This window comes from Aquisphaera insulae, from assembly GCF_011064615.1.
Lineage (GTDB): Bacteria > Planctomycetota > Planctomycetia > Isosphaerales > Isosphaeraceae > Aquisphaera > Aquisphaera insulae.
In genome coordinates, this window is sequence record NZ_JAALJH010000078.1 from 1 (window position 1) to 43,298 (window position 43,298).

General features: G+C 68.8%; 34 protein-coding genes. 23 read left to right on the top strand and 11 right to left on the bottom strand.

Annotated elements, in window-relative coordinates; translation table 11 throughout:
• Positions 1–518: 518 nt before the first annotated feature.
• From rpsO to G6O54_RS28620, 6 genes are all read left to right on the top strand, one after another.
• A complete protein-coding gene (rpsO, locus tag G6O54_RS28595; RefSeq protein ID WP_165231254.1) occupies positions 519–788 on the top strand; it encodes a 30S ribosomal protein S15 in 270 nt (89 codons plus the stop codon).
• A gap of 369 nt (positions 789–1,157) precedes the next feature.
• Positions 1,158–3,467, top strand: a complete 2,310-nt coding sequence (locus G6O54_RS28600) for a polyribonucleotide nucleotidyltransferase (RefSeq protein ID WP_165231256.1) — start codon at positions 1,158–1,160, stop codon at positions 3,465–3,467.
• 84 nt (positions 3,468–3,551) lie between these two features.
• The gene (locus G6O54_RS28605; protein WP_165231258.1) at positions 3,552–4,343 is read left to right on the top strand and encodes a sensor histidine kinase; all 792 of its coding nucleotides are present in this window, start codon (positions 3,552–3,554) and stop codon (positions 4,341–4,343) included.
• Positions 4,344–4,388: 45 nt separating this feature from the next.
• Positions 4,389–5,315 (top strand): hypothetical protein, encoded by a 927-nt coding sequence (locus tag G6O54_RS28610; protein ID WP_165231260.1) that lies wholly within the window; start codon positions 4,389–4,391, stop codon positions 5,313–5,315.
• Positions 5,316–5,438: 123 nt separating this feature from the next.
• Complete coding sequence (locus G6O54_RS28615; protein WP_165231262.1) at positions 5,439–6,812, top strand: sigma-54-dependent transcriptional regulator; 1,374 nt, start codon at positions 5,439–5,441, stop codon at positions 6,810–6,812.
• A 63-nt stretch (positions 6,813–6,875) separates the two neighbouring features.
• Positions 6,876–8,156, top strand: coding sequence for a serine hydrolase domain-containing protein (locus G6O54_RS28620; RefSeq protein WP_165231264.1), 1,281 nt, complete (start codon positions 6,876–6,878; stop codon positions 8,154–8,156).
• Positions 8,157–8,162: 6 nt separating this feature from the next.
• Here the strand turns inward: G6O54_RS28620 and G6O54_RS28625 are convergent, their stop codons facing one another.
• Positions 8,163–8,699 carry a glycine cleavage system transcriptional repressor gene (locus tag G6O54_RS28625; RefSeq protein WP_165231266.1) on the bottom strand — a complete coding sequence of 179 codons (537 nt, stop codon included), beginning with the start codon at positions 8,697–8,699 and terminating at the stop codon, positions 8,163–8,165.
• Positions 8,700–9,184: 485 nt separating this feature from the next.
• The gene (locus G6O54_RS28630) at positions 9,185–10,561 is read right to left on the bottom strand and encodes an alpha/beta fold hydrolase (protein WP_165231268.1); all 1,377 of its coding nucleotides are present in this window, start codon (positions 10,559–10,561) and stop codon (positions 9,185–9,187) included.
• Between the two features lie 298 nt (positions 10,562–10,859).
• On the opposite strand from G6O54_RS28630, the gene mutL reads away from it, so the two are divergent.
• The 14 genes from mutL (at position 10,860) to G6O54_RS28700 (ending at position 28,459) form a co-directional block, all read left to right on the top strand.
• Positions 10,860–12,839 carry a DNA mismatch repair endonuclease MutL gene (gene mutL, locus G6O54_RS28635; RefSeq protein WP_165231270.1) on the top strand — a complete coding sequence of 660 codons (1,980 nt, stop codon included), beginning with the start codon at positions 10,860–10,862 and terminating at the stop codon, positions 12,837–12,839.
• Positions 12,840–12,896: 57 nt separating this feature from the next.
• Positions 12,897–14,480, top strand: coding sequence for a shikimate dehydrogenase (gene aroE, locus G6O54_RS28640; protein WP_250847145.1), 1,584 nt, complete (start codon positions 12,897–12,899; stop codon positions 14,478–14,480).
• A 20-nt stretch (positions 14,481–14,500) separates the two neighbouring features.
• The gene (locus tag G6O54_RS28645; RefSeq protein ID WP_165231273.1) at positions 14,501–15,052 is read left to right on the top strand and encodes a shikimate kinase; all 552 of its coding nucleotides are present in this window, start codon (positions 14,501–14,503) and stop codon (positions 15,050–15,052) included.
• 33 nt (positions 15,053–15,085) lie between these two features.
• On the top strand, positions 15,086–16,069 hold the full coding sequence (locus G6O54_RS28650) for a prepilin peptidase (protein WP_165231276.1): 984 nt from the start codon (positions 15,086–15,088) through the stop codon (positions 16,067–16,069).
• Between the two features lie 49 nt (positions 16,070–16,118).
• A complete protein-coding gene (locus G6O54_RS28655) occupies positions 16,119–16,505 on the top strand; it encodes a LapA family protein (RefSeq protein ID WP_165231279.1) in 387 nt (128 codons plus the stop codon).
• Positions 16,506–16,657: 152 nt separating this feature from the next.
• Positions 16,658–18,616 (top strand): sulfatase-like hydrolase/transferase, encoded by a 1,959-nt coding sequence (locus tag G6O54_RS28660; protein ID WP_165231282.1) that lies wholly within the window; start codon positions 16,658–16,660, stop codon positions 18,614–18,616.
• 265 nt (positions 18,617–18,881) lie between these two features.
• Positions 18,882–19,370 carry a hypothetical protein gene (locus G6O54_RS28665; protein WP_165231285.1) on the top strand — a complete coding sequence of 163 codons (489 nt, stop codon included), beginning with the start codon at positions 18,882–18,884 and terminating at the stop codon, positions 19,368–19,370.
• A gap of 127 nt (positions 19,371–19,497) precedes the next feature.
• The gene (locus tag G6O54_RS28670; RefSeq protein ID WP_165231287.1) at positions 19,498–19,794 is read left to right on the top strand and encodes a hypothetical protein; all 297 of its coding nucleotides are present in this window, start codon (positions 19,498–19,500) and stop codon (positions 19,792–19,794) included.
• Between the two features lie 33 nt (positions 19,795–19,827).
• Positions 19,828–21,675: an alkaline phosphatase family protein gene (locus G6O54_RS28675; protein ID WP_165231290.1), complete on the top strand. Its 1,848-nt coding sequence runs from the start codon at positions 19,828–19,830 to the stop codon at positions 21,673–21,675.
• 366 nt (positions 21,676–22,041) lie between these two features.
• The gene (locus tag G6O54_RS28680) at positions 22,042–23,106 is read left to right on the top strand and encodes a leucine-rich repeat domain-containing protein (RefSeq protein ID WP_165231293.1); all 1,065 of its coding nucleotides are present in this window, start codon (positions 22,042–22,044) and stop codon (positions 23,104–23,106) included.
• Positions 23,107–23,264: 158 nt separating this feature from the next.
• Complete coding sequence (locus tag G6O54_RS28685) at positions 23,265–24,182, top strand: S1/P1 nuclease (protein ID WP_165231296.1); 918 nt, start codon at positions 23,265–23,267, stop codon at positions 24,180–24,182.
• 114 nt (positions 24,183–24,296) lie between these two features.
• Entirely contained in the window at positions 24,297–25,940 is a 1,644-nt protein-coding gene (locus G6O54_RS28690; RefSeq protein WP_205679070.1) for an FAD-dependent oxidoreductase, read from the top strand.
• Between the two features lie 159 nt (positions 25,941–26,099).
• Positions 26,100–27,359 carry an aldo/keto reductase gene (locus tag G6O54_RS28695; protein ID WP_165231299.1) on the top strand — a complete coding sequence of 420 codons (1,260 nt, stop codon included), beginning with the start codon at positions 26,100–26,102 and terminating at the stop codon, positions 27,357–27,359.
• A 59-nt stretch (positions 27,360–27,418) separates the two neighbouring features.
• Positions 27,419–28,459 carry an SMP-30/gluconolactonase/LRE family protein gene (locus G6O54_RS28700; protein ID WP_165231302.1) on the top strand — a complete coding sequence of 347 codons (1,041 nt, stop codon included), beginning with the start codon at positions 27,419–27,421 and terminating at the stop codon, positions 28,457–28,459.
• Between the two features lie 16 nt (positions 28,460–28,475).
• Here the strand turns inward: G6O54_RS28700 and G6O54_RS28705 are convergent, their stop codons facing one another.
• Complete coding sequence (locus G6O54_RS28705; protein WP_165231305.1) at positions 28,476–29,471, bottom strand: DUF1464 family protein; 996 nt, start codon at positions 29,469–29,471, stop codon at positions 28,476–28,478.
• Between the two features lie 105 nt (positions 29,472–29,576).
• Here G6O54_RS28705 and G6O54_RS28710 point away from each other — a divergent pair, with 105 nt between their 5' ends.
• A complete protein-coding gene (locus G6O54_RS28710) occupies positions 29,577–30,821 on the top strand; it encodes an alpha/beta hydrolase family protein (protein WP_165231308.1) in 1,245 nt (414 codons plus the stop codon).
• Positions 30,822–30,835: 14 nt separating this feature from the next.
• On the opposite strand, the gene G6O54_RS28715 is transcribed toward G6O54_RS28710, so the two are convergent.
• Positions 30,836–31,714: an NAD(P)-dependent methylenetetrahydromethanopterin dehydrogenase gene (locus tag G6O54_RS28715; RefSeq protein ID WP_165231311.1), complete on the bottom strand. Its 879-nt coding sequence runs from the start codon at positions 31,712–31,714 to the stop codon at positions 30,836–30,838.
• A 14-nt stretch (positions 31,715–31,728) separates the two neighbouring features.
• The gene (gene fae / locus G6O54_RS28720; RefSeq protein WP_165231344.1) at positions 31,729–32,223 is read right to left on the bottom strand and encodes a formaldehyde-activating enzyme; all 495 of its coding nucleotides are present in this window, start codon (positions 32,221–32,223) and stop codon (positions 31,729–31,731) included.
• Positions 32,224–32,520: 297 nt separating this feature from the next.
• Here fae and G6O54_RS28725 point away from each other — a divergent pair, with 297 nt between their 5' ends.
• Complete coding sequence (locus G6O54_RS28725; RefSeq protein ID WP_165231314.1) at positions 32,521–32,874, top strand: DUF6370 family protein; 354 nt, start codon at positions 32,521–32,523, stop codon at positions 32,872–32,874.
• 77 nt (positions 32,875–32,951) lie between these two features.
• Positions 32,952–34,112 (top strand): ATP-grasp domain-containing protein, encoded by a 1,161-nt coding sequence (locus tag G6O54_RS28730; RefSeq protein WP_165231317.1) that lies wholly within the window; start codon positions 32,952–32,954, stop codon positions 34,110–34,112.
• Here the strand turns inward: G6O54_RS28730 and eutC are convergent.
• The 6 genes from eutC to G6O54_RS28760 form a co-directional block, all read right to left on the bottom strand.
• The gene (eutC, locus tag G6O54_RS28735) at positions 34,105–34,914 is read right to left on the bottom strand and encodes an ethanolamine ammonia-lyase subunit EutC (protein WP_165231320.1); all 810 of its coding nucleotides are present in this window, start codon (positions 34,912–34,914) and stop codon (positions 34,105–34,107) included. The two genes, G6O54_RS28730 and eutC, sit on opposite strands and share 8 nt — an antisense overlap.
• Positions 34,911–36,449 (bottom strand): amino acid permease, encoded by a 1,539-nt coding sequence (locus G6O54_RS28740; RefSeq protein WP_165231323.1) that lies wholly within the window; start codon positions 36,447–36,449, stop codon positions 34,911–34,913. Before G6O54_RS28740 ends, eutC begins: the two co-directional genes overlap by 4 nt.
• Positions 36,446–37,867, bottom strand: coding sequence for an ethanolamine ammonia-lyase subunit EutB (locus tag G6O54_RS28745; RefSeq protein WP_165231326.1), 1,422 nt, complete (start codon positions 37,865–37,867; stop codon positions 36,446–36,448). Before G6O54_RS28745 ends, G6O54_RS28740 begins: the two co-directional genes overlap by 4 nt.
• 151 nt (positions 37,868–38,018) lie before the next feature.
• Positions 38,019–40,607, bottom strand: a complete 2,589-nt coding sequence (locus G6O54_RS28750) for a tetratricopeptide repeat protein (protein ID WP_165231329.1) — start codon at positions 40,605–40,607, stop codon at positions 38,019–38,021.
• Between the two features lie 63 nt (positions 40,608–40,670).
• Positions 40,671–42,530 (bottom strand): ATP-binding protein, encoded by a 1,860-nt coding sequence (locus G6O54_RS28755; protein ID WP_165231332.1) that lies wholly within the window; start codon positions 42,528–42,530, stop codon positions 40,671–40,673.
• Between the two features lie 167 nt (positions 42,531–42,697).
• Entirely contained in the window at positions 42,698–43,093 is a 396-nt protein-coding gene (locus tag G6O54_RS28760; RefSeq protein ID WP_165231335.1) for a hypothetical protein, read from the bottom strand.
• Positions 43,094–43,298: the final 205 nt, after the last annotated feature.

The following is a 43,298-nucleotide window of genomic DNA, read 5'->3' on the forward strand; positions in this document are numbered from 1 at the left end:
GCGTGGGCCGCGGCGCGATCACGGCCCCCGCTCGACTCGGCGGGAGCCTCGTTCTCCCGGTCTGGATCCGCGACCGCGCCGGGTGCCGAGTCGGACGGGCCCGGGATTCGACGGCCTGGGCGCGTCGAATTCAGCCCGGGAGGATCAAAAGGCCAACGCTTTATCCACCAGAAGGAGAGGCGAGTTAGGAGACACGGGCATTCAGGGTGTCGCGATTGAACTCGGGTGTCTGCGAGGACTGGGCAAGGTGAGGCTTGGTACACGAAATACGGCGACGTCCGGGGAAGTCGCTGATTCGGCTCGGAGGCGCTCCAACGCGGCGACCCAGATAGAGTGCTTGGGCGCCAGGGGTGTCGGGGCTCAGACCTTGCAGTCCGGGACTTTCTCCCGGTGCGACGATCGATGGCCGAGAGGGATTGAATTCCTGGGCGGAATCGCCTATTGTGAACCACTTAAAGCGGTGCTGGATCACAAATGAGATTGGCCCACGAAAACGGGCCGCGCAGTTGGGGAGAGAGATGGCGATCACCAAGGAGAAGAAGACGGAGCTCATCGGGACCTTCAAGCGTGGCGAGCACGACACCGGCTCGCCGGAAGTGCAGATCGCACTCCTGACGGCTCGAATCAACGGCCTGACCGACCACTTCAAGACGCACGCCAAGGATCATGCCAGCCGCCGAGGGCTGCTGAAGATGGTTTCGAAGCGGTCCGGCCTGCTCAAGTACCTGCGGCTGCATGATCGGAAGACGTACCTCGAACTGATCAGCCGCCTGGGGATCCGCAAGTAATCCGGATCTCGCCGATCCAGGGCACGCGCGGCGCCTCGCTCGAACGGGCGGCCGCGACGGCCCTGTCAGGCCGGTCCCGGGAGTCTCGACGGCTTCGGGGATGCCTCGATCAGGTCCCCCCGCCGTCGGCCATTCGAGCCGGCCCCTTACAGCAAGTTTCACGGTCCTTCGCCATGGCCGCTCCGCTCCGGCCGGGCACGTGCGAGAGCCCTTCCCGGATGTTCCCCCGTGATTCACCCGAGGGGATTCGAGGAATCCCCCACGAACGCATCGAAGTTGCGTCGCGAGGTGGATCGAGCAGGCTGCGAGGACCGCTTCCCATCCATTTTCTTTTGCTGGCCGCAGGCGCGGCCTTGCAGGTAGCATTCCATGTCGAACAACGTGACTTCCCGAAAGTCCGTCGAACGGACGATCGGCGACAAGAAGATCAGCATCGAGACCGGCCTCCTGGCCAAGCAGGCGAGTGGCGCCGTCGTCGTGCGAATCGGCGACACGATGACGCTGGTGGCGACCATGGCGGCCCCCGGCCGCGAGGGGCTGGACTTCTTCCCCCTGACCGTCGACTATCGCGAGAAGACCTACGCCGCGGGCAAGTTCCCGGGCGGCTTCATCAAGCGTGAGGGCCGGCCCAGCACCAAGGAGATCCTCACCTCCCGCCTCATCGACCGGCCGATCCGGCCCCTCTTCCCGGACTGGTATCGCGAGGAAGTCCAGATCCAGGCCGGGCCCATCTCGGCCGATCGCCAGAATGACCCGGACGTCCTGACCATCATCGGCGCGTCGGCGTCGCTGCTCCTGACCAAGGCCCCGTTCCAGGGCCCGATCGGCGCCGTCCGGCTGGGCCGCATCGACGGCAAGCTCATCCCCTTCCCGACGGCGGAGGAGATCGAGCAGAGCGACCTGGATCTCGTCGTCGCCAGCACCTCCAAGGCCGTCGTCATGATCGAGGGCTTCGGCGAGGAGCTCCCCGAGCCCGAGATGGCCGACGCCATCATGGAAGCCCACCGGCTCAACCAAGAGCTCATCGGGCTCCAGTACGACCTCCTGGAGGCCCTGGGCCGGCCGATCCCGGAACACGTCGAGACCCCCGCCGATCCGCTCCGGCAACTCCTCTACGATCGATACGGCCACCAGCTCCGCGAGGCCAAGCAGATCTTCCTCAAGCAGGAGCGGAACGCCACGACCAAGGCGCTGGTCGAGCAGATCATCAAGGACCTGATCCCCGCCGAGGGGCAGGGCCAGGTCGTCGCGCTCGCGGCCGGCGGCGAGGAAGCCGTCACCCCCGGGCGGATCAAGGCCGCCTTCTACGCGGTCGAGGAGAGGGTCGTCCGCGAGCTCATCCTCGACGGCCGGCGGCCGGACGGCCGAGGCCCCCGCGACCTGCGGGCGATCCGATGCGAGGTCGGCCTGCTGCCCCGCGCCCACGGCTCCGCCCTCTTCCAGCGCGGCGAGACCCAGGCCCTGGTGACCACCGTCCTGGGGACCTCCGCGGACGAGCAGCGGGTCGATGGGATCATGGACGAGTTCCACAAGAAGTTCATGCTCGACTACAACATGCCGCCGTTCGCCGTCGGCGAGATCCGGCCCATCCGCGGGCCCGGCCGCCGCGAGATCGGCCACGGTGCCCTCGCCGAGCGATCGGTCGCCCCGATCCTGCCGACCCCCGCGCAGTTCCCTTACACGATCCGCGTCGTTTCCGACATCCTCGAGTCCAACGGCTCCAGCTCCATGGCCTCGGTCTGCGGGGCGACCCTCAGCCTGATGGACGCCGGAGTTCCCATCTCCGACCCCGTCGGGGGCATCTCGATCGGCCTGGTCCAGGATGAGCACACCGGCCGCCACATCCTCCTCACCGACATCATCGGCGACGAGGACCACTTCGGCGACATGGACTTCAAGGTCGCCGGCACGCAGCGCGGGGTGACCGGGATTCAGCTCGACCTGAAGAACAAGGGGATCACCGAGGAGATCATCCGTGAGACCCTCGAGCAGGCCCACGAGGCCCGGCTCGAGATCCTTCGGGCCATGCTCCGGGCGATCAAGCGGCCGCGCGAGGAGATCTCCTCGAACGCCCCCCGGCTGATCCAGATCCAGATCAACCCCGAGAAGATCGGTCTCGTCATCGGCCCCGGCGGCAAGACGATCCGGCGTCTCCAGGAGGAGACCGGCGCCAAGATCGACATCGAGGACTCCGGCGTCGTCACCCTGTCCAGCTCCGACGCCTCCGGCGCCGAGGCCGCCCGCGACAAGATCGTGGCGATGACCGAGGGCGTCCAGATCGGCCGGATCTACGAGGGGCGGGTCACCTCGATCAAGGATTTCGGCGCCTTCGTCGAGATCCTCCCGGGCAAGGACGGGCTCGTCCACATCAGCGAGCTGTCCGACGGCTACGTGGCGAGCGTCACCGACATCTGCCGCGTGGGCGACCCTATGCTCGTCAAGGCGATCGCCGTCGACGACCAGGACCGCGTCAAGCTCTCCCGCAAGGCCGCCCTGGCCGAGCGCGGCGAGGTCGACGAGTTCGCCTCCCGGACCCGCCCGGCCGGTGCCCCCGATCGTCCCCAGGGCGGCCCGCCGCGTCGGCCCCCGCAGGCCGGTGGCGGCGGTGGCGGCGGTTATGGCGGAGATCGCGACCGGGATCGCGACCGCGGCCCGTCTCGCGGGCCCTCGCGGCCCTGATCGAAGCACATGGGGCCCGGGGAGTCCTCTCCCCGGGCCCGCCCGTCGTCCGATCCGTCCCTCGAAACCGATCGAGCTACCCCGATGGCCGATTCCCTCGCCGGCACACTCTCCGATCGCGCGGCGGCCGTCCCGACCCCCGGTGGCGACTCGCAATACCGCGACGTGGAGTCCGACGCCACCAGGAGGCTCCGCCAGCAATACGCGGAGATCTCCCAGCTTGCCGGCGGGCTCGCCCACGAGGTCCGGAATCCACTCTCCACCCTCTCGCTCAACCTGGATCTCCTGTCGGAGGACTTCCAGAAGCCGGAGACCCCGCGCGACCGCCGCGTCAAGCAGCGGGTCGAGCGGCTCAAGCGCGAGGTCCAGCGGCTCCACGACATCGTGGAGAACTTCCTCCGCTTCGCTCGTTTCCAGGAGGTCGAGACGACCTCGGCCGACCTGAACCTCGTCATCGAGGAACTCTGCGACTTCTACGAGCCGCAAGCCGCCACTCAGGGCATCGTGCTGCGGACCCACCTCGCGCCCGAATTGCCGCCGGTCGCCCTCGACGCCGACCTCTTCAAGCAGGCCCTCCTCAACCTGGTGCTCAATGCCGAGCACGCCATGCCCGAGGGGGGCGAGCTGATCCTGACTTCTCGCCGCGAGGGGACGTCGGTCATCGTGGAGGTCACCGACACGGGGACCGGCATTCCCGTCGACGTCCTGGGGCGGATCTTCGACGCGTTCTATTCGACGCGATCCGGCGGCAGCGGCCTGGGCCTGCCCACGACCCGGAAGATCGTCGAGGCTCATGGCGGATCCATCGAGGTCCAGAGCGAGCCGGGCAAGGGGTCCCGGTTCACGATCCGGCTGCCGATTTCCGAGTCACGCTGAATCGCCCGAGCGGGGACGGTCCCGCCCAGGGCGCGTGGTGCGCCGATGCACGACTACGACCGGAGTAGCAAGTGGCTGATCCAGCATTACGGCGACGCCATCCTGCGCCTGGCCGGGGTGGTGGGTATCGTCCGATGGCAAGCGCTGCAATCGGAGGTGGTGCAGCCGCGTGCCCTGCCCGACAGCCTGATCCAGGCCCTGCTGGAAGGGGAGTCGGAGCCGCGGCTCTTCGTCCTGGAGATGGCGACGTATCCGGAGCCGAGGGTCGCCGAGCAGGCCATCCGCGACGCGGCCCTCGTCTATCTCGATCGGAAGATCCTGCCGGAAGTCGTGGTCGTGGTGCTCAGCCCGAAGGGCCGCGTCCAGGTGCCGCGGGAGTCGGAGATCCAGAGCGTCGGCGGCTGGACCAGCTTGCACCTCCGCTGGCGGGTGGTCGAGCTCTGGACGATCCCCGCAGGCCGCTTGCTGGAGTCCGGCGACGTGGGAGCCGTGCCGTGGTCCTTGCTGGGCAAGATGGAAGGCCCGCCCGAGCCGTTCTTCCGTCGCTGTCGCGAGCGGATCGACCGCGAGGCGCCGCCGGAGGAGCGGGAGAACCTGCTGGCGGTCTCGCAGGTCCTGGCGCGGTTGCGATATGATGATGAAGGGCTCTTCCGTTGGCTGGGGGGAGAACAGGACATGCTCGAGTTGCCCTTCCTGGACAAGCTCAAGGAAAAATGGATGCGAGAGGCCGCGGCGGAGGCCACTCGCAAGGCCGAAGAGGCGGCCCGCGAGGCGGCCCGCGAGGCGGCCCATGCCACTCGGGTCGGGAGCATCATCGAAGTCTTGACCGCGCGTTTCGGCGCCCGGGCCTCGTCAGTGCGGCCGAAGCTCGCCGCCATTGAAGACGATCGGCGCCTCAACGACCTCGTGAAGGTCGCGGCCGTCTGCGAGAGCCTCAAGGACTTCCGCAGCCATCTCCGCGGCCCGGCCTGAATCCGAGCCGCCGGTGACCAACACGCGCCCGTCCTCGCCCGATCCCCGCGCCTGGTGATGGACCTGCCGCCTCGCTAGAATGGCCTGCTTCGAGGGGCCGTGTCGGGGAGAAAGCGACCGCCGATGGACCATCAAATCCGCGTCCTCGTGGTGGATGACGACGAGCCCCATGCCGAGGCCGTGGCCGAGAGCCTGGAACGCGTCGGCTACGAGTGCGTCGTCGCCACGAGCGGTCGCGAGGGGCTGAAGCTCATCGAGGAGCAGACCTTCGACATCATCATCACCGACCTGATCATGGACGGCGTGGGCGGCCTCGAGATCCTCGCCAAGGCCAAGCGCGAGCTCCCGGACGCCGAGGTCGTGATCCTGACCGGGCACGGCACCATCAAGACCGCCGTGACCGCGATGCAGGCCGGCGCGACGACCTACCTCACCAAGCCGCTCGACATCGGCGAGCTCCGGACCGTCGTGGACAAGGCGTCGCAGTCCCAGCGGCTGGCGCGGTCCAACATCGAGCTTCAGAAGCAGCTCAACGAGAAGTTCGGCTTCGAAGGCGTCATCGGCAACTCGCCGGCCATGCACACGGTGGTCGCCCGCCTCCGCCAGATCGCGCCGACCTCCGCCTCGGTCCTGATCACCGGCGAGAGCGGCACGGGGAAGGAGCTCGTGGCCAAGGCCCTGCACAACAACGGCCCGAGGCGATACAAGCCCTTCGTCACGCTCAATTGTGCCGCACTCTCCGACAACATCCTCGAGAGCGAGCTCTTCGGCCACGTGAAGGGGGCCTTCACGGGCGCCGACCGCGAGCGCAAGGGGTGGTTCGAGCACGCCAACGGCGGGACCCTCTTCCTCGATGAGGTCGGCGACATCCCGCTGGGCACGCAGGTGAAGCTCCTCCGCGCCCTCGAGAATGGGGAGATCGTCCGCGTCGGCACCAACGAGCCCATCAAGGTGAATGTCCGCCTGATCTCGGCCACGAATCGCGACCTGGCCGACGCCATCGCCCGGGGGGATTTCCGACAGGATCTGTACCATCGGCTCAAGGTCGTCAGCATCAAGCTCCCCCCTCTCCGCGAGCGGCGGGAGGACATCGACCTGCTGATCGACCACTTCCTCCGGGAGTTCACGGCCTCGCACGAGAAGAAGATCACCGCCATCACGCCGGCCGCCCGGAAGGTCTTTCGCCAATACTCGTGGCCCGGGAACGTCCGCGAGCTCCGGAATGTCGTCGAGAGCATGGTCGTCATCGACTCCGACGGCGTCATCGACGTCGACGACCTCACCGAGGACCTCCAGGCCGTCTCGACGGGCGCGCCGTCTCTCGCCCCGTCGCCGGGGGCCGATTCGCTCGTCGGCAAGTCGCTCGAGGAGACCGAGAAGTACTACATCCTCGAGACCCTCAAGCTTACCGGCGGCAACCGCGAGGAGGCGGCTCGAATCCTCGGCATCGGCGAACGGACGCTCTACCGCAAGCTCAAGGAGTATGGCGGCGGCTGAGACCGCGAGGGTCGCCGACGAGGCTCAAGAGGACGCATCGATTCATCCCCAAGGGAAGCACTCATGACTCTCTCTCCGCCCCGGGCTAGCTCGTACTGCCGCATCCTCGGCCTGATCGCCGCGTCGATCGTCTTGCCGAACCCGTCGGCGGGCGCCCAGGACATCCTGCCGCGGGCCACGCCGGAGTCCGTCGGCGTCTCGACCGAGCGGCTCCAGCGGATCCACGAGGCCGTCCAGCGGCAGATCGACGATCACAAGATCAGCGGCGCGGTGACGCTCGTCGCGCGCCGCGGGTTCGTCGTCCATCTGGAGGCCCACGGCGTCCGAAACGTCGAGACGAAGGCCCCGATGACCGTCGACACGATCTTCAAGATGGCCTCCTGCTCCAAGCCGGTCACGGCCGTCGCCGTGCTCATGCTGGTCGAGGAGGGTAAGATCAGGCTGAACGACCCGGTCTCCCGGTTCATCCCCGAATTCAGGGACATGAAGGTCGCCGTCGCGAAGGAGGGCTCGACGGAGATCGAGCTCGTGAAGGCCGACCGCGAGATCACCGTCCGCGATCTCCTCACGCACACGTCGGGCCTGCTTACCGGCGGACCGGGCATGAAGACCCCGAAGGGGGGCGACTACTGGCCGAAGGCCGAGGACACGCTGGCCACGGCCGCCCCTCGGTTCGCGCAGTTCCCGCTCGACTTCCAGCCGGGCACGAAATGGAACTACAGCCCGATCGCCGGCATCGACACCCTGGCCCGGATCGTCGAGGTCGCCTCCGGCCAGACCTTCGACCTGTTCGTCCGCACGCACCTCTTCGAACCGCTCGGCATGAAGGACACCGCCTTCGTCGTCCCGGACAGCCGCAAGGACCGCATGGCGACCGTCTACAGGAAGACCGACAAGGGACTCGAGCCGAATCCCAACGACCTCGTGTTCGCCCGGAGTTACCCCTCGGGCGCCGCGGGCCTCTATTCGACCGCCGCCGACTACTTCCGCTTCGGCCAGATGCTCCTCAACGGCGGCCGTTCCGATGGCGGCCAGGTCCTCTGTCCGCGCAGCGTCGCGTTGATGTCCACCAACGAGGTCGGCGACCTCTTCCACAACGTCATCGGCCGCGGCGAGGGCATGGGCTTCGGCTTCGCCGTGGAGATCGTCCAGGATCCGATCGCCATCGGCACCTACCGCTCGGCCGGCAGCTTCGGCTGGGACGGCGCCTTCGGGACCCACTTCTTCGTCGATCCCCAGGAGCAGCTCGTCGCCGTCCTGTTGATCCAGACCTCCAACGGACGGGCGATGCACCCGGACTTCGAGACCGCCGTGATGCAGTCGCTGGTGGAGACCGAGCGGTGATCCCGATCAGGTCAGCCCGCCTTCGACGACCGTGATGTCCACGTTCTGCTTCTCCCCGATCTGACGGAGCCCGTCTTGCCACCCCGCTCCCGTGTGCGCGGGCGGCACGAGGACCCGCGCGGTCATGGAGAAAAGGGGGACGCCGCTCTCCGCCCCGGGGGAGCAATCCGAGTCGGCGGACTCGATGTCGATCCCCTGCTCGGAGAGATAACGGGCGATGCCATTGATGATGCCCTCGTGGTCGGCGCCCTCGACGGCGATCCGGTAGGGCCGCCAGCCGTCGCGAACCTCGATGCCGGGGCGCTCCACGGCGGTCTTGGTGACCCTGTAGCCGCGCGAGGTGAGCGCGGAGAGGTCCGAATCGAGGGCATGCAGGGAATCGGTCGGGATCGTCAGCAGGACGAGGATGGCGAACTCACCGCCGAGCCGCGCCATCCGGCTGGTCTCGACGTTGCCGCCCCGATCGAGGAGGAGCCGGGTGACTTCCTCGACGAAGCCGATCCGGTCCGGGCCCGTCAGCGTCAGGATGAAGGTCTTCTTCACGGGGCGATCTCCCTTTGGCGGTGCTCGTCGATGAGGCCGTGTTGCTTCCGCCATCATAGCCGCCGGTAGGTGCGACCGGCCACGCCAGAGAGGGTGCCGCGACGAGGTTGATCCGGCGCGTCCGCCGTGGTCCCCCATCTCGTCGGTAGCGAATTCACCCCGGTAGTCCTCGATGGTCTCGCTCGCGGCATCGGCGTCCATGAAGTCCCCGAGCCTTCGAATCGCGAAGCTCGGGTCCGGAGACCGGGTCAACGACTCGAGGGTGCGGTCGGAGCTGACGGAGTCGCTGATCGTCGATGACATCGTCGTGCAGCGAGATCCCCCCTCGCGACTCGACGCCTCGAAGGCCCGGCGGAGCTCGCAGAGGACCGCGTCGATCGTCATCTCGGGTAGAAAATGCTCCGCGGCCGGGAGCGCCGGGGACAGCCGCCTCGGCGGGCTTCCTGCAAATTGTCACGGCCGCGGCACACCACGAGGGAGCCTCATCAGGGGAGAATCGCACGGGGCCCGGTCACCTCGTCGGCCCACTTCAGCAGGGCATCGATGACCGCCGGATTGAACTCCCCCGTCGCACCGGGCGTGTGGTCCTTGGCGAAGCTCTCCGCGGGCGAGTGCATCCGGGCAAACCCATGGTCGCTCTCCGGAAGCCTGAGGAACTTCCCGTTCCCCGGATGACCGCGGTCCACGAGTCGCGCGATCGCCTCGTGGTCGAGGGGGCTCGAGACGTAGTCCGACTCACCCCAGATGGCCAGGGCGTGACCACCGAACTGTTCCCAGGCCTTCGCGATGTCCTTCGAGGCGAGCTGGCGAAAGAACTCAAGGCTCCGTCCGACCATGTATCGTCCGTCCTGCCAGGTCGAATCGATCCGTTCGCGAATCTCCGGGTGCCGCGTGACGACCTCCTCCGCGGAGCGTCCGTCGGCGAGGAGGAGCGACTGAATCAGGGCCTCCTGGCGCACATGCCGGTCGAGCTCCGCGGCGTCGACGCCGGCCAGCTCTTCCTGACGGCGGACGTTCTCGAGCATGTACTCATGCCAGGTCCTGGTCACCGTGCCATAGACGGCGATGCCCTTGACGCCGCCCTCCGACCCCAGCAACGGCCCCCAGACGCCACCCATGCTGTGGCCGAAGATCAGCACCTTGCTCGCGTCCACGAACTCGAGCGAGCGGAGGGCCTTCAGCCCCTGCCGATAGGCGTCGAGCTCCGTATCGAAGTCGACATCGCGGGTGGGGCCGCCCTCGCTGTCCCCCTGGCCGGGCTTCTCCACTCGAAACGTGACATAGCCCTTGCGTGTGAACGCGTCGATCAGCTCGGCGTATCCCATCGGGCCGCCGAGGGCGGTGTCCACCGAGTAGCCGCCGATCCCCTGGATCAGGAGTAAGGCCGGGCGCCGGTTCGGGACGCGGGGGCGAGTCAGGATGGTCCGGAGCCGTCCGGACTTCCCGGCGATCGATCCGTAGACCACGTCGAAGGCGTCACTGCGCTCGCGCGGCCGCTCGCGGAGCGTCAGGTCCTTCTCGAGCCTGTCCCCGCTGCGAGACCATTCGACGCGGATCGACTCCCCGGATTTCCGGGCCGCCACGGCGGCCACGATCGAGGCCGGCCCGTCGACGGGCTTTCCGGCCAGCCCCGTGATGAGATCACCCTCGTGCAGGCCGGCCGCCTGGGCGGAGGAATCGGGTAGGACCTGCTGGATCAGCGCTCCTCCCCGCTCGACCTTCGCCCGGGACCGATCCTCGGCCGAGGGCGGGGCGAGCTTCGCCCCGAAGAAGGCCGATCGTTTCAGCTCGTCCGCCTGCACCGCGGCGGGCGTGACCGTCGTCAACACGACCAGGATTGTCATTCGATCGATTCGAGTCATGTCGCTGTTCCTTCCCGCACGATGCCTTGGCTCGAGACTCGCTCCGGACGCCGGCGGAGTCGCCGAGGATCTCCGGAGCGAGTAGACTCATGGCCGCCGCATTGCAGACGGCATCGGAGCCCCCGAGCTTATCCTCCCGGCTCGTGGCCGTACGTGACGCCACGGGGCCAGTATCATGAGATCCCGGTCCGAATCTCGTTCCCAGCCTCCACCGTCGGGATCCTTACGCGATCTTTCTGTACACCAGATCAGCGGGTAAAATGCAATGAGCGGCCGTTTCCGTGGGGGAGGGTAGGGGATGGGTGTGATTCGCCAGTTGCCGCCGTCGGTCGTGAACCAGATCGCCGCGGGCGAGGTGGTCGAGCGGCCGTCGAGCGTGGTCAAGGAGCTGCTCGAGAACGCCATCGACGCCGGGGCGACGCGGGTGGATGTCTCCGTGGAACGGGGCGGCAAGGACCTGGTCCGGATCGCCGACAACGGCGTCGGGATGAGTCCCGACGATCTCTTGCTGGCGTTTCAGCCCCACGCGACGAGCAAGCTCGCGGACGTCGAGGATCTGTACCGGGTCAAGACGCTCGGCTTCCGGGGCGAGGCCCTGGCGGCGATCGCGGAGGTCTCGCGGGTCCGCTGCCAGACCCGCCAGGCCGACGCCGACCAGGGGTCGGAGATCCAGATCGAGGCGGGCATCGCCGGCCCCATCAAGGGGTGCGGGATCCCCGTCGGCACGGTCATGGAGGTCCGCAACCTCTTCTTCAACGTCCCGGTCCGCCGGACTTTCCTCAAGTCGGACCAGACCGAGGCGGGGCATGTTTCCGAGACCTTCCTCCGGATCGCACTCGCCCATCCCGAGGTCCACCTCACGTTCCGCTCGAGCGGCAAGATCCTCCACGACCTGCCTCCGGTGACGGGCATGCGCGATCGGATCGCCACCTTCTTCGGCCGCGAGCTGGCGGAGTCGCTCCTCTGGGTGGAGGGACGGCTCGAAAACATCCACCTCTGGGGCTACGTGGCCCATCCCTCGCAAAGCCGATCCAGCAACAAGGGGCAGTATCTTTTCCTGGGCGGGCGATACGTCCGGGACCGCTCCCTGGGCCATGCCCTGGGAGAGGCGTACCGCGGACTCCTGATGGTTGGCCGCAATCCGGTCGCGTTCCTCCACCTCGAGATCCCGTCTGAGGAAGTGGACGTGAACGTCCATCCGACCAAGATCGAGGTCCGCTTCCGCGATCCCCAGCGCGTCTACAGCCATCTCCTCTCGACGCTTCGACAGACATTCCTGAGCAGCGACCTCCATTCCCGGCTCCAGGCCGCGCAGGACATCCCGTCGCCGGCGGCGACGGCGACGACTCAATCAACCGATCCCGCTCCATCGACCGGCACGCCGCCCTCGCTCTTCGACCGTCCACCCGACCGGCATTCCGTGGCCTCCTGGTTCGACGGCAGCCGTCCCTCCGCCACGCCGCCCACGTCGCCGAGCATCCCGGACACCGTCGGCCGAATCGAGCCCCCGGAGTGGTCGCGATCGCTGCCGGGCCGGTTCGAGTTCGGATCGGGCGACGAGTTCGATGAGTTCGGCGGCGGCCGATCTTCCGACTTGCCGGCGCCGTCGGGGGCTTCCCCATCGGACGAGGCCCGCCCGCCTCTCGACCCCGAGCCGGTTGCCGGCGGCGGCAGGCCGGCCGACCCGGCGCTCACGTCACCGGACCTGTCCCTGAAGGCCATCCAGGTCCACGACAGCTACCTCATCGCCGAGACTCCGGAAGGGATGATGGTCATCGACCAGCACGCCCTCCACGAGCGGATCATCTACGAGGAGCTCCGCCTGCGGGTGGCCGAGGGGAAGGTCGAGTCCCAGGGGCTGCTGGTTCCGGAACCCGTCCATCTGACCGCCGACGAGGCGGCGGCGGTGCTCGAGCAACGGGACGTCCTGGCCGGGCTTGGGCTCGAGGTGGAGGCATTCGGCGGGGACACGGTCGTCATACGGAGCACCCCGGCGATGCTCGGTCACCTCGCTCCGGAGCGGCTCCTTCGCGACCTGGCCGAGCATCTCCAGTCGAACCCGATCCCGCCCACGACGGACGGCCTCGTCGCCGAGATCCTCCACATGGTCGCCTGCAAGGCCGCCGTGAAGGCCGGCGACCGGCTCGAACCCGCGGAGATCGCCGCATTGCTGGCCCGCCGTCACCTCGTCTCCGACTCCCATCATTGCCCGCACGGCCGGCCGACGGCCCTGATCTTCACCAAGTCCGAGCTCGAAAAGCAGTTCGGCCGGATCTGAGCGGATCGACTCCCGCCCCTTTGCTGGCGGGGGCGGCGTGTCGTAGAATCGTGATCGATGGAAGCTCGCATCGCGCCGGCCCTCGGCGTGCGACGAAACACCTTCGGTCGTCTCTCCGGAGCGGGGTGCCTCGTGGCGATGATCTGCGTGACAATCGGGCGAGGACGGCACTCGTCGTTGATCGAGGAGTGGCAGGCCGCGGCCAAGGCCGGCGCGGAACTCGCCGAGCTCCGGATGGACTGCCTCCGCCGCGAGCCGGACCTGAAGCGGATCCTCCAGGACCGGCCCACGCCGGTCGTCTTCACCGCCCGCCGTGGGTCCGACGGCGGGCTCTGGCGCGGCAACGAGGACAGACGGCTCCAGCTCCTCCGCGAGGCCATCGCGATGGGGGTGGACTACGTGGACCTGGAGCAGGACGTCGCCGGCAAGATTCGCCGATTCGGCAAGACCAAGCGGATCGTCAGCTACCACAACCTCAAGGGTACGCCCGCAGAGCTCCAGGACATCGCCGACGAGTGCGAGAAGCTCGATCCCGACATCGTCAAGATCGCGACCAATGCGACCAGCCTCGCGGACGCCTGCCGGGTCCTCCAGCTCGGGACGACCGGCAAGTTCCCGACGATCCCGATCGCGATGGGCGAGTCCGGGGTCTTCACCCGCGTCCTGGGCGCCAGGCTGGGCTCGCCGTTCACTTACGCGGGGATCAATCCGGAGCGCGTCTTCGCCGCCGGGATGCTCCAGTACAACGAGCTCAAGAACGACTATAACTATCGCCAGATCGACGACCGGACCGAGGTCTACGGGGTCATCGGCGATCCCATCCAGCAGAGCCTCAGCCCGGCCATCCACAACGCGGCGTTCCGACACCTGGGCCTGAACAAGGTGCTGGTGCCGTTCCTCGTCCCCAACGGCGGCCTCGAGTCGTTCCTCAAGGATACGCAGTGGCTCGGCCTCAAGGGCTTCAGCGTGACGATCCCGCACAAGGAGGCGATCGTCCCGCTGCTCCAGCAGAAGGAGAACGCCGTCGAGCGGACGGGGGCCTGCAATACCGTCCTGGTGGACGAGGACGGGAGGCTGCGCGGCTACAACACCGACTACCGCGCGGCCATGGATTCGCTCGAGGTCGGGATGGGGAGCGTGGAAGGCGTGGAGGGCGACAGCCCCCTCGTGGACAAGCAGGTCCTGATCCTGGGCGCGGGGGGCGTGGCCCGATCCATCGCCCGCGGCCTGTCCCGGCGAGGTGCCCATGTCACGATCACCAACCGCCATGACGAGCGGGCCACGAGCCTCGCGGAGGAGATCGGCTGCCGGATGGTGACCTGGTCCCAGCGGGCGACCGTGATCGCCGACGTGATCATCAACTGCACGCCGGTGGGCATGCATCCGAATGTCGATGACACACCGCTCCCCCCCTCCGCGTTCCCCCGCGCGGGGATCGTCGTCTTCGACACGGTCTATCATCCCGAGCATACGATGATCCTCAAGCTGGCCCGCGAGCGGCAGGCGGTGACGATCTCGGGCGTCGACATGTTCCTCCGCCAGGCCGCCCTCCAGTTCAAGCAATACGCCGGGCAGGACGCGCCCCTGGATCTCATGAGAGCCGTGCTCAAACGCAAGCTCGGGCCGCTCAAGGAAGAATGACGCGAGATTCCGTGAACTCCATGCAGACGCACCCTGGGGAACGTGGTCGGGGCCTGGTCCTGGTCGGCTATCGCGGCACGGGCAAATCCACCGTGGGCCGGATCATCGCCGGTCGACTGGGCCGTGCGTTCGTCGAGGTCGATTCCGAGATCGAGCTCCGGGCCGGTCGTAGCATTCGGTCCATCTTCGAGCAGGATGGCGAGCCCTTCTTCCGGGACCTGGAGGCGGCGGTCGTCCTCGACCTCGTCGAGCGAAACCCCGGCGCGGTGCTCGGGACCGGCGGGGGCACGGTCCTCCGCGAGGCCAACCGCGAGCATCTTCGTCGGCATGGCTCGGTCGTCTGGCTCCGGGTCGAGCCGTCGGAACTCGCCCGTCGGATCCAGGCCGATGCGAACTCCCATGCCACCCGACCTGGGCTGACGGCCGCCGGCCCGGTCGCCGAGATCCCGGCCGTCCTCGCGGCCCGGACCCCCGCCTACCAGGCAATCGCGGATCACGAGGTGGACGCCCAGGCCGGACCGCCGGACCTGATCGCCGATCGAATCCTCGCGCTCTGGGACGCCGGAGCCTGAGCCCTCGCGGGCAGGAAGGACGCGACCTCCGTGATGGCGATGGGACCGGTCATGGTGATCCTGGGCGTGATCGTGTTCCTCATCGGGGCGGTCGTCGGCAGCTTCCTGAACGTCTGCATCTATCGCCTGCCGTGGGAGAAGAGCGTCATCTGGCCGGCCTCGCACTGCCCCCGGTGCTGGAACGCGATCGCCGCCTATGACAACATCCCGATCCTCGGCTGGCTGATCCTCCGCGGGCGATGCCGTCGCTGCGGGCTCTCGATCTCACCGCGGTATCCGCTCGTCGAGTTCCTGGTCGGGCTCCTCTTCGTGGCCGTCTTCGTCGTCGACGTGGTGTACGGCCCGCGGGGCCGATACGGCTATGACATCGGACTCCCGCTGGCCACCTTCTTCTACCACGCATTCCTGGTCGCCTTGCTGGTGGCCGCGACGTTCATCGACTACGACCTTTACGTCATCCCCGATTCGATCACGGTCACCGGCATGATCGTGGGGATCGCCGGGGGATGGCTCGTGCCGGCGATCCGGCTGACCCCCTCGACCGCCGAATCTCACTGGGAGGGGCTGGCCGTCGGACTGGTCGGGCTCCTCGTCGGGGGCGGCCTGATGGAGGCCGTCCGGCGCCTGGCCAACCTGGTCGCGACGACGATCGTCAGCCTGGTCAATCATCGGTACTGCCGTGTCGAGGCGATGGGGTTCGGCGACGTGACCTTGATGGCGATGATCGGCGCCTTCCTCGGCTGGCAGGCGGCCGTACTGACCTTCTTCATCGGGCCCTTCTTCGGACTCGGCACCGCGATCGTCAAGATCTTCAACAAGTACCGGAAGCTGCTTGGTGGCCGGAAATTATCGGCCGTCGACCGCGAAGTCCCTTTCGGGCCTTATCTCTGCGCGGGCGCCCTGGCGCTCGTGCTCTCCTGGCGATGGCTCTGGCCCGGCTGGGCGGCGGGCATCTTCGATACCCTGCGCTGGATCTTCTGGTATTTCCTCAACGTGGACGCCGGCCCCTCCGTCTGAGGTCGCGAGACCCTCCCCGCTTCGCACTCCCGATGGATCGAGGTGACTCATGGCTTACCAGTACAAGCGTCGCAAGCCCTCGATATTGAGGAACTTCTGGGTCTACCGGCGGCTCGTCGGCGTGGCCGTCCTGCTCGGCGTCCTGCTCTGGTTCGTCTGGGTGAACGACGCCCTGGTCACCGTCGCCTTTCCATTCCGGCTCGGCGAACTCACCAGCCGCCTCGGCGTCGTGATCCTCCTGAGCGCCGTGTTCGGGTCCCTGATGACCCTGTTGGCCGGCACCATCGTCGTGGCTCGCCGCCGGATCTGGGGCGGATCGGGTCACGTGGGCGAGGCCGGGACGGCCGCGGCTGCACCGGCCGAGGACGATCTCCCTCCCCCCGACTATGCAGCCAAGACGGGCGACGGATTCACCAGCTCGAAATGGACGGGATGAGGGATCGGGGCGGCCCCGCGGCTCCGTTCATGGCCTGTCACCCCCCTCGACTGCCCTTCCCGCAATCGCCAGCTTGCACTATCTTGCGTCGATAAGCCGGATCGGCGTGCCGGCGCAGGCTTGAGCGAAGCGAGGAGTAGGGGTGGCGATTCATGGATGATCTCGCCCGGATCCAGGCCGATTCGCGTCCCGATCGGAAGCGGCTGCGGCGATTGATCCCGCGAGCGGACGGCCCGGGACCCCAGGCCGGAATCGGGCCGAAGGGGCTGCTCGTCCTGGCGCTCTGGTTCGGATTCCTGACGGGGCTGGTCGAGCTCGCGCTGGTCCTGGCCCAGAGGACCCTGGTCGCGCGGATCTCGCTGGAGAGCCTGCGGACGAACCGTCATTTCGTCTGGATGATCCCGGTGGCGGACGTCGCGATCTTCGGGGCCGTCGGCCTGATCTTCGCCCTCTGGGAGCGGCGGCGACCGGGCCGGGTCCAGTTGCCGGCCTGCTTCACCATCGCGGCGGGGCTGTCGCTGGCGGCGTTCTGGTCGGTCGAGTGGCTCCACACCGTCGCCGGCGTGGTGATCTCGGCCGCGGTCGGGGTGAAGGCGTTCGGATGGCTGAATGCCCATGCGATCCGGATCGAGCGGCTCGCACGGCGGACCTTGCCCTGGATGGGCGCCGGGCTGATCAGCCTGACGGTCGTGGCGATCGCCGCCCTGGGATCGGCCGAGCGCCGAGCCCTTGCCGCGATCCCGGCCGCGGAGCCGGGACGTCCGAACGTCCTCCTGATCGTCATGGACGACGTCCGGGCGGAGAGCCTCAGCCTGCACGGCCACGACCGGCCAACCACCCCTCGGCTCGAGCAGATCGCGGGGAAGGGGGTGCGGTTCGACTCGGCGCGATCCACGGCGCCCTGGACGCTCCCCTCGCACGCCAGCATGTTCACGGGGCGATGGCCGCACGACCTCTCGGTGGACTGGACGCACGGGCTGGACTCGTCCCATCCCACGCTCGCCGGCTTCCTGGCGGACCGGGGCTACGCGACGGCCGGGTTCGTGGCCAATACGTACTACTGCAACGCGCGCTACGGCCTCGATCGCGGATTCGCCCGGTACGAGGACTACCTGGAGAACCTCACGATCTCCCCCTTCGAGCTGCTTCGAAGCTCGAGCCTGGGGAAGGGGATCCTCCAGCTCATGGGCTATTCGATGAGGTTCACCACCGGGGACGTCGACACCCGCAAGACGGCGGCGACGATCAACTGGAGCGCCCTCGACTGGCTGGCGTCTCGCCCCGTCGACCGGCCGTTCTTCCTCTTCCTGAACTACTACGACGCCCATGGTCCGTTCCTCCCGCCGAGGGACGCCACCCGGCGCTTCGGCCTCTGCAAGCTGTCCGAGCGGGAGCAGGTCGAGATACTCAAGCATGCCCACGAGACGATGGCGAGTCCCTCGGCATCGGCCGACGACAAGGCCAGGGCGAGGAAGGTCGTGCAGGACGTGAAGCGCGACGGGTACGAGAGCAGCATCGCCTACCTCGACGAGCAGATCGGCCGCTTGATGGACGAGCTGCAATCGCGCGGCCTGCTCGAAAACACGCTGGTGATCGTCACCTCCGACCATGGAGAGCACTTCGAGGAGCGAGGATTCTACGGCCACGGGCTGAGCCTCTATCGTCGAGAGATCCACGTCCCGCTGGTGGTCGTGCCGCCGTCCGGCGCCGCCATCGCCCGGCGATCGATCCCCGAACCGGTCAGCCTTCGAGACATCCCGGCCACGGTCGCGGATTTCGCCGGCCTCGGCGATCGCAGCCCGTTCCCGGGCAGGTCGCTGACCCGGTGTTTCCGTCCGAGTTCGGAGCCCGCGTCGGGTGGGGTGAATCCGGTCCTTTCCGAGGTCGGGCACCAGACGACCGTCGCCCGGACCCCGGGCGTCCCGGCGAGCCTCTCCTCGGTCCAGGCGGTGACCACGGACCGGGATGTTTACATGCGTAGCGGGGATGGCGTGGAGGAACTCTACGACCGCACGGCCGATCCCGACGAGACGCGGAACCGGATCGGCGCGGGCGATGATTCGACCGCGGATTCCCTGCGAAGGTTGCTGGAACAGGTCCGCGGCGAGTGACTCGCACGGGCCATCGGACCGTGGCCTCGACTGTGGCCCTGAATTCCGACTCATGAATTCGTCCTATCGTTCAAGTGGGCCGACTCGCCGGCCCGATAGTTACGGACAGCATTCGAAGCGGCCGCGAATCGCCGCGGCCCTGCAATCGTCTGGATTTCCTTCAATCCGGACCGAATCCCGAAAAGGCGATACGCACGTCTCTCGTTTTGTCGCTACAGAGGGAGAGGTCCTTCATCCCTCGGTCTCGAGACAGGATGCCTGACGGATGCCGGCAAGAAAGGACAAGGAGGGCAAGCCTCGCCCGGGCTGGAGAACCGGCCTCGGACGTTGCGGCATTGCCGTCCTCCTCGTGGCGGCGGCCGTCCAGGGCATCACGCCGGAGACCGACAGCTTGGCCTCTTCCCGGCTCCTTCGCATGACGGCGAGCGTGGTGAGCGGAACGGAAGACGCCCGAATCCTGTCGGCCCCCTGGATCGGCTTCGGCAACCACGAGGAGGCCGAGGACGCCGACTTGCCTCTCACTCCCCGCGAGGACGAAGAGACGGACGAGCCCGATGAAGTCTGCCTCGCCGTCTTCGGGACCAAGGCCCAGGATCCCAGGACCGCTTTCCTCGATCCGGGCCATCTCTCCCCCGCACTCCCCACTCCCCATCCCGCCGGTCTCGGCACCCTCACCGGACGTCTCCTCGCGATGCTCGATAGCCCCCGCGCCTGGGGCTCCGGGGACGATGGCTCTCCTCGATTGACCTGCTGAGACCTTCCCCGCCGCGTGGATTCCCGGATCCATCCCGCCGCCGTGAAATGACCGGCAGCCATGGCCGGGTCGTCGAAGGGATGAGCAGGATTTCGACATTCGACTTTCCAAATGACTGGAGCTGGTCATGATACTTGGATACTTCGGCCCGGAGACGGTGATGCCCGTGACCTCGATCATCGCCACGGTCGCGGCCATGGTCGCCATGTTCGGCAGGGGGCTGTTCCGATTGGTCCTCGGCGGGATCCTGCTGCGGATGTCGCGGAAGCGGATGAGGAAGGCCGCGGGCCAGGCGGGGATCGGGATCGGGACGGTCGCCCGCCCGCACTTCTCTCTCGGTGAAGCTCACGTTCGGTCGCACGGGGCCACGGGCGTGACGGTCGGCGGCGAGGCCGCGGAGACGGCCGACGACCGGATCGCCTGACGAGATCCCCCGACGGTCCAGGAGGACAACCCGTTGAAGAAGGTCATCGTGATCGGCCTGGACGGCCTGGAACCCACGATCGTGGACGCGATGCTCGCACGCGGCGAGCTCCCGAACCTCGCCAGGCTGAGAGAGCAGGGCGGGTACTCGCGCGTCGGCACGACCACGCCGGCCCAGACGCCGGTGGCGTGGTCGTCGTTCGCCACGGGGCTCAACCCGGGCGGGCACGGGATCTTCGACTTCATCAAGCGAGACCCGAGGACCTACCTGCCCGACCTCGCCCTCAACCGATACGAGTCGCGGGGCGCCTTCCTGCCTCCGAAGGCGGTGAACCTCCGCGGCGGCACGCCGGTCTGGGAGATCCTGGGCGAGGCCGGCGTCGGCTCGTCGATCCTTCGCTGTCCCGTGACGTATCCGCCGGATCCGGTCCGCGGCCGGATGCTCGCCGGCATGGGCGTGCCCGATCTCCGCGGCGGGCTCGGCACCACGACCTTCTACACCTTCGACGCCGCCGCGACGCCCCGCGAGAGCGAGAACGTCGTCCACCTCAAGTCGTCCGCCGACGGCACGATCGAGACACACCTCATCGGCCCCCGCAACCCGAAGGATCGCTCCGACCTTCGCTTCCCGTTCACGATACGGCCCGAGCCCGCCGCGCGTCGGGTCGTGATCCGCTCCGCCGGCTCGCCGGCCGAGGTCGCGATCCGCGAGGGCGAGTGGAGTGACTGGCTGCACGTGAAGTTCAAGCTGGGCCTGCTCCAGTCGATCCGGGGCATGGTCCGCCTCCACCTGGTCCGCGTCGAGCCCTCGGTGGAGCTGTATGCGTCGCCCGTGAATTTCGACCCCGAGGCGCCGCTGTTCCCGATCAGCCATCCGCCGGCCTATGCCGGGGATCTCGCCGCGACGATCGGCACCTACCACACGACCGGGATGGTCGAGGATCATACGGGCCTCGTCAACGAGCGGCTCACCGAGGAGGCCTTCCTCGACCAGTGCGATCTCGCCTGGCGCGAGCGCGAGGCGATGATGCTCCTGGAGCTGGAGCGGTTCGATCAGGGCCTCTTTTATTGCCTGTACGACACGACCGACCGCGTCCAGCACCTCTTCTGGCGGTACGGCGAGCCCGACCATCCGGCCAACCGCGGCAAGGCCCCCGATCCACGATTCTCGAGCGTCATCGCGGACGTCTACCGCCGCAGCGACGCCATCGTCGGCAAGGCCCTGGACCATGCGGACGATCGGACGCTCCTGGTCGTCCTCTCGGATCACGGCTTCGGCAGCTTCCGGCGCGGGGTGAACGTCAACACGATCCTCCACGACATGGGCCTGATGGCCCTCCGCGACGGCGCGAGGCCCGGCCCCGACTGCCGCGACTTCTTCCACGACGTCGACTGGTCGGGGACGAAGGCGTATGCCCTGGGCCTGGGCGGGATCTACCTCAACTTGCAGGGCCGAGAGGGCCAGGGTCAGGTGGCCCCCGGCGAGGCCGATTCCGTCCGCTCGGCCATCGTCGACCGCCTCCGCGGACTCGTCGATCCCGTCCTTGGCGCGACGGCGATCAACCAGGTCCGCACCCGAGAGCAGGCGTATTCGGGGGCCTTCCTGGGCGAAGCCCCCGACCTGCTCGTCGACTTCGCCCCCGGCTATCGCACCTCGTGGGGGACGTCGCTCGGCGGCCTTCCCGAGGGCCATTTCGAGGACAACATCAAGAAATGGAGCGGCGATCACATCATCGACCCGCTCCTCGTCCCGGGCGTCCTGTTCATGAACCAGCCCTTCCGTGCTGACGCCCCCGACCTCCTGGACCTCGCCCCGACGATCCTCGCCGCCCTCGGCGTGCCGAAGGGCGCGGCGATGGAGGGGAAGTCGTTGCTGGCGTGAACGGTGGGTGGACGATCCCGGGGCGACTTCTGTATTCTCATTTCCGAATGAGATGCTGATCGGGTCTTCGAGAAGTATTACCCCGGCAAGGAAGTTGATCAAGCTCACGGATATCGAACGGCCTTCTGAATCCCCCCACGCTCGGGGAGGCGAAATCCGGCTCTCCCCCTTACGAAGGGGGAGTTGGAGGGGGTGCTTTGTGCCGGCCAGGGCGATCGAATTCACCCCCCTGAATCCCCCCTTCGTAAGGGGGGAAGTAAATGCGGGCCGGCTTCCCTGTCGGCGGTAAGAACCCTATTACGGTGAGCTTCTTCCTTGCCGAGGTAATAAGGATCCGAAAAACGTTGCCTCCACGGAGCCTGGGCCGTGTTCACTCGAAGGCTCATGCTGGGGATGCTCGCGCTTGGCTTCACCGGTCGGGATGACGGACCTCTTGACCTCGAGGAATCGAGGGCCATCTCCGCCCTCCGGAAGTTGAGTCGATGGTCCGTCCGATGCGAGCCGCCGCGCGATGGCCATGCAGTCCAGGTCGATCTCCGCGAAGAGGGGATCAAGGACGCGGATCTCAATCACTGGATTCCCCCGCTAAGATCGCTTCGCAAGCTCGAGCTTGCCATGAACGACATCACTGACGCTGGCCTCGCCTCACTTGAGGGACTGAAATCCCTCCGTGAGCTGGACCTCGGTGCCACCGAGATCAAGGGAAACGGTTTGATTCACCTGAGGGGGCTGGGCGAGCTTCGTTCACTGGGGTTGGCGTCAACGAGCATCAAGGAGGGAGGCCTCGGTCACGTCCGCCGGCTGGTGCAAGTGAGGAGGCTCGGTCTCGGTGCTAACCACTTGACGGACGAGGACCTTAAGCCCCTTGCCGGGATGCCCCTGGAGGAGCTCTCTCTGTCCGCCAACCCGATCACCGATCAGGGAATGACGACGCTCCTTCTTCTCCCGACCCTGCGAGTCGTGAGGCTCTGCGGCTGTCAGCAACTCACCGAGAACGGCTTCGGGACCCTTCGAGGGCTCAAAGGTCTGCGCTGCCTCGATGTCAGCGGATCCCCGATCGGTTTCCCCGAGCTCCGCGGCATCACGGAAATCACCTCGCTAGAGGAGATCGACCTGTCGCACACCGAGGTCGGCGACCAGGCGCTCGTCCTGCTGAAGAAGTTGTCGCGGCTGAGGGCCCTGGATCTGACGGGCTGCGATCTCACGGACGAGGGGCTCGACCACTTGAAGGGACTGGTCAGTCTTCGAACCCTCGACCTGTCCTCCACGCCGATCACGGAGAAGGGACTTCCCGAACTCGGGGCTCTGACAAACCTCCATGAACTTCGGATCAGTGGTACGAAGGTCGGCGAGGCCTGCGTGGCGAAGCTCCGAGCGAGGCTCCCTTCGGTCCACATCTCGACGAGCGAAGAGGCCTCTCCTAACGAGTGAGTCTCGGGCGCTGTCATCGCCGGTCGCCGGCACCTACACTGGCGTCGTTCTTCCATGTTCGGTGAAGTTCCCTCGAAGAAAGGTCGCGGGCGGCGCCGCCTGTGGTAGAACAGTTCCTGCGCCGGGAGAGCGCACGATCCCATCCGGAGAATCCGCCCATGAGCCGAGCCCGCACGCCTCTGATCGTCTTCCTCGCCGCCGCCGTCCTCGCCTTCCCGCCGGGGGCGAGGGCATGGAATCCGAAGGGGCACCGGGTCGTCTCGACGATCGCGTACAGGCAGCTCGACGACCGTACCAGGCAGAAGATCGCCGCGATCCTGAAGCAGCATCCCGCCTCTCAGAGGCTCTGGTTCGACCGGGCCACCAACGGCAAGGACGAGGTCCTCAACCTGTTCTGGAACGCCGCGACCTTCCCGGACGATGCCCGCGAGGCGCCCTGGAAGGACTACCACGTCGGCAAGGCCCATTACGTGAATTACCGGCTCCTGGCCGACCAGGGGAACAAGGTCGAGCCGCCGCTCAAGGATGAGAACATCCTGGACTCGTACGAACAGCACCTCAAGCATGTCCGCGACCCCAAGGTGAGCGACCAGGATAAGGCCATCGACCTCTCCTGGATCATCCACCAGGCGGGCGACATCCACATGCCGCTCCACGCGGTCGCGCGGTTCTCGAAGGCTCTCCCCAAGGGAGATCGCGGCGGCAACGAGGTCAAGATCCCCAACCCCCGGTCCACCAACGATCGCTTCAACAACCTCCACGGCTACTGGGACGACCTGCTCGGCAGCGACGAGGACGCGAACCTCGCGGTCCAGGTCGCCGACGAGCTGATCGCCGAGCATCCCACCTCCGAGTTCGCCGACGCCCTCAAGAAGACGACCATCCGCGACTGGGCGGAGGAGAGCGTGCAGCACTGCCTGTCGACCGTCTATGACGGCCTCGACCCCGAGACCCCGATCGTCGCCGCCGCGCCCGACGGCTACGATGCCGCCGCCGTGGCGCTCGCCCGCAAGCAGATGGCCCTGGCCGGCTATCGACTGGCGGGGGAGTTGAAGCGGCTCTTCGCGGAGCCCTGAGCCTCGAGGGCGGGCGGCGGAGGTTGACGACTTCCCCATGTTGGGACGATGATCGCGGGATGATTCCGGGCCGTGGCGCCCGGCGTGCGATCCGTCTCCGCAGGGGCCGTTGCCGTGACGAGTCAAGGTTATGTCGACCACCTGGCCTTCCCGGAGCTGACCGATTCCGAGATGGAATCGCTGGCGAAGATGGCGAAGGTCTGCACGTTCCGCGACGGCGAGCCGGTCTTCGAGGCCGGCCGGCGCGGGGTGCCGCTCTATGTCGTCGACTCGGGGCACATCGAGATCGTCGACGAGTCCACGCCGGTGTCGAAGTCGGTCGTGATCCACGGCCCGCGATCGTTCACCGGCGACGTCTCCCTGCTGACCGATCGTCCGGCAATCATCTCGGCCTACGCCCGCGGCGAGACCCGGGCCTACTGCGTGAGCCAGCAGGACCTCCGGAAGGTCATCCAGCAGATCCCCGAGCTCAGCGACAAGCTGCTCGAGGCCTTCCAGATGAGGCGCTACCTCCTCGAGCGCTCGGGCTTCGTCGGCACCCGCGTGATCGGTCGCGTGGACGACCCCGACCTGACGCAGATCCGCGAGTTCTTCGACAAGAACAAGATCCCGCACACCTGGATCGACGCCGACACGTCCGACGGCCAGTCCGCCATGAAGGACCTGGAGATCGACGACACGCACCTCCCCTTCGTGGCATGCAACCGCGGGACCCGGTCGCCGAGGCCGACCGTGACGCGGCTGGCGGAGTGCCTGGGCCTGAAGCGTCCGATCCGGACCGAGCCCTTCGACCTGGTGATCGTGGGCGCGGGGCCGGCGGGGCTCGCCGCGGCCGTCTACGGGGCTTCGGAGGGGCTCTCCACGCTCCTGCTGGACCGGTTCGGGCCGGGGGGACAGGCGAGCACCAGCTCGCGGATCGAGAATTACATGGGCTTCCCCGCCGGGCTGACGGGCGCCGATCTCGCGAACCGCGGCTACCTCCAGGCCCTCAAGTTCGGGGCCGAGCTCGTCGCGCCGGTCGAGGTGCGGTCGATGTCGTGCGAGGATAAGATCCACAAGCTGGTCCTGGACGATGGACAGGTGGTGAGCGGCCGGTCGGTCCTGATCGCGACCGGGGCAAGCTATCAGCGGTTGCCGATCGATGGCTGCGAGCGATGGGACGGCGCCGGCGTCTACTACTCGTGCACCTCGGTCCATGCCCGCTCCTGCAAGGAGGGCCGCGCCGTCGTCGTCGGCGGGGGAAACTCGGCCGGGCAGGCCGCGATGTTCCTGGCCGAGCACACGGCCGGCGTCTCGCTCCTCCTGAGGGGCGGCGACCTCCGCAAGAGCATGTCGGACTACCTGGCCCGGCGGATCGAGAGCCATCCCAAGATCGAGGTCCTCCGTCACGTCGAGATCGCCGCCATCGACGGCCAATCCCGCCTGAATGGGGTGACCGTGAGCGGCTCGAAGGACGGCAGCCGCCGGACCGTCGAGTGCAACGGCGTGTTCGTCTTCATCGGCGCCCGGCCGAGGACCGAATGGCTGCCCCGGGACGTCGCCGTCGATTCCAAGGGCTTCATCCTCACCGGGGCCGACGCCGCGAAGTCCGACCGCTGGCCGCTCTCGCACCGCGAGCCGTGCATCGTGGAGACGACCTGCCCCGGGGTCTTCGCCGCGGGCGACGTGCGGAGCAACACCACCAAGCGGGTCGCCTTCGCCGTCGGCGACGGGGCCCTGGCGGTCACCTGCGCGCATCGCGTCCTGGCGGAGCTCTGATCGATCCCGGCCCGCGGATCCGCGATTTCACGAGTTCTGTCGTTGACGGTCGCGGGAGGCGGCTGACACAATACCCGGCATTGTCCGCGAGGGGCTCGCGGCGGCAATTCGCGCGTGTCGACCGTCCTGCAGTCATCGAGCTTCGAGGAGATCCCTTGCATGAGTGACCTCGGACAGACTCCCTGCGGCGGTTCGAACCGCCGGCATTTCCTGAGGGCGGCGGCGGCCGGCGGCGCCGCGACCATCGGCATCCAGGGGCTGGCGTCGGCCCAGGAGCCGGTCGCGGCCGGCAAGGCCGTGCCCACCGCCACCCTCGGTCGGACCGGCGAGAAGGTGACGATCCTCGGCATGGGGACGAGCTGGACCCTGTCGCCGAGCTTCGTCCAGGCCGCGATCGCCTCCGGCGTCCGCTACATCGATACCTCGGAGACGTATGAGAATGCGCGGGTCGAGAAGATCCTCGGCGAGGTCCTCGACCGCACGAAGCTCCGCAAGGATGTCTACCTGGTCACCAAGAACGCCTCGTTCCGCCGGACCATGGGCACCGGCGCGGCGAAGATGTTCCAGGACCACCTGGACGCCAGCCTGGAACGACTCAAGACCGATCACGTCGACTGCTATTACCTCCACGGGATCGCGGGCAATCAGGTCGAGCTCCTCGCCGATCCGGGCGTGAAGGCCGCGTTCGAGTCCCTGAAGAAGCAGGGCAAGACGCGGTTCTTCGGCCTGAGCTGCCACGACGCCCGCCTGCCGGAGATCATCGAGGCGGCGGTGGACTGCGGCTGGATCGACCAGATCATGTTCAAGTACAACTTCCGCGACGTCGGCGGGGTGGACCGCCACGACGACCTTCAGCGGGCCATCGACAAGGCCGCCAAGGCGAACCTCGGCCTGATCGCCATGAAGACCCAGGGGGGCGCGATCAACTTCCCCGACAAGATGGCCGACCTCCAGGCGAAGGGCTTCAAGAAGGAAGTCGCGGCCGTGAAATCGGTCTGGCTCGACGGCCGGATCCAGGTCGCCGTGAGCGAGATGACCACCCGCAGCGACCTCCGCGAGAATGTCGCCGCCAGCCAGGACAAGGCGCTCACGGCCCGCGATCAGAGGCTCCTCGAGGAATACCGCCGGCGGACGGCCCATCTCTATTGCCACGGCTGCGGCCACCTCTGCGAGACCACCGCGAAGGGCGTCCCCGTCGCCACGGTCCTGCGCTACCTGCGCTACTACGAGGTCTACGGCAAGCGGCAGGAGGCCCGGGCCCTCTACCAGGCGCTCCCGCCCCAGGCCCGCGACCTCGCCGCCGCCGACCTCGCCGCCGCCGAGGACGCCTGCCCCCACGGGCTGCCCGTCGCGGAACTCGTCCAGCGAGCCGACGCCCGGATGGGCGACCGGGTTCTCGGGCGGGCTTCCGGCGTCTGAGGCCGTCTCACCGTTTCCACGAGCCGTGCACACGGCCCTCCTCTCCAGGAACCCGGGCGATGAATGCACATTCAAGGCAACTCCGATTGATCCTTCCCGTACTCTCCCTGATCGCGACGGCATCGTTCGCCGGCCCCCGGACTTCGCTCGCCCAGGGCAAGCCCGCGGCGGTCGGCACCGTCGAGCGGCTCGACCCTCGGTTCGACGCGCTCGTCCCCCCCGGCGCCGTCGTCGAGCGGATCGGCGAGGGCTACGACTGGTCCGAGGGCCCCGTCTGGGATCGCCGCAACGCTTGCCTCTACTTCTCGGACGTCCCGCAGAACAAGATCTACAAATGGCAGGAGGGGAAGGGAGTCAGCGTCTACCTGGAGCCGAGCGGCTACACCGGCGCGACCCCGCGGGGCGGGGAGCCGGGATCGAACGGGCTCCTCATCGATGAGCAGGGCCGGCTGCTCCTCTGCCAGCACGGTGATCGCAAGGTCGCCCGGCTGGAGCCGAATAAGTCCTTCAAGACGATCGCCGGCGGCTACATGAACAAGCGGTTCAACAGCCCCAACGACCTGGTGCTGAAGTCCAACGGCGACATCTATTTCACGGATCCTCCCTACGGCCTGATCGGCCTCAACAACTCGCCGAACAAGGAGATCCCGTTCAACGGCGTCTATCGGATCTCCGCCAACGACGGCTCCGTCACCCTGCTGACGAAGGAGCTGACGTTCCCCAACGGCCTGGCCTTCTCGCCCGACGAGAAGTCCCTCTACGTCGCCAACTCGGACCCGAAGAAGGCGATCTGGATGGCCTTCCCCGTGAAGGACGACGGCACCCTCGGCGAGGGGCGGGTCTTCGCCGACGTGACATCCTCGGTCGCTTCCAAGAAGGGCCTCCCGGACGGCATGAAGGTGGACGAGAAGGGGAACCTGTTCGCGACCGGCCCCGGCGGGGTCCTCGTCTTCGCCCCGGACGGCGCCCACCTGGGGACGTTCGCGACCGGCGAGGCCACCGGCAACTGCTGCTTCGGCGAGGACGGCGACACGCTCTTCATCACCGCGGACATGTACCTCGGCCGGGTCAAGCTCCTGACGAAGGGCAAGGTCCGCTGAGGCAGAGTTCCTGAGGTCAAGGCCGCGCGAGGGCGTCCCAGAGGCAACCTCGCGCGGCCTCAATCTGGAGCGACGCCGCGAGCGCCCCATGACGACCGCCGGCCAGGGCGTCGGCCAGCAGGGCGGACCCCTGCGCCGCGTGCTTCACCCAGGCGTCCGGCAGTGACGGCAGGCGCTCGGTCCGGCCGAGGCCATCGAGCGACTCGTGGACCAGGGCCTCGATTCCCGGGCGATCCAGCCCCGCGCCGGAGAGATAGATCCGCTCGAAGGTCGTGACCGCGCGGAGGCCGGCCACGGCCTTGCGGAGCGACTCGCGGAAGGCGGCCGGCCCCTCCGGGCCGAGGTCGTCGAGGCCGCCGCGGAAGAGGTCCCGCTTCGAGAGCGGGCTCCGCCAGCAGGCGAGCTCCCCGTCCCACGCCCCTCCGGACTTCAGGCCGATCGGCCCGCGGGTCCCGGCGGAGGCGTCGACGAGGCGGCCCTCGCGGACGACCAGGACCGCCGTGAACGCCGAGCCGACCTCGACCAGGGCGAAGCTTGATCGGGCGTATCCGCCATGCTCGCGCGCGTCGTGCTCGAGGGCCAGGGCCGCGACGGCGACCTTGTCCGCGGTCCCCAGGTCGACCGCGTTCACCTTGCGGTGCGCGGGGATCGTGGGGAGATGCCATCCGCCGGGCAGGAAGACCACCGGCAGGCCGCTCGCGGCGAAGGCGCGAAGGGACGCGCGGAAGCCGACGACCCCGTGGTCCTCGCCGCGCTCGTCCGGCCGCACCAGCGACATCTGGTCGATGGCGTCCTCATCGAGCCGATGACCGCGAACCAGGGGGAGCCCGTACCCCGACGGCCCGGCGACGAGGTCGATTGGGGCCCAGCTCCGGATGGCCTCGATCGGCACCCCGGGGTTTGCCCTCAGCTCCGCCGGCTCGAACCGGACCTGCTCGCGGACCAGCCCGTCCTCCAGCAGGATCAGGTCCAGGCTCGATGTCCCCGGGTCGGTCCCGACGACTCGGATCATGGGGTTTCCCTCCCGGGCTCGCCGGCTGATCATCGCGTGTCGGCCTGTTATCATGTGCGGCGAGGCCGTCTCGTCCTCGCCGGGCCCATTGTATCGGGGTGGAAGATGTCCGCGAACCGCACCCGCCGCGTCCTGAGCCCTTGCCGGAGCATCGCCTGCGCGATCCTCGTCCACGTCGCCTCCGGGTCGTCCCTCGCCGCCCAGGAGCCGTCGGGCGGGGAACGGATCCGAGCCACTCCGGAGATGCTCCGCCCGCCGGCGACCCGTCCGGCCGACGGCTTCCGGGCGGAGGGCGTGGAGGCGATCTTCTACGACGGCTTGTCCTGGAAGGGGAAGCCCACCCGGGTCTTCGCCTGGATGGGCATGCCGAAGTATGCGCCCGGCGAGAAGGTCCCCGGCATCGTCCTGGTCCACGGAGGAGGCGGGACGGCCTTCGACGTCTGGGTGCGACTCTGGACCGGACGCGGCTATGCGGCCATCGCCATGGACACCTGCGGGACCGTCCCGCGCGGGACTTACGGTCACTGGGAACGCCACGAGGCCGGAGGCCCGCCGGGGAATCGATTCGAGGACTCCGAGGCACCGCCGGCGGACCAGTGGCCCTATCATGCGGTCGCGGACGTGGTCCTGGCTCACAGCCTGCTCCGTTCGCGGCCCGAGGTGGATCCGGATCGGATCGGGGTCACCGGCATCTCCTGGGGCGGCTATCTCACGTGCATCGCATCCGGGGTCGATGATCGCTTCCGGTTTGCCGTCCCGGTCTATGGCTGCGGATTCCTCGGCGACGACTCGGTGTGGAGGGACGAGATCGCCAAGCTGGGCCCCCGAGGCCGGCGCTGGCTGGACCTCTGGGATCCGTCGCAATACCTCGCCGCGGGCGGGATGCCGAAGCTCTGGGTCACCGGGACGAACGACTTCGCCTATCCCATGGATTCGCTCCAGAAGTCCTACCGCAAGGCCGGTGGGCGCTCGACGCTGGCCATCCGCCTGCGGATGCCGCACGGCCATGGCGGCGCGGGCGAGAACCCGGCGGAGATCCACGCCTTCGCGGACGCGATCCTCCGCGGCGGCCGGCCGCTCGTCGAGATCACGGTCCAATCGAGGCATGAGAATGTGTTGCGCGTGCAGTTCCGGGGCGAGGCGAAGGTCGTGAAGGCCGAGCTGCTCTACACGAAGGACGACGGGCCCTGGACGGCTCGTCGCTGGGAAACGGCCGAGGCAAAGATCGAGCCCGCCGCACACGCCGCCGTCGCGAACCTGCCCGCGGGGACGACGGCGTGCTTCCTGAACCTTGAGGATGAGCGCGGCCTGATCGTGAGCTCGGAGCACGTCGGGGCCACGACCAGGTAGGCGACCGGCTCCGGTCAGTCGAGCGCTCGCCCCAGCTCCAGGACTTCCTCGGCGTCGAGGATCTGATGATCGGCGGAGAAAAGCTGACGGACGGCCTTCTTGTGGATCTTCATCTTGGTGCCGCCGACGCCGAGCGCCCCCCAGGCGAGGACGCCGGAACGGTCCTTGCCCTTGTCTCCCGGCTCCACGCCCTCGATGCCGAGCGGCGGGACGGCGTTGAGGTCGATCAGGGCCTTGAGCCGACTCTGCGATTGCCAGAGCGAGGCGGGCAGCACCGGGACGGCGGGCGGGCCGGAGTTGATGACGACGGCCGCGGATTCGAGCTGCTCCGCGAGCGCCTCGGGGCGGCCCATCTCGAACGGGACGTAGGTCGTGCCCGTGGTCTGGTTGAGCTGTTCCGCCAGGGCCGTCGCCCGGCCGAGGTCGCGGGAGCCGACGGCGACCTCGGCCCCGAGCCGGCCGAGCAGCCGGCCGATCCGGTGGCCGACGGGACCCGTGGCCGCCAGGGTCACCACGCGGGCCCCCCGGAGCGAGCCGCCGCACGACTCGAGGGCCGCGAGCACGGCGGCGGCGGCGGTCGTGTTGGAGCCGTTCGCGTCGAACAGGACGGACACCTTGAAGGGGCCGAAGAAGGTCTTCTTGACGACCTCGAGGACCGCCTCGGCGGCGGAGACCTTCGAGCCGCCGATGAACAGGGCGGTCCGCGACAGGTCGGCGGGACCTCTCGTGAAGAGGGCGCCGTAGACCAGGTCGCGGACGTTCTCCGGGGTCACGCCCCCGTGCCGGAACAGGTGCTCGACCCCGGAATCCACCGCGACCACGGCGTCGAAGACGCTGGGCTGGGGGTCCGTGTCGAGCTGGACCAGGATGCTGGGCTTGGCGGGCGTGCTCATGGCCGGGGGGTCGCTCACTTGGCGAAGGGGTGCTCGACCTTGTCCTTCTGGGCGGTGATCTCGCCGACGGTCGGCGAGCCCTTCATGGCGCGCTCGATCGAGAGCTTGGTGGCCTCGTAGTTGTACTTGAGGATCTTGGCGTTGTCCTCGGCCGCGGGGTGGATGAAGACGCCGCAGACGATGACGAGGTCCTCGGCCTGGTCGCTGGGGATGGTGCCGTCGGCGACGCTGTCCGCGACGGCCTTGGCGACGCCGTACTGGGCCGGGCCGAACATCTGGACCGCCTGCTTCATCCCCTTGATGGTCACCTTGGTGATCATCACGGTGGCCGGCTTGCAGACGAGGTTGGGCGTCAGCACGGCGAGGAGGTTGGTGTGCCCGGCGGACTGGTTGGAGAGGGCATTGGCGAAGGCCGCGCCGACGGGGCCGTCCTTCTTGCCGATCAGGAGGTCGATGTGGGCGATCTCGTTCCCCTCGCCGACAAGTCCCTCGCCGATGTTCATGACGATCTCGCTGGCCATCGTTGGATTCTCCCTGGCAATCGGTGTGTCGAGTTGGCGGTCCCGAGGCTCGGGCGAGGAGCCCGCGTCGCCCCGGCTCATGACCGAGCATGATAGACGCCAGACGGTTGCGGGGCAACCCTGGCGGCGGGCCGACTCCCCGCGGAATCCGGGAATTCGATTGTCCTGGGCGGCCGGGATTGTTCCAATGACGATGTGGCAAGGTCGCCGCGACCCGATTCGCGACGCGTCCCGACCGCTCAATCCCCCGTGTCCCTCCCCCGAATCCCCTATGGAGACCGACCGATGCGGAAGCTTTTGACCCTGGTGGCCGTGGGCGTGATCTTCTCCGGCATGGGCCTCCTCCACGCCGCGGAAGATGCCAAGAAGATCACCATCGAAGGCGACGGCCTGTGCGCCAAGTGCGGCGGCGTCGACAAGGAAGCGAAGAAGTGCCAGAACGTCGTGATCGTGACCAAGGACGGCAAGAAGACCACCTACTACCTGACCGGCAAGCTCTCCGACGAGGCCCACAAGAGCGCCGGCTTCTGCGGCGCCTCCAAGGATGAGCCCGTCAAGGTCAAGGTCACCGGGACCTGCGAGAAGAAGGACGACAAGCTCGTCGTGACCGTGACCGACAAGATCAAGAAGGTCGACTGAGCGAGCCTCTCGACCCTGATCGACCCGAGCCGGAGCGGGCCCCGGTCCACGCTGATGCGAGGGCCGGGGCCGTCTTCATGAACGGACCGCACGACCTGCTGATCGTGGGGGCCTGCACGCGGGCCGCGGCGGCCTCCGCCGTGCGAGCCGGCGTCGTCCCGCGGTGCGTGGACCACTTCGCCGATCGGGATCTGGCCGCCCTTGGCGCCGTCGAGCGTGTCGAGCCGGCGGACGAGACCGACGGGCTGAGGGACCGCGCCCTGAGCCTCCCGAGCTCGGCGTGGATCTACACCGGGCCGCTCGAGAACCACCCGGATGTCGTGGGGACAATCTCCTCATATCATTCTCTCCTGGGGAATCCGCCGGACGTCCTCCGAGCCGTCCGCGACCCGCTCCGCCTGGCGACGGTCCTGGGCCTCCACGGCCTGCCCCGCGCCGAGGTGGCCGGGGACGTGCTCGGCGTGCCGACGGACGGCTCCTGGCTGATCAAGCCGCGGGCCTCCGGGGGAGGCATCGGTTCTCGCCGGCTCTTCGATCGATCGCATTTCAACCCCTCGACCTGCTACGCCCAGCGGTTCATCGCGGGCCCCAGCTTTTCCGCCCTCTTCCTGGCCGGCGCCCGGCCCGTCGAGCTCATCGGGGTATCGCGCCAGCTCATCGGCGAGCCCGGCTTGCCCTTCATCTATCGCGGCAGCATCGGGCCCTGCGAGTTGCCGCCGACCGTGATGGAGACGCTGCGGACCACCGGCCGGGTCCTCGCGGAGGCGTTCGGCCTGATCGGCCTCTTCGGCGTGGACTTCGTCCTTCACGACGGCGAGCCGGTGCCGATCGAGGTCAACCCCCGCTACACCGCCTCGGTGGAGGTCCTCGAATTCGCCACGGGCCGCTCGCTGCTGGCGGAGCACCTGAGGGCCTGCGGCGGCGGGGCCCCCGATCGTCGTGCCATGGCCGCCGCCGCGCCGGTCGTCGGCAAGCTGATCCTTTATGCGAGAGAGGCCCTGATCGCGCCGGACATCCCCCTGCCGCGGTCGGCCCTGGTCGATCGTTTCGCCCTGCCGCGGATCGCCGACGTACCATGGCCGGGGACGCCGATCGCGGCGGGAGAGCCCATCCTCACCGTGTTCGCGCGGGGCGAGAGCCTGCCGGGGTGCGAGCGTCGTCTTCGCAGGGCCGAGGAGCAACTTTGGAGGCGGATTTTCTGGAGCAGGTCCAGGCCGAGCTCGTCACAACCTATGTGATTGAACCTTGATGACTGTCGACGGGGATCGGCAGGATGCCCGTCTCCTTGACGGCCACTCCGCTGGCGGACGCGGCCATCATCTGGGCGGCGAGGGCGACGATGCGGCGGGCGGCGTCGGAGCTGGAGACGCCCCGGCCGTGGATGTTGGAGATCAGGTTGCGGCGCGAGTCGTCGTGGTCGCTTCGGGGGCGGAACGCCATGTAGGCCGACAGGCTCTCCGCCGTCGCCAGCCCGGGGCGCTCGCCGATGAGGAGGACGACGACGGCCGGGTCGAGGATCTCGCCGACGTCGTTGAGGATGCCGACCCGGGCGTGATGGACGAGGAACGGCCGGCCCCATCGCCAGCCGCGCGCCTCTGATTCCTGATGCAGCAACGGGAGCAGGTGCGGCACCTGGGCGCGGACGGCGGTCGCGGAGAGGCCGTCGCCGATGACGACCTGGAGGTCGGCCGACGCGGGGCAGCCCCGGCGGATCGCCTCGCGGGACGCGTCGTCGAGCCGTCGCCCCAGGTCGGGGCGGACCAGGAATTCCTGGCGGGACGAGGCCCGGCTCCGGGCCTCGAACAGGCCCCAGCGGGCCGCGAAGCCCTCCCCCAGGTCGCGGGCGAGGTCGATCCCGGCGAGGACCGCATCGCGGGCCGCGGCGTGGTCGGCGCGGAGCTCCAGGTGGGTCGAGGTCCGGTACGACCCGCCGGCTCGCCCGGCGAGGATCCGCGCCGGGGTCAGGGCGCGGATGCGATCCAGGTCCGGCCCCTCGGCCGGGCCGGGGTCTCGTTGGCGGATCGGCGCATTGTCGCTCATGACGGCCCCCCCGGGCGGATCCCCGCGGCGAGCCGATCCAGGTTGGGCGGGCCCGGGAACCGCGACCGCTCGCCGCCGTGCCAGGCCAGGGCCAGCAGGGCCGCGGCGCCCCCCACGACCCAGGCCGCGCGGCCGTTGGGCGGGTGCATCCCGATGGCGATCAGGACCAGGCAGCCGAGAATGCTGATGTAAGCAATTGGTCGATACCAGCGGCCGAGGTTCCAGGGGCCCATCTCGGTCCAGGTCCGGCCGTGGGCCCTGGCGCCCAGATAGGTCGGGACGACGTACGAGAGATAGAGGAAGATCGTGCAGACCGCCGTGATCGTCGAGTAGACCGGCGTGTAGAGCGTGAAGAGGACCGAGGCCGCGGCGACGAACCAGATGGCGGCCGACGGCGATCGCCGGGACGGGCTGACCCGTCGGAGCAGGGCGGAGAAGGGGAGTCCGCCGTCGCGGGCGAACGCGTAGGCCATCCGCGAGGCCGAGGTGACCGTCGCCAGCCCGCAGAGATACTGCGCCAGGACGATCCCGGCGACGAGCCCGCGCGACAGTCCGTCCGGGAGCGTCCGGTTGAGGATCCAGAGGAAGGCCCCTTCGCCCTGCCCGGCCGCCTCGGGGAGGCTTGGGGCCGCCAGCAGGACGGCCGCCAGGAAGATCCAGCCGGCGATGCCGGAGACCAGCACCGAACGGACGATCCCCCGCGGCACGGCGGTCGCCGCGTGGAGGGTCTCCTCGGAGGCGTGGGCCGAGGCGTCGAAGCCCGTGATCGTGTAGGCGGGGAGGAGCAGGCCGAGGGTGAAGAGCAGCCAGACCTGATCGGTCGCCGGCCACGTGCCGCCGCCGGCCTCGCCGCCGAAGTTGGCGAACGCCACCAGCCGCGACGGTTCGAAGGTCGGGGCGAAGGCGAGCAGGCAGGCCGTCAGGACCGCCGAGATCGCGAGGATCCAGTAGCCGCTGAAGTCGGTCAGCTTCGCCGTCGCGCCGATCCCCAGGTGATTCACGGCGGCCTGCGACCCCGTGATCAGGACCAGGGCCGCGGCCTGGAGCAGGTACTCGCCCCACGGCGAGAACGTCCCCGGGGCCGGCCCGAGGGCCCCGTACGCGAACCGGTAGGTGCCGACGTTGATGGCCGCGAGGACCGTGACGAGCCCCGCGAGGTTGAGCCAGGCCGTGGCCCATCCCCAGCCCCGGCCGCCGAGGATCGAGGCCCAGTGGTAGAGTCCCCCCGCGGTCGGGAACGTCGAGGCGAGCTGGCCCATCCCGGCCGCGACCACCAGCGCGAAGGCCGAGATCAGCGGCCATCCCAGGCCGATCGACGCCCCCCCCGCGGCGCAGAGGCCCAGGTGGAACGAGGTCACCCCGCCGGCCAGGATGCAGATGATCGAGAGCGAGATGGCGAAGTTCGAGAAGGCGCCCAGCCGCCGGGCCAGCTCCTGGGCGTAGCCCATCGCATGCAGCCGGCTGGCGTCCTCCGGGGCGGTCCGGGCCGATTCGTCCTCGACCTCCTCGCCCTCGACGAATGCGTGTGGGTTCATCCGCGGGACCTCCCGGCGGGGTCGACGGCGGAGCTCACGCACCCGAGGATCGCCCGCCGGGCCGGCGGGGAGTCGACCAGGGCGAGCCCCCGCGTCAGGCCCACCTCCTCCAGCCAGGCCGCGAACTCGGGCGTCGGGCCCAGGCCGAAGAGCCGACGCATGGCCAGCGCATCGTGATAACTTGTGGATTGATAGTTCAGCATCACATCATCGGAACAGGGGACGCCCATGAAGTAATTGCAGCCGGCCGCGGAGAGGAGGGTGAGGAGGTTGTCAGCGGAATTCTGATCGGCCTCGGCGTGATTGGTGTAGCAGACGTCCACGCCCATGGGCAAGCCCAGGAGCTTGCCCATGAAGTGGTCCTCCAGCCCCGCCCGGATGATCTGCCGCTCGTCGAAGAGGTACTCGGGGCCGATGAACCCGACCACGCTGTTGACCAGGAACGGGTCGAAGGCCCGCGCCACGCCGTACGCGCGGGCCTCGAGCGTGAGCTGATCGACGCCGTGATGCGCACCCGCCGAGAGCGCCGAGCCCTGGCCGGTCTCGAAGTACATGGCCTGGTCTCCGGCCCACGAGACGTCGCGGCCGCGGTGATGCTCGAGGACGCGGTCGCGGCCCTCGCGGAGCATGGCCAGGTCGATGCCGAAGCTGCGATTGGCGGCCTCGGTCCCGGCCACCGACTGGAAGAGCAGGTCCACGGGCGCTCCCCGCTCCATCGTCTGGAGCTGGGTGGTGATGTGGGCGAGGCAGCAGGCCTGGGTCGGGATCCTCAGCTCGCGGATCAGGCGGTCGAGCGCGTGCAGGATGGCCGCGACCGTCTCCGCGGAGTCGGCCGCCGGATTGACGCCGATCACGGCGTCGCCGCAGCCGAGGATGAGCCCGTCGGCCGCCGCCAGGAGGATGCCCCCGATGTCGTCGGTCGGATGATTGGGCTGGACGCGGACGCCTAGCACCCCGCGTTCGCCCAGAGTGTTCCGACAGCGGGTGACCACCCGGATCTTGCCGGCCCCGACGATCAGGTCCTTGTTGCTCATCAGCTTCGCGACCGCCGCGGCCATCTCCGGCGTCAGGCCCCGCCCGATCGCGGCCAGGGCCTCTCCGTCGCAATCGTCGCCGAGGATCAGGTCGCGGAGCTCGCCCACGCAGAGCCCGGCGATCGGCCCGAAGGCCCCGGCGTCGTGAGACTCCAGGATGAGTCGGGAGACCTCGTCCTCGTCCGGATCAATCAGGGGATGGTCGAGGATCTCCCGGAGCGAAAGTCCCGCGAGCACGACCTTGGCCGCGACTCGCTCGCGTTCGCTGGCCGCGGCGATGCCGGCGAGCAGGTCCCCCGACTTCACCTCATTGGCGCGGGCGAACACCTCACGCAGCCCCGGGAAGTTGAATCGCTCGCCGCGGAGCGTGGTGGACAGGTTCACGGCGTGGTCCCTCGGGGCGTGAACACGGAGCGATCGCCTTCGACACCCGAGCCCGACCCTACCGCGAAGGCGGGCCTTTCTGGTCCCCTCCCCCACGTTGGGGGGAGGGGACCGGAATTGGCAGGTCGAGCCTGGCTGCAAGGCTCCGGCCTCATGGTTCCGTCCGCCCTTCGCGCAACCCCTGCCAGACGACGCCGACGGCGTCGCGGAAGCCGGAGCCATTCTCCTGCACCTCGCAGGAACGGGCCGGCAGGGGGTAGCAGCGGCGTTGCCAGTCGAGGGCGATCCGGCGGGCCTCGTCCTCGGAGCGGGCGAGGACGCCCCAGGCGATGGTGTAGCCCGTCCAGCCCTGCTCGTCCGCCAGGCAGCCGGGCGACCCGGGCCAGTCCGCGTCGAGCGGCTGATCGATGACGCATTCGTAGAAGTTCACGTCATTGACCGGCTCGCCTTGCTTGCGGATCTCGTCGAAGTACTCGTTGGTGGCCAGCCCCGAGGCGAGGAGGATCTCGTCGAGCCGGGCACGGGATGGGTCGTCCGCCGGCAGGGACTTCGCGGCGGTCCGGAGGAGCTCCAGGATCTGGACCTTGCCCCGGGGCGTGAGGTAGTCGACGCCGGAGAGGGGCCGATCGAGGATCGCCTCGAGCCGAGCTCGGAAGTCGTCGAGGTCGCCCTTCTGTGCGGCGGCCGCGGCGGCGAGCGGCTCCCAGGCGAAGGGACGCTCCGGGCTGCGGCGGCCCTCCTCGGCCGCGGCCTCCAGGGCCTCGTCGGGGCGATCCAGCTTCACGAAGGCGAAGGCCCGGTAATAGCTCGCCCACGGCTCGCCGGGGTCGTGGGCCTCATAATGATCGATGTAGGTGAGCACCGACTCCCATTGACCGAGGGCCGCGGCCAGGGTGGCCGCCTGCCAGGAGATCGTCGGGTCCTCGGAGCCCTCGCGGAGGCAGAGGTCCAGCACGGCGACGGCGTCGCGAGGCCGGTCGGACTGCTGGTAGATCCGCGCCAGGTTGAGCGCGAAGAAGCTGCTGGTGCGATCGAGCCGGAAGCCGCGGGCGAGGCAGCGCTCCGCCTCGCTCTGGTTCTCCGCGTCGAGGTAGAAGACCCCGGCCCGGGCGAAGCAGCCCGGATCCTCCGGGGCCAGGTCCATCGCCCGGCGATGACGGCGCTCGAGGTCCTCGGCGGCGATCAGCCCCTCGAGCGGGGAATCGGGGAACGAGAGCAGCTTGCCGCCGAGCTCGGCGACGCGGCTCTGGACCCGGGGATCCTCGGGGAATCGGTCGGCGATCCGGATCGCCCAGGACCAGGTGGCCGCGGGGTCCGAGTCCTCGCTCAACAGGCAATCGACCACGAAGAGGAGTGCCACCGCGTCGTCGGAGAGCGTGATCGTTGCGGGGTCGACCGCACGGGCCTCGGCGACGAGCGGCGGCCATTGATCCGACCGATCCTCGGCGCCCAACTGGCTGGCCCGCGTCATGATCTCCTGGGCCTTCGTCTGGAGCGGCGACAGCGTGGGTCCCTGGGAGTCGGCATCGGTGCCGTGCTCGACCTCCGCCGTCGGCTCGGCCGGGGCCGGTCGGCCCGCCGAGGCCGGATCGACGAGGAGGGCCATCGGGATCGGCGTCCGGGATTCGTCCACGAGGAGGGCGAGCCGCCTGAGCGTCAACCAGTCGCGGGCCTCGCGGGCCCGCTCCTCGAGCGGGCGTGCCAGCCGCCCGATCGCATCGCCGGCCCGCCCCCCGGTCCGAAGTGCGGCGATCAGATGGAGGCGGTTCTCGAACCATTCGGAGAGGAAGTTCCGCTGGTCGAGCAGGCGATCGTACTTCTCGAGGATCGCGGCCGCTTCGTCTGGCCGATTGTTCACCAGGTGGCGGAGCGCCTCAACCTGGGCTCGCACGTGTTCGAGCTCCGGGAACTCGCCGGGCGGGGGGAGCTCGTCGGGCTCGTCCGCCTCCGCCCCAGTCGCGGGGGCAGGCCCGAGGAGTGCGGCGGGATCCTCGTCGCGGCCCATGAGGAGCAGGATCGTCTCGAGCTGGAGCCGGGTCTTCCAGCGCGCGATCCGGGGGCTGTGGTAGGTCCCGGCGAGCTTCCAGGCGCGGAGGACGTCTTCGAGGGCCGTCTCCAACCGGCCCTGGAGGAGATGGAGCCGCGACTGGTCTCGCGCGCCGACCCAGCGTCGATCGTGGCGGCCGACCACCTGGTGCGACTCGCCGAGCCGCGCGAAGTGGAGGGCCAGGTCCAGGTCGTCGGCCGACCGGTAGACCTCGGTGGCATACTCGCGGAAGCAGGTGATGCACTCGAGCTTGCCGGTCCGGCGGCAGACCTCGATCCCCTCGTTGATGCAGGCGTGGAGCCCTTCGGAATTGAGGCCCTTCTGGTAGCCGGTGGCGTACGCGAGGTTGTCGTACGCGCAGGCGGTCATCCAGGCCCGGGTCGCGGCGTATTCGGCCTCGGGGAGGTCGGGCTGGATGGTCCGGGCGTGCTCCTCATCCTCGAGCGCGGCGATCAGCTCGAGCGCGACGGCGGCCTGGGTCTCGGGCTCGAGCCGGCTGCTCGCGTGGTTCATCAGCTCGAAGCTGCCGTGGAGGTAGTCCACGATCCGCTGCTCGGCGCGGGCGAGCCGCCGGAGCTCGCCGGCGACGGCCGCGTTGGAGCGGTAGAGCCCGCGCTGGCTGAGCTCGTATGCACGCTGCCGAAGCTCCTGGAACCGCTCGTCGAGGTCGTCGCTGGTCGCGTCGTCGGTCATGGTCCTGGCTCGCGAGGGACGGATGTCGGTCGGGTCGGGAGGGGGGGGCTCGCCGGGCTGGTCTCAGGGGGTCTTCCCCTTGAGGCAATCGGCGATCCAGCTCAGGTCCTCGGCCTGCTCTCGCTGCGCCGCCCTGGGCAGCGCGGCGCCCGCGGTGGTGAGGGCGTTGTGGACCAGCAGGCGGAGGACGCTGGCCAGCGGCATGGTCGTCTTCTGGTCGAGGGCACGAGAGACCAGGTCGTGGCCCCGATTGAGGATCACCTCGTTGCGCGGCTTGTCCTCGCCGCCGTACTGGGACTCGATCAGGCGACGGAAGCCCGGCGGCACCGTGCCCTGCTTGCCCAGGTCGTCGAAGGCCCGCGCCAGGTCGTGCTTCTCGTTGAGGAACGCCATGGCGGGCTGCTCGGAGCGGAAGGTCGCCACCATGATCTTCGCCCCCGACGACTCCAGGAAGAGCTGCCAGCGGACCGGGGCCGCCTCGAGATCCTGGAGGCCCAGGACCTGCGCGCCGAAGCCCGGCGTCCCGGGGCTGGCGATCCGGAGGTCGGTCGCCGTCCCGGACTCGTTGGCGTCGGCCGCCATCATGACCAGGAGGGATTCCTCGAAGCCGCGCAGGGTGTGGACGCACGGGGAATCCTGCCCCTGGAAGAGCTCGTTGACCCATCGCTCCTGGCGACGGTCGGTGTTGTACCAGATGACCCGGTCCGCGTCGGCCTCGACGAGCCCGTCGGCCCGGCTCCGGTGGAGGATCTGCTCGAAGGTCATCGGCCCGATCGAAGTCGTGTACTGATAGGCCCGTGCCATCAGCCCGCGAAGCCGCGGGTGCCCGAGCGCCGATCCGGCCCACGAGTAGCGATGCCAGGCGATGAGGGACTGGAGCCGCTGCGGGTCCGACCGGATGAGCGACTCGAAGTGGCCGAGGAGGATCTCCTCGATGGTCGTGCGGGCCCGCTGGAAGCTCGCGTCGCGGGCGAGGTCCTCCCGGCTGGCCGTCGGCGAGCAGTCCGCCAGCTCGAGGACCCCGCGGACGAAGCTCGCCCATTCGGGCAGGAGGCCGGCGGTCCTCCGCGAGATCACCATCCGGCGGATCGTGGTCGTCAGCACCGGCTCGCCGGCGAACCCGGGCGTGCGCCGGGGCGTGACGTACAGGGCCCCGGCGATGGATGTCGGCTGCTCCACGCGGATCGGGATGACGTGGAGGGGGGACTCGTCGAAGTAGGTGAGGATCTCCTGCTCGATGGCCTCGACGTCCGGCGTCGGCGCGAACCAGGAGGCCTCGATGAGGTTGGTCCGGGGCCCGGCGCCATTGAGGTGGATCGGGACCGGGAGGAAATCCGCGTACTCCTTCACGGCCGCCTCGATCTGCGAGGCGTCGTCGACGAGCGCCGCGTATTGGGGCTTCAGGTGGAGCGTGACCGTGGTCCCGGGCTCGGTCCTGGGTGACGACGAGATCTCGATGTCCGGGCCGTCGCCGGCACTCCAGCGGACGGCCTCCGCCGCGCCCTGGCGGCGGCTCTCCACCACCAGGCGATCCGCGAGCATGAACGCGCTGAAGAGCCCGATGCCGAACTGACCGATGAGATCCTCGTCCGGGTCGCGGACCGGGTCCGGACTCCCCGCGCGACGGCGGAGCATCCCCGTGATCCCGATCCCGAGGGTGCCGAGGTATTTCTCCGCCTCCTCCGGCGTCAGGCCCACGCCGTCATCCGAGATCGAGATCGTCCCGGCCGCGGGATCGGCGACGACGTCGATCCGCCCCTTGTAGCCGAGGTCGCCCCGCCGCCGCCGGACCACGGCGTCGTGGGCATTCTGAAGGAGCTCCCGGAGCGCCGCCTCGGCCCGGCTATAGAGCGAGGTCCCCATGATCTGGATCACGCCCGCGACGTCGACCTTGAACGGGATCCGGCGAGACCATTCGGACATGAACGGGACGTCCTCGATCGAGGGGGCGCGGCCTGAGGGAATCGCCGACGGTCGCCGGGAGCGGCCGTCGCAACGAGTATCTTAGCGGCTCGGTGGCGGGTTTGGAAACGGGAGCGGTCGGGGTCCAATCCGCGGCGTGCTCGACCGTTGTTCCTCCCCGGCGAGCCCTACTCGCGCCGCGGCAGCCTGCGATAATCCGGCCCGCGGCCGATCGGGGTCTCCAGGTTGAGGGCCAGCAGGTCGATGAACGTCCGGATTTCCTTCCCTCCGGCGGTCAGCCCTTGGGTTCGCTCGCTTCGCTCGTGCCCCTGTCCGCTGGCCTCAACCCATTCCCGCATCTCCCTGGGCGTCTGGGGGATGGGCATCTCCTTGGGCGCGGGAGCCGGCTCCGGCCGCTTCGGATTCCGCACGTCCTCCGGCAGCGGCTCGTGGTCGTCCTCCGCGATCACGATCGGGGCCGGCTCCCAGCGGTCGGCCTCGACGGGGGGAGTCGCTTCGTGCTCGGGCTCGTTGCTGATCTCACAAGCCCTCCCCGAATCCCCACCTGGCAACGAGGGGAACAAATCCGGGCTCCCCCCGTCTGGTCCCCTCCCCCCTTCGTGGGGGAGGGTTAGGGAGAGGGGGTGATCGCTGATGACATGTGAGCGATCATTAATATGATCGGGCTCACCGGAATCTTCGGCCGTTCCCCCGCTCGACGGCTCGCTCCATCCGCCCCCTCTCCCTAACCCTCCCCCACGTGGGGGGGAGGGCATCAGAGGGCTCGCT

Excerpts from the sequence above, each read along its gene's own strand:
- rpsO (WP_165231254.1), top strand. The coding sequence starts at position 519 with ATGGCGATCACCAAGGAGAAGAAGACGGAGCTCATCGGGACCTTCAAG.
- G6O54_RS28600 (WP_165231256.1), top strand. The coding sequence starts at position 1,158 with ATGTCGAACAACGTGACTTCCCGAAAGTCCGTCGAACGGACGATCGGC.
- G6O54_RS28605 (WP_165231258.1), top strand. The coding sequence starts at position 3,552 with ATGGCCGATTCCCTCGCCGGCACACTCTCCGATCGCGCGGCGGCCGTC.
- G6O54_RS28610 (WP_165231260.1), top strand. The coding sequence starts at position 4,389 with ATGCACGACTACGACCGGAGTAGCAAGTGGCTGATCCAGCATTACGGC.
- G6O54_RS28615 (WP_165231262.1), top strand. The coding sequence starts at position 5,439 with ATGGACCATCAAATCCGCGTCCTCGTGGTGGATGACGACGAGCCCCAT.
- G6O54_RS28620 (WP_165231264.1), top strand. The coding sequence starts at position 6,876 with ATGACTCTCTCTCCGCCCCGGGCTAGCTCGTACTGCCGCATCCTCGGC.
- G6O54_RS28630 (WP_165231268.1), bottom strand. The coding sequence starts at position 10,561 with ATGACTCGAATCGATCGAATGACAATCCTGGTCGTGTTGACGACGGTC.
- mutL (WP_165231270.1), top strand. The coding sequence starts at position 10,860 with ATGGGTGTGATTCGCCAGTTGCCGCCGTCGGTCGTGAACCAGATCGCC.
- aroE (WP_250847145.1), top strand. The coding sequence starts at position 12,897 with ATGGAAGCTCGCATCGCGCCGGCCCTCGGCGTGCGACGAAACACCTTC.
- G6O54_RS28645 (WP_165231273.1), top strand. The coding sequence starts at position 14,501 with ATGCAGACGCACCCTGGGGAACGTGGTCGGGGCCTGGTCCTGGTCGGC.
- G6O54_RS28650 (WP_165231276.1), top strand. The coding sequence starts at position 15,086 with ATGGCGATGGGACCGGTCATGGTGATCCTGGGCGTGATCGTGTTCCTC.
- G6O54_RS28655 (WP_165231279.1), top strand. The coding sequence starts at position 16,119 with ATGGCTTACCAGTACAAGCGTCGCAAGCCCTCGATATTGAGGAACTTC.
- G6O54_RS28660 (WP_165231282.1), top strand. The coding sequence starts at position 16,658 with ATGGATGATCTCGCCCGGATCCAGGCCGATTCGCGTCCCGATCGGAAG.
- G6O54_RS28665 (WP_165231285.1), top strand. The coding sequence starts at position 18,882 with ATGCCGGCAAGAAAGGACAAGGAGGGCAAGCCTCGCCCGGGCTGGAGA.
- G6O54_RS28670 (WP_165231287.1), top strand. The coding sequence starts at position 19,498 with ATGATACTTGGATACTTCGGCCCGGAGACGGTGATGCCCGTGACCTCG.
- G6O54_RS28685 (WP_165231296.1), top strand. The coding sequence starts at position 23,265 with ATGAGCCGAGCCCGCACGCCTCTGATCGTCTTCCTCGCCGCCGCCGTC.
- G6O54_RS28695 (WP_165231299.1), top strand. The coding sequence starts at position 26,100 with ATGAGTGACCTCGGACAGACTCCCTGCGGCGGTTCGAACCGCCGGCAT.
- G6O54_RS28700 (WP_165231302.1), top strand. The coding sequence starts at position 27,419 with ATGAATGCACATTCAAGGCAACTCCGATTGATCCTTCCCGTACTCTCC.
- G6O54_RS28705 (WP_165231305.1), bottom strand. The coding sequence starts at position 29,471 with ATGATCCGAGTCGTCGGGACCGACCCGGGGACATCGAGCCTGGACCTG.
- G6O54_RS28710 (WP_165231308.1), top strand. The coding sequence starts at position 29,577 with ATGTCCGCGAACCGCACCCGCCGCGTCCTGAGCCCTTGCCGGAGCATC.
- G6O54_RS28715 (WP_165231311.1), bottom strand. The coding sequence starts at position 31,714 with ATGAGCACGCCCGCCAAGCCCAGCATCCTGGTCCAGCTCGACACGGAC.
- G6O54_RS28725 (WP_165231314.1), top strand. The coding sequence starts at position 32,521 with ATGCGGAAGCTTTTGACCCTGGTGGCCGTGGGCGTGATCTTCTCCGGC.
- G6O54_RS28730 (WP_165231317.1), top strand. The coding sequence starts at position 32,952 with ATGAACGGACCGCACGACCTGCTGATCGTGGGGGCCTGCACGCGGGCC.
- eutC (WP_165231320.1), bottom strand. The coding sequence starts at position 34,914 with ATGAGCGACAATGCGCCGATCCGCCAACGAGACCCCGGCCCGGCCGAG.
- G6O54_RS28740 (WP_165231323.1), bottom strand. The coding sequence starts at position 36,449 with ATGAACCCACACGCATTCGTCGAGGGCGAGGAGGTCGAGGACGAATCG.
- G6O54_RS28750 (WP_165231329.1), bottom strand. The coding sequence starts at position 40,607 with ATGACCGACGACGCGACCAGCGACGACCTCGACGAGCGGTTCCAGGAG.
- G6O54_RS28755 (WP_165231332.1), bottom strand. The coding sequence starts at position 42,530 with ATGTCCGAATGGTCTCGCCGGATCCCGTTCAAGGTCGACGTCGCGGGC.